Origin of the sequence: Muricoprocola aceti (assembly GCF_025567005.1) — a bacterium.
GTDB lineage: Bacteria > Bacillota > Clostridia > Lachnospirales > Lachnospiraceae > Marvinbryantia > Marvinbryantia aceti.
Map to the genome: position 1 here is coordinate 115,343 of NZ_JAOQKE010000002.1, position 57,671 is coordinate 173,013.

The 57,671-nt window shown below is 42.6% G+C and carries 55 protein-coding genes (2 of these 55 running past the window's edge); 41 read left to right on the plus strand and 14 right to left on the minus strand.

Annotated features, from left to right (window positions below):
* Nucleotides 1–911 carry the 3' end of a phosphoribosylformylglycinamidine synthase gene (locus tag OCV47_RS02680; protein ID WP_262653565.1) on the plus strand. It extends 2,926 nt beyond the left edge of the window, so the window shows 911 of its 3,837 coding nt (coding positions 2,927–3,837); its start codon lies beyond the left edge, outside the window; it ends in the stop codon at nt 909–911.
* Between the two features lie 85 nt (nt 912–996).
* On the opposite strand, the gene OCV47_RS02685 is transcribed toward OCV47_RS02680, so the two are convergent.
* The 4 genes from OCV47_RS02685 to murC form a co-directional block, all read right to left on the minus strand.
* A complete protein-coding gene (locus OCV47_RS02685; RefSeq protein ID WP_262653566.1) occupies nt 997–2,166 on the minus strand; it encodes a ribose-phosphate pyrophosphokinase in 1,170 nt (389 codons plus the stop codon).
* A 126-nt stretch (nt 2,167–2,292) separates the two neighbouring features.
* Nucleotides 2,293–3,291: an ATP-binding protein gene (locus OCV47_RS02690; protein WP_117448687.1), complete on the minus strand. Its 999-nt coding sequence runs from the start codon at nt 3,289–3,291 to the stop codon at nt 2,293–2,295.
* Between the two features lie 9 nt (nt 3,292–3,300).
* Nucleotides 3,301–4,320, minus strand: a complete 1,020-nt coding sequence (locus OCV47_RS02695) for a DnaD domain protein (RefSeq protein ID WP_262653567.1) — start codon at nt 4,318–4,320, stop codon at nt 3,301–3,303.
* A 364-nt stretch (nt 4,321–4,684) separates the two neighbouring features.
* Nucleotides 4,685–6,070 carry a UDP-N-acetylmuramate--L-alanine ligase gene (gene murC, locus OCV47_RS02700; RefSeq protein WP_262653568.1) on the minus strand — a complete coding sequence of 462 codons (1,386 nt, stop codon included), beginning with the start codon at nt 6,068–6,070 and terminating at the stop codon, nt 4,685–4,687.
* A gap of 351 nt (nt 6,071–6,421) precedes the next feature.
* Between murC and OCV47_RS02705 the strand changes: the two genes are divergently transcribed.
* The 10 genes from OCV47_RS02705 (at nt 6,422) to OCV47_RS02750 (ending at nt 19,744) form a co-directional block, all read left to right on the plus strand.
* Nucleotides 6,422–7,696 (plus strand): glucose-1-phosphate adenylyltransferase, encoded by a 1,275-nt coding sequence (locus OCV47_RS02705; RefSeq protein ID WP_117448685.1) that lies wholly within the window; start codon nt 6,422–6,424, stop codon nt 7,694–7,696.
* Entirely contained in the window at nt 7,693–8,811 is a 1,119-nt protein-coding gene (gene glgD, locus OCV47_RS02710) for a glucose-1-phosphate adenylyltransferase subunit GlgD (protein ID WP_262653570.1), read from the plus strand. Before OCV47_RS02705 ends, glgD begins: the two co-directional genes overlap by 4 nt.
* 51 nt (nt 8,812–8,862) lie before the next feature.
* On the plus strand, nt 8,863–9,141 hold the full coding sequence (gene spoVG, locus OCV47_RS02715; protein ID WP_117448683.1) for a septation regulator SpoVG: 279 nt from the start codon (nt 8,863–8,865) through the stop codon (nt 9,139–9,141).
* Between the two features lie 165 nt (nt 9,142–9,306).
* On the plus strand, nt 9,307–9,876 hold the full coding sequence (pth, locus tag OCV47_RS02720) for an aminoacyl-tRNA hydrolase (RefSeq protein WP_262653572.1): 570 nt from the start codon (nt 9,307–9,309) through the stop codon (nt 9,874–9,876).
* A gap of 3 nt (nt 9,877–9,879) precedes the next feature.
* Nucleotides 9,880–13,398, plus strand: a complete 3,519-nt coding sequence (gene mfd, locus OCV47_RS02725) for a transcription-repair coupling factor (RefSeq protein ID WP_262653573.1) — start codon at nt 9,880–9,882, stop codon at nt 13,396–13,398.
* Between the two features lie 213 nt (nt 13,399–13,611).
* A complete protein-coding gene (locus OCV47_RS02730) occupies nt 13,612–15,000 on the plus strand; it encodes a peptidylprolyl isomerase (protein WP_262653575.1) in 1,389 nt (462 codons plus the stop codon).
* A gap of 283 nt (nt 15,001–15,283) precedes the next feature.
* On the plus strand, nt 15,284–16,234 hold the full coding sequence (locus tag OCV47_RS02735) for a glucosaminidase domain-containing protein (protein ID WP_262653577.1): 951 nt from the start codon (nt 15,284–15,286) through the stop codon (nt 16,232–16,234).
* A 241-nt stretch (nt 16,235–16,475) separates the two neighbouring features.
* Nucleotides 16,476–17,165 (plus strand): YjjG family noncanonical pyrimidine nucleotidase, encoded by a 690-nt coding sequence (locus OCV47_RS02740; RefSeq protein ID WP_256298672.1) that lies wholly within the window; start codon nt 16,476–16,478, stop codon nt 17,163–17,165.
* Nucleotides 17,166–17,284: 119 nt separating this feature from the next.
* Nucleotides 17,285–19,189 (plus strand): response regulator, encoded by a 1,905-nt coding sequence (locus OCV47_RS02745; RefSeq protein ID WP_262653580.1) that lies wholly within the window; start codon nt 17,285–17,287, stop codon nt 19,187–19,189.
* Nucleotides 19,190–19,258: 69 nt separating this feature from the next.
* A complete protein-coding gene (locus OCV47_RS02750) occupies nt 19,259–19,744 on the plus strand; it encodes an HD domain-containing protein (protein ID WP_256298674.1) in 486 nt (161 codons plus the stop codon).
* Nucleotides 19,745–19,750: 6 nt separating this feature from the next.
* Here the strand turns inward: OCV47_RS02750 and OCV47_RS02755 are convergent, their stop codons facing one another.
* Complete coding sequence (locus OCV47_RS02755) at nt 19,751–20,176, minus strand: DUF3592 domain-containing protein (protein WP_256298676.1); 426 nt, start codon at nt 20,174–20,176, stop codon at nt 19,751–19,753.
* Nucleotides 20,177–20,339: 163 nt separating this feature from the next.
* On the opposite strand from OCV47_RS02755, the gene OCV47_RS02760 reads away from it, so the two are divergent.
* The 4 genes from OCV47_RS02760 to OCV47_RS02775 all read left to right on the plus strand — a co-directional run bounded on the left by OCV47_RS02760 (nt 20,340) and on the right by OCV47_RS02775 (nt 24,084).
* Complete coding sequence (locus OCV47_RS02760) at nt 20,340–20,867, plus strand: nitroreductase (RefSeq protein ID WP_262653584.1); 528 nt, start codon at nt 20,340–20,342, stop codon at nt 20,865–20,867.
* Entirely contained in the window at nt 20,867–22,627 is a 1,761-nt protein-coding gene (locus OCV47_RS02765; RefSeq protein ID WP_262653586.1) for an ATP-binding protein, read from the plus strand. Before OCV47_RS02760 ends, OCV47_RS02765 begins: the two co-directional genes overlap by 1 nt.
* Nucleotides 22,628–22,708: 81 nt before the next feature.
* The gene (gene spoVT, locus OCV47_RS02770; RefSeq protein ID WP_117448668.1) at nt 22,709–23,254 is read left to right on the plus strand and encodes a stage V sporulation protein T; all 546 of its coding nucleotides are present in this window, start codon (nt 22,709–22,711) and stop codon (nt 23,252–23,254) included.
* 71 nt (nt 23,255–23,325) lie between these two features.
* A complete protein-coding gene (locus OCV47_RS02775; RefSeq protein ID WP_256298686.1) occupies nt 23,326–24,084 on the plus strand; it encodes a hypothetical protein in 759 nt (252 codons plus the stop codon).
* 57 nt (nt 24,085–24,141) lie between these two features.
* On the opposite strand, the gene OCV47_RS02780 is transcribed toward OCV47_RS02775, so the two are convergent.
* The 3 genes from OCV47_RS02780 to OCV47_RS02790 form a co-directional block, all read right to left on the minus strand.
* Nucleotides 24,142–25,590, minus strand: coding sequence for a nicotinate phosphoribosyltransferase (locus OCV47_RS02780; RefSeq protein WP_256298688.1), 1,449 nt, complete (start codon nt 25,588–25,590; stop codon nt 24,142–24,144).
* Nucleotides 25,591–25,736: 146 nt separating this feature from the next.
* A complete protein-coding gene (locus tag OCV47_RS02785) occupies nt 25,737–25,880 on the minus strand; it encodes a hypothetical protein (protein WP_262653588.1) in 144 nt (47 codons plus the stop codon).
* Nucleotides 25,870–26,043: a hypothetical protein gene (locus OCV47_RS02790; protein WP_262653590.1), complete on the minus strand. Its 174-nt coding sequence runs from the start codon at nt 26,041–26,043 to the stop codon at nt 25,870–25,872. Before OCV47_RS02790 ends, OCV47_RS02785 begins: the two co-directional genes overlap by 11 nt.
* A 157-nt stretch (nt 26,044–26,200) precedes the next feature.
* Between OCV47_RS02790 and OCV47_RS02795 the strand changes: the two genes are divergently transcribed.
* The 5 genes from OCV47_RS02795 to OCV47_RS02815 all read left to right on the plus strand — a co-directional run bounded on the left by OCV47_RS02795 (nt 26,201) and on the right by OCV47_RS02815 (nt 29,817).
* Nucleotides 26,201–26,527 carry a nucleotidyltransferase family protein gene (locus tag OCV47_RS02795; protein WP_256298694.1) on the plus strand — a complete coding sequence of 109 codons (327 nt, stop codon included), beginning with the start codon at nt 26,201–26,203 and terminating at the stop codon, nt 26,525–26,527.
* Nucleotides 26,514–26,903: an HI0074 family nucleotidyltransferase substrate-binding subunit gene (locus OCV47_RS02800; protein WP_117450031.1), complete on the plus strand. Its 390-nt coding sequence runs from the start codon at nt 26,514–26,516 to the stop codon at nt 26,901–26,903. The genes OCV47_RS02795 and OCV47_RS02800 overlap by 14 nt, the downstream gene beginning before the upstream one ends.
* A gap of 18 nt (nt 26,904–26,921) precedes the next feature.
* Nucleotides 26,922–27,635: a YoaK family protein gene (locus OCV47_RS02805; RefSeq protein ID WP_256298698.1), complete on the plus strand. Its 714-nt coding sequence runs from the start codon at nt 26,922–26,924 to the stop codon at nt 27,633–27,635.
* A gap of 221 nt (nt 27,636–27,856) precedes the next feature.
* Complete coding sequence (locus tag OCV47_RS02810; RefSeq protein WP_262653592.1) at nt 27,857–28,345, plus strand: RNA polymerase sigma factor; 489 nt, start codon at nt 27,857–27,859, stop codon at nt 28,343–28,345.
* Nucleotides 28,342–29,817 carry a DUF4367 domain-containing protein gene (locus tag OCV47_RS02815; RefSeq protein WP_262653594.1) on the plus strand — a complete coding sequence of 492 codons (1,476 nt, stop codon included), beginning with the start codon at nt 28,342–28,344 and terminating at the stop codon, nt 29,815–29,817. The genes OCV47_RS02810 and OCV47_RS02815 overlap by 4 nt, the downstream gene beginning before the upstream one ends.
* Nucleotides 29,818–30,232: 415 nt before the next feature.
* On the opposite strand, the gene OCV47_RS02820 is transcribed toward OCV47_RS02815, so the two are convergent.
* Genes OCV47_RS02820 through OCV47_RS02830 form a run of 3 tightly spaced genes read right to left on the minus strand, consistent with a single transcriptional unit; the run spans nt 30,233 to nt 32,938 of the window.
* Nucleotides 30,233–31,120: a ribokinase gene (locus OCV47_RS02820; protein WP_256298704.1), complete on the minus strand. Its 888-nt coding sequence runs from the start codon at nt 31,118–31,120 to the stop codon at nt 30,233–30,235.
* Nucleotides 31,121–31,133: 13 nt separating this feature from the next.
* The gene (locus OCV47_RS02825) at nt 31,134–31,922 is read right to left on the minus strand and encodes a sugar phosphate isomerase/epimerase family protein (RefSeq protein WP_256298706.1); all 789 of its coding nucleotides are present in this window, start codon (nt 31,920–31,922) and stop codon (nt 31,134–31,136) included.
* Entirely contained in the window at nt 31,919–32,938 is a 1,020-nt protein-coding gene (locus tag OCV47_RS02830) for a LacI family DNA-binding transcriptional regulator (protein WP_256298708.1), read from the minus strand. Before OCV47_RS02830 ends, OCV47_RS02825 begins: the two co-directional genes overlap by 4 nt.
* A gap of 460 nt (nt 32,939–33,398) precedes the next feature.
* Between OCV47_RS02830 and OCV47_RS02835 the strand changes: the two genes are divergently transcribed.
* From OCV47_RS02835 to OCV47_RS02935, 21 genes are all read left to right on the plus strand, one after another.
* Nucleotides 33,399–33,902 carry a TRAP transporter small permease gene (locus OCV47_RS02835; protein ID WP_256298710.1) on the plus strand — a complete coding sequence of 168 codons (504 nt, stop codon included), beginning with the start codon at nt 33,399–33,401 and terminating at the stop codon, nt 33,900–33,902.
* 15 nt (nt 33,903–33,917) lie between these two features.
* Nucleotides 33,918–35,231, plus strand: coding sequence for a TRAP transporter large permease (locus tag OCV47_RS02840; protein ID WP_256298712.1), 1,314 nt, complete (start codon nt 33,918–33,920; stop codon nt 35,229–35,231).
* Nucleotides 35,232–35,267: 36 nt separating this feature from the next.
* The gene (locus OCV47_RS02845; RefSeq protein ID WP_256298714.1) at nt 35,268–36,167 is read left to right on the plus strand and encodes a sugar phosphate isomerase/epimerase family protein; all 900 of its coding nucleotides are present in this window, start codon (nt 35,268–35,270) and stop codon (nt 36,165–36,167) included.
* A 58-nt stretch (nt 36,168–36,225) separates the two neighbouring features.
* Complete coding sequence (locus OCV47_RS02850) at nt 36,226–37,233, plus strand: TRAP transporter substrate-binding protein (RefSeq protein ID WP_256298716.1); 1,008 nt, start codon at nt 36,226–36,228, stop codon at nt 37,231–37,233.
* 25 nt (nt 37,234–37,258) lie between these two features.
* Nucleotides 37,259–38,203, plus strand: a complete 945-nt coding sequence (locus OCV47_RS02855) for a Gfo/Idh/MocA family protein (protein WP_256298718.1) — start codon at nt 37,259–37,261, stop codon at nt 38,201–38,203.
* A gap of 18 nt (nt 38,204–38,221) precedes the next feature.
* Nucleotides 38,222–39,199 carry a Gfo/Idh/MocA family protein gene (locus tag OCV47_RS02860; RefSeq protein WP_256298720.1) on the plus strand — a complete coding sequence of 326 codons (978 nt, stop codon included), beginning with the start codon at nt 38,222–38,224 and terminating at the stop codon, nt 39,197–39,199.
* 18 nt (nt 39,200–39,217) lie between these two features.
* A complete protein-coding gene (locus tag OCV47_RS02865; RefSeq protein ID WP_256298739.1) occupies nt 39,218–40,126 on the plus strand; it encodes a dihydrodipicolinate synthase family protein in 909 nt (302 codons plus the stop codon).
* 23 nt (nt 40,127–40,149) lie between these two features.
* The gene (locus OCV47_RS02870; RefSeq protein ID WP_256298740.1) at nt 40,150–41,184 is read left to right on the plus strand and encodes a zinc-dependent alcohol dehydrogenase; all 1,035 of its coding nucleotides are present in this window, start codon (nt 40,150–40,152) and stop codon (nt 41,182–41,184) included.
* A 161-nt stretch (nt 41,185–41,345) separates the two neighbouring features.
* A complete protein-coding gene (locus OCV47_RS02875) occupies nt 41,346–41,564 on the plus strand; it encodes a FeoA family protein (RefSeq protein WP_117449374.1) in 219 nt (72 codons plus the stop codon).
* Nucleotides 41,565–41,597: 33 nt separating this feature from the next.
* A complete protein-coding gene (locus OCV47_RS02880) occupies nt 41,598–43,580 on the plus strand; it encodes an EAL domain-containing protein (protein WP_262653601.1) in 1,983 nt (660 codons plus the stop codon).
* Between the two features lie 161 nt (nt 43,581–43,741).
* A complete protein-coding gene (locus tag OCV47_RS02885) occupies nt 43,742–45,046 on the plus strand; it encodes an ABC transporter substrate-binding protein (RefSeq protein ID WP_256298742.1) in 1,305 nt (434 codons plus the stop codon).
* 12 nt (nt 45,047–45,058) lie between these two features.
* Complete coding sequence (locus tag OCV47_RS02890) at nt 45,059–46,012, plus strand: carbohydrate ABC transporter permease (protein ID WP_262653602.1); 954 nt, start codon at nt 45,059–45,061, stop codon at nt 46,010–46,012.
* A 52-nt stretch (nt 46,013–46,064) separates the two neighbouring features.
* Nucleotides 46,065–46,886 carry a carbohydrate ABC transporter permease gene (locus OCV47_RS02895; RefSeq protein WP_262653603.1) on the plus strand — a complete coding sequence of 274 codons (822 nt, stop codon included), beginning with the start codon at nt 46,065–46,067 and terminating at the stop codon, nt 46,884–46,886.
* 2 nt (nt 46,887–46,888) lie between these two features.
* Nucleotides 46,889–48,769 (plus strand): HAD-IIA family hydrolase, encoded by a 1,881-nt coding sequence (locus tag OCV47_RS02900; RefSeq protein ID WP_262653604.1) that lies wholly within the window; start codon nt 46,889–46,891, stop codon nt 48,767–48,769.
* On the plus strand, nt 48,766–48,987 hold the full coding sequence (locus OCV47_RS02905; RefSeq protein WP_262653606.1) for a hypothetical protein: 222 nt from the start codon (nt 48,766–48,768) through the stop codon (nt 48,985–48,987). Before OCV47_RS02900 ends, OCV47_RS02905 begins: the two co-directional genes overlap by 4 nt.
* 39 nt (nt 48,988–49,026) lie before the next feature.
* Nucleotides 49,027–50,304, plus strand: a complete 1,278-nt coding sequence (locus tag OCV47_RS02910) for a GntP family permease (RefSeq protein ID WP_262653607.1) — start codon at nt 49,027–49,029, stop codon at nt 50,302–50,304.
* Nucleotides 50,232–50,798 (plus strand): carbohydrate kinase family protein, encoded by a 567-nt coding sequence (locus tag OCV47_RS02915; RefSeq protein ID WP_262653608.1) that lies wholly within the window; start codon nt 50,232–50,234, stop codon nt 50,796–50,798. Before OCV47_RS02910 ends, OCV47_RS02915 begins: the two co-directional genes overlap by 73 nt.
* A 184-nt stretch (nt 50,799–50,982) precedes the next feature.
* Nucleotides 50,983–51,465: an RNA polymerase sigma factor gene (locus OCV47_RS02920; protein ID WP_117449369.1), complete on the plus strand. Its 483-nt coding sequence runs from the start codon at nt 50,983–50,985 to the stop codon at nt 51,463–51,465.
* On the plus strand, nt 51,455–52,051 hold the full coding sequence (locus OCV47_RS02925) for a hypothetical protein (protein ID WP_117449368.1): 597 nt from the start codon (nt 51,455–51,457) through the stop codon (nt 52,049–52,051). Before OCV47_RS02920 ends, OCV47_RS02925 begins: the two co-directional genes overlap by 11 nt.
* Before the next feature lie 191 nt (nt 52,052–52,242).
* Nucleotides 52,243–52,422 carry a hypothetical protein gene (locus tag OCV47_RS02930; RefSeq protein WP_262653610.1) on the plus strand — a complete coding sequence of 60 codons (180 nt, stop codon included), beginning with the start codon at nt 52,243–52,245 and terminating at the stop codon, nt 52,420–52,422.
* 53 nt (nt 52,423–52,475) lie between these two features.
* A complete protein-coding gene (locus tag OCV47_RS02935) occupies nt 52,476–53,207 on the plus strand; it encodes a hypothetical protein (RefSeq protein WP_262653612.1) in 732 nt (243 codons plus the stop codon).
* A gap of 73 nt (nt 53,208–53,280) precedes the next feature.
* Here the strand turns inward: OCV47_RS02935 and OCV47_RS02940 are convergent, their stop codons facing one another.
* The 3 genes from OCV47_RS02940 to OCV47_RS02950 form a co-directional block, all read right to left on the minus strand.
* The gene (locus tag OCV47_RS02940; RefSeq protein WP_262653614.1) at nt 53,281–54,624 is read right to left on the minus strand and encodes an MATE family efflux transporter; all 1,344 of its coding nucleotides are present in this window, start codon (nt 54,622–54,624) and stop codon (nt 53,281–53,283) included.
* A 192-nt stretch (nt 54,625–54,816) separates the two neighbouring features.
* Nucleotides 54,817–56,145 (minus strand): MFS transporter, encoded by a 1,329-nt coding sequence (locus OCV47_RS02945; RefSeq protein WP_262653615.1) that lies wholly within the window; start codon nt 56,143–56,145, stop codon nt 54,817–54,819.
* Nucleotides 56,146–56,286: 141 nt separating this feature from the next.
* A protein-coding gene (locus OCV47_RS02950; RefSeq protein WP_262653616.1) for a PucR family transcriptional regulator crosses the window boundary here: on the minus strand, nt 56,287–57,671 show its 3' portion. It continues 169 nt past the right edge of the window; the window shows 1,385 of its 1,554 coding nt (coding positions 170–1,554); its start codon lies off the right edge, out of view; it ends in the stop codon at nt 56,287–56,289.

Consider the following 57,671-nt stretch of genomic DNA (forward strand, 5'->3'; position numbering starts at 1 on the left):
ATGGTCCTACAGCAGTATTTATGTGTGTGAAGCCAGAAGATAAAGACGCAGTGATCGAGAATGGTGTATATAAGACACAGAATATTTACGTCTGCAAACATAAAGTAGCACAGCCTCGTGTCTTCATTCCGGTATTTCCGGGAACAAACTGTGAATACGACAGTACGAAGGCCTTTGAACGTGCAGGTGCAGAGGTAGATGTAAAAGTATTCAAGAACCTGACTGCTGAAGACATCCGCGACTCTGTAGAGATTTTTGAGAAAGCGATCAATCAGGCACAGATCATCATGTTCCCAGGAGGATTCTCCGCAGGTGATGAACCAGATGGATCTGCCAAGTTCTTTGCTACAGCATTCCAGAATGCAAAGTTAAAAGAAGCAGTAACGAAGCTGTTAGAGGAAAGAGACGGTCTGGCACTGGGTATCTGTAATGGATTCCAGGCATTGATTAAACTGGGACTGGTTCCGTATGGTGTGATCACAGGACAGAAAGAAGACTCTCCGACCCTGACCTTCAATACTATTAACCGTCACATCTCTAAGATGGTTTATACAAAAGTCGTAAGCAACAAATCTCCATGGCTGCAGTTGGCTACACCTGGAGCAACTTACTGTAATCCTGCTTCCCATGGGGAAGGCCGTTTCGTTGCGCCAAAAGAATGGATCGAGAGACTGTTTGCCAATGGACAGGTAGCTACCCAGTATGTGACACCGGATGGAGAACTGGACATTAACAATGAAGAGTGGAATGTAAACGGTTCTTATATGGCTATTGAAGGTATCACAAGTCCGGATGGACGTGTCCTCGGTAAGATGGCACATTCTGAAAGACGAGGTGAATCGGTAGCGATCAATATCTATGGAGAACAGGATCTGAAGATCTTCGAATCCGGAGTAAAGTACTTTAAATAATAGAATGCACGCTCAGCGAACATTTATAAAAAACAGGCATCGGATATGATGCCTGTTTTTTATAATAGTAAATTGTGTATAAATTTTATTTATTATTCTTTGCAAGGAATCTGTTGATACGATCCAGAGGATTCAGCAGATGACTGATGGATTCATCATGATTCAGTGTATCAATGATATAAGCAAGATATTTGCTCAGGTCGCAGCTGGTATAGTAAGGACGTGAGAGCAGTTCAGGTGTCTGATATACCAGGTTGGTGGTAAGAAGATAGTCAAATACACCCTGTTCATAAGCTTTATCAAACTTCTCCATACCATTGGTGAAGAGTCCGAAGGTAGAGCAAAGGAAGATGCGGTTTGCCTTCAGCTCTTTTAATTCAGCGGCTACTTCCAGAATACTGTCACCAGATGAGATCATATCATCCACAATGACCATATCTTTGCCGGCTACGTTAGATCCAAGGAATTCGTGGGCAACGATCGGGTTGCGGCCATCCACAATTCTGGAATAATCACGGCGCTTATAGAACATACCCATATCCAGTCCAAGTACGTTGGCCATATAAATAGCACGTCCCATACCGCCTTCATCCGGGCTGATGATCATCATGCTGTCCTTGTCGATATGAAGACCAGGTGCAGCTTTGAAAAATCCCTTAATAAACTGGTAGACAGGCTGTACAGTCTCGAATCCGTGAAGCGGAATGGCGTTCTGAACACGAGGGTCATGGGCATCAAAGGTAATGATGTTATCTACACCCATTTTAGTAAGTTCCTGAAGAGCCAGTGCGCAGTCCAGAGACTCACGACCGTTTCTCTTATGCTGACGACCTTCATATAAGAATGGCATAATAACGTTGATTCTCTTAGCCTTTCCTTCAGCAGCAGCAATGATACGCTTCAGATCCTGGTAATGATCGTCTGGAGACATATGGTTTATATGGCCGCTGAGAGAATAAGTCAGGCTGTAATTGCAGACATCCACGAGGATGTAGAGATCGTCCCCTCTGACAGATTCTGTGATAATACCTTTGGCCTCTCCAGAACCAAAACGTGGAACTTTCGCATTAATCACGTAGCTTTCTTTTTCATATTCTTTTAATGCAACGGATCTTTTCTGGGCATGCTCCCGTTCGTGTCTCCAGGAAACGAGATGCTTATCTACCTTCTTTCCTAGTTCGCTGCAGCTGGCCATTGGGATGATCCCCAGTGGTCCAACAGGTATAGAATCAAGATTACAAAATTCTGCCTGCATAATTCATCCTCCAAAAATATTTTATCAAATTGCCTTATCATTTGTTGTAAATATTGGTGGTAACTGCTATCCCTATAACTTGCGCAGTTAATCTCATCTTTAGTATAAGTAGAAATATTTATTTATTCAAGACTTTTTAGCAGAAAGCCTTTGGACTTTTTTCTGTACGCGGATGTCTTTACCAAAAAGTTTCAACATGGTATATCCGTTAGAGATACGAGAAAAAATACGCTCGGAATAAGCGGAAGCGAAAGACTCCAACGGAAGATTTGTAGAAATAATGGTAGACTTCTGGTTGATCAGACGTTCATTGATGCAGGAGAACAGTTCTGCATTCACGAAAGAGTTCGTCAGCTCGGTACCCAGATCGTCAATGATCAGCAGATCACAGTCATAGATATGCTCTGTGGAATCCACTTTCTCACTGGTACGGTTGAATCGTTTGTCCGCAAAATTCTGAAACAGTTCCTGAGCGGAAAAATAGATGACTGAATGAGTGGTATCCAGCAGTTCCTTTGCAATACAGTGGGAGAGGAATGTCTTTCCAACACCGGTATCGCCGTAAAAGAACAGATTGGAAAAAGTCTGATCAAAATCACGGATAAACTGGTGACAGATATCGGTTACACGATGAATGCGCTCCAGAGAAGTCTTACCGGAGGCATCTTTGATCTCATTTGAATAATAGTCATAAGAAAAAGTAGAAAAATTCTCTTCTTCCAGAATCCCCTGTAAATTGGACTGTGTGTATAAAAGATCAATTTCGGCTTTTTTAAAGCACTGGCATTTTTGATTGCCAATATAACCGGTATCTTTGCAATGTGGGCAGGTATAAGTCAGCTCCAGATAATCGGATGGATAACCTCCTTTTAGTAAAATAGCTGCACGCTCCTGGCTCAGACAGTGAATGTGCTCCTTCAGACGTTCCAGAGCCTGTTCATCTCCGCCAAGCAGCTGTCTGCCGCATGTCACGCTTTCTGAAGCAATCTGAGCCTGAATCTCCTGAAGACGTGGAAAACGCTGATAAGCGTCCTGAATCCGATCGTCCAGTTCATGCCGGTGCAGGGACTGCAGACGTTGATAGTCCCGCATAATTGCATCATATTGTGAATTGTTCAGAGCCATAAATCCTCCTTAGCAGTCCAGAAGCTGCTGCTCCAGCTGGTCAAAATCATAATTACGCTGTGGAAAACCGAACTTGTCAGAGGCATTGGAAGGAGCAGCGTTCTGACGCTTCGGAACCCGTGCAGCTGGCTTTGGCAGCTGGTTAATGTCCGATGCATGGCGGACGCCCTTCGACTTCCATTCCTGAAGTATACGGTCAGCGTATTCAAAACTAGGTGTGTGAATACGGGTTATGGTGCGATTTACTGCTTCCAGAATAATGTCTGTGGTAAATCCATATTCCTGAAACCAGATAGCCATGAAATCAGCTTCTGCCTTTGCCGGACCACGGCCACGAATGCCGAAAGCATTCAGGATGGTGTAATAATCCCGGTGGTAAAAAGTGCTGTCTTCTTTCGCTTCTTTTACAGTAGTGACACCACGGGCAGCCCATTCCAGGGCAACCTTACGAATATAGTTTATGCTGCGTTTTCCCTTGGAGACGCAGTATTCGATCAGATATTCAATCAGATCCGAAGAAAAATGTAGTTCGTCATAAAAATAAAGAATGTGATTCACTTCGGTACTGCTCAGCTGCTTTGCCAGGTACTGCTCGGCGATATATAGCAGCTGTTTTACCTCTTCCTGGCTGGAAAGTTCCTTCTTGCGGTCAGCTGACACAGTGATCTTTGCCGGAGAATTCTGGAGATCCACAAAAGAAGAAGCATATTGATTCAGACGCTTCTGTGGATCAGAAACCATATTCTGGTTATCCACAAAGGTGATATCCGTCAGTGTACCGTCAGCGTCATAAGTAAGCTGCAGAATATGAAGTCGTTCCCAGTAGGAAAGGGCACGCCGTACATCATTCTCAGTATGATTCAGCGCATCAGCAATAGAAGAGATGGTCAGTTCCATATCGCTGGTGGAACAGCGGAGCAGATAAAGATACACTTTTACAAATTCTCCATTTGCAGAAATCATGTAATTGTCGATAAACTGGTTCTGTACCAGTGTGAAATCATTTACAGCATATTTATGTAGAATCACTTTTTTCACCTTCCGGAAGATTGGGCGTTACGCTCGCTGTCGTAATGCGCAGTAAATAATAGATCGCCTGTTGACTAATTTAGATGCCGGTTTCCCCGGCTCAACCAGTATAACACAGCTTTTTTGAAAAGAAAATAAGGACTTTTGCCCGTAAAAGTTGTAAACATAAAGTGTGGATAATGTGGATAATGTGGACAGATTAAAATGTCGGAATTGTACGAAAAATTCTGAAAGTCGAAAAAACATTGTATTTACGGGGAAAAGTCGAAGTGAGTCGATTTCTGTAGAAAAAGAAAAAAGGCAAAAAAAATCCACATGTGTCTATACACAAAACTGTGTATAAACATGTGGATAATGTGGATAATTATTTCCCTAACAGGTTTTCGCCCACTTTTACAATATCTCCGGCACCCATAGTTATCAACAAATCGCCCTGAGTACAATTTTCCAGTAAAAATGTTTCAATTTCATCAAAAGATGGAAAATAGTAAGCTTCGCAGCCAAGATCCAGCAGTTTCTGTTGAAGAGTCCGGGAACTGATTCCCAGTGTGTCGGTCTCTCTGGCTGCATAGATGTCAGCCAGAACCACCTTATCAGCCAGAGAAAGGGCAGAGGCAAAGTCATCCATCAAAGCCTTTGTTCTGGTGTAGGTGTGGGGCTGGAAGACGCACCACAGAGTGTGATGTTCGCACTTCTGTGCGGCCTGGAGTGTGGCACGGATCTCAGTTGGATGATGAGCATAGTCGTCTACAATGGTGACACCACCGATTTCGCCCTTGTGCTGGAAGCGACGTTCGGTACCGCCGAACTCATTCAGACCCTTTTGCATATCTGCAACAGGAATTCCAATCAGGTCTGCCAGAGCCAGTGCAGCAACAGCGTTATCCACATTGTGGCTGCCTGGAACATGGAGTACAAAATGTCCCATATTTTCAGAACCATGCATCAGATCGAAAGAGCCGCAGGCCAGTGCATCGTAAGAAATATTTGCGGCATAGTAGTCAGCCTGTGCAGAAGCATTCATATCATAGTAAACTACCTTACAGTTCAGACCGCTTGTGATGGCTTCCACATTTGGAATCGCTTTGTTAATAATCAGAGTTCCGTCAGACGGAAGCTTTTCTGCAAAGAGTCGGAATGAGTGACGGATATCATCCAGATCTTTAAAGAAATCCAGATGGTCCGCATCGATATTCAGGATGATGCTGATCTTTGGGAAAAAGTCAAGAAAACTGTTGGTATATTCACAGGCTTCTGTCACAAAAATACGATCAGAACCGACACGGATATTACCATGAATAGCAGGAAGAATACCGCCAACGGAAATGGTTGGATCCGTATCTGCGGCCAGCAGAATATGGGATACCATAGAAGTCGTGGTGGTCTTGCCGTGGGTACCGGATATGGCAATTGGCAGCTGATAATTAGCCATAAGCTGTCCCAGAAGCTCAGCACGGGTCAGCATTGGAAGGCCTCTTCTGACGCATTCTGCATATTCTGGATTATCCGGATGAATCGCAGCGGTATAAACCACCAGATCGATACTGTCTTCGATATTTTCGGCTTTCTGTCCGTAGAAAATCTTTGCTCCGGAGGAAGTCAGCCATTTGGTCAGGTCGGACTCTCCACGGTCAGAACCAGATACCGTGAAACCACGATCCAGAAGAATAGCAGCCAGACCGCTCATGCTGATGCCGCCGATTCCGATGAAATGTACATGAACCGGTGACTGAAAATCTATCTTATACATAAAGAAATCTCCTTCAAATGATTTAATTTTGTCCTGAATCTGTGAAGATACAGAACACATACAACGCTTTTATCATACCGCAAATCCTGAAAAAAAGAAAGTGTAGTGGGGGAAATAGTATAAATTAAACAAAAAAGCAGAAGCAGATTTGGCGTGTAATTACAAAAGATGCGGAAAAAAGGCGCATTTTGTAGAAAAATGTAGAATAAACAAAGACGAAATATATAAAAGAACATAAAAAAAAATAGATTTATTGTAAAAAATGTTCACGAAACAGGAATGCTGTGATATAATAAATCTACAAATTATCCATGAGAGGGACTACGTAAAATAACAGCAAGAGGTGATAAGGTGATTAAAAAAGAAATGATTGCCATGCTTTTGGCCGGAGGGCAGGGCAGCCGCCTTGGGGTACTGACATCAAAGGTTGCAAAACCGGCCGTTACGTTTGGCGGAAAATACAGGATCATTGATTTTCCGTTAAGCAATTGTATTAATTCAGGAGTAGATACTGTAGGGGTTCTGACACAATATCAGCCATTGAGGCTGAATACCCATATCGGAATTGGTATTCCGTGGGATCTGGACCGGAATATTGGAGGAGTCAGTATACTGCCTCCGTATGAGAAACCGGTGGATACCGAATGGTATACAGGAACAGCCAATGCGATTTATCAGAACCTGAATTATATAGAGATGTTTCATCCGGAATATGTACTGATTCTCGGTGGAGATCATATCTATAAGATGGATTATGAAGTGATGCTGGATTTCCACAAGGCAAGTCAGGCGGCAGTTAGTCTGGCCGTTATGCCGGTACCATGGGAGGAGGCCAGCCGTTTTGGAGTGGTAGTGACGGATGAGACCAGCCGCATTACCGAGTTCCAGGAGAAGCCAGAGGAGCCAAAGAGTAATCTGGCATCCATGGGAATCTACATATTTACCTGGAGTGTCTTAAAAGAAGCATTACTGGCGAATAAGGATGTACCGGAGTGCGACTTCGGCAAACATATTATCCCATATTGCAGAGCGCAGGGACAGAAGATGGTGGCCTATGAGTACAATGGCTATTGGAAGGATGTGGGAACGTTAAGTTCCTACTGGGAAGCCAATATGGAACTGATCGACATTATCCCAGAGTTCAATCTATATGAAGAATTCTGGAAGATCTACACCAGCGGTGATATTATACCGCCACAGTATATTTCAGAGGATGCTCAGATTCACCGCTGCATTATCGGAGATGGCACAGAGATCTGCGGACGGGTGGAGAATTCCATCATAGGTGCAGGGGTTGTGATTCAAAAAGGTGCGGTAGTAAAGGATTCGATCATTATGAAAGGCACCGTGATAGAAGAAAATGCAGTAGTGGAAAAGGCGATTATTGCAGAGAATACCAGAGTAGGAGCAGGATGCGTACTGGGCTGCGGTGAAGAGAAGCCGAATCGGTACAAGCCTGAAGTTTATACAGATGGTCTGGTTACGATAGGAGAAGACAGCGTGATTCCGGCAGGTGTCCGAATCGGAAAAAATACAGCGATTATCGGAAAAACAGAAGCTGCGGATTATCCTGAAGGCATATTAGAGAGCGGCGAATCAATCATAAAGGATGGTGACGAAGCATGAGGGCAGTTGGAATTATTTTAGCTGGCGGGAACAGCGAAAAGATGCAGGAGTTATCTTATAAAAGAGCGATTGCGGCAATGCCTGTGGCAGGAAGTTACCGAAGTATAGATTTTGCACTGAGTAATATGACCAATTCTGGCATTCAGAAAGTAGCCGTTCTGACGCAGTACAATTCCAGATCTCTGAATGAACATTTAAGTTCTTCTAAATGGTGGGATTTCGGACGGAAGCAGGGTGGTCTGTATGTATTCACCCCAACGATTACCGTGGAGAATGACAGCTGGTACCGGGGAACGGCAGATGCTATTGCGCAGAATCTGGATTTCCTGAGACAGTGTCATGAACCATACGTAGTGATTGCTTCAGGAGATGGCGTCTACAAGCTGGATTATGGACGTGTTCTGGAGTATCATATTGAGAAAAAGGCAGATATTACGGTAGTATGCAGCAATCTTCCGCAGGGAGATAATATCACCAGATTTGGAGTTGTCAGAATGAATCCGGACGGCAAGATTACCGATTTTGAGGAGAAACCGGAAAGTGCCCATGGTGATATGGTATCTACAGGAATCTATATTATTCGAAGACGGCTGCTGATTGAGCTGCTGGAAAAAGCGCAGCAGCAGAATCGGTTTGATTTTGTAAAGGATATTCTGGTTCCATACCGTACTTTGAAGAGGATGTATGGATATCGTATGGATACTTACTGGAGAAACATTTCTACAGTAGATGCCTATTACCAGACAAATATGGATTTTCTTAAGCCGGCCATCCGAGATTATTTTTTCCGGCAGTATCCGAATGTGTATTCTAGAATCGAGGACCTGCCTCCGGCCAAGTATAATCCGGGTGCAGCAGTGAAGAACAGTCTGGTATCGTCAGGCTGTATCATCAATGGAACGGTGGAGAATAGTGTACTGTTCAAAAAAGTATATGTAGGAAATGACTGTACCATTAAGAACTCCATTATCCTGAATGACGTGTATATTGGAGATCATACACATATTGAGAACTGTATCGTGGAAAGCAGAGGAACGATACAGGCAGATTCCTCTTATATTGAAAAAGAGGGAATCAGAATTGTAGTGGAAAAAAACGAACGATATATCCTGTAAGGAAGCAGATTCGTTTTTTCATACAAAAGCAAAAAATGAGAGGGTAGATTTATGATTATCACAGATGTAAGAGTTCGCAAAGTCGCAAAAGAAGGAAAGATGAAGGCAGTGGTTTCCATTACCATTGATGATGAATTTGTAGTTCATGATATAAAGGTAATTGAAGGCGAAAAGGGATTATTCATCGCCATGCCAAGCAGAAAGGCATCCGATGGAGAGTATAAGGATATTGCACATCCGATTAATTCAGCTACAAGAGAGAAGATCCAGAAGATCATTCTGGAAAAATATGAGGCGGTTGCCGAAGAAGAAACAGCAGCTGAGGAATAAGAAAAAGGAACCCCGTCAGAAAGTGGCGGGGTTCTTTTTTCTGTGCCTTGGCACATTCTGCGTTATATGCTATGATAATCTTTATGAGATAACAGAAAAGAGGTAACTGTTCAGAACCGGCTGTATCTGTGAAGGTGCTGAACAGTTACGAAATGAGGAGAAAAGATGTACATTATTGCAGGACTGGGAAATCCAGGAAGAGAATATGCCAACACCAGACATAATGTGGGATTTGATACGGTGGATGTACTGGCTGACCGTTACCGGATTGAGATAGAGACAAAGAAACATAAGGCACTGATCGGAAAGGGCATCATAGAAGGACAGAAAGTGATTCTGGCCAAGCCACAGACTTATATGAACCTAAGCGGAGAGAGTGTCCGGGAACTGGTGGATTTTTATAAGATTGATGAGACAACAGAACTGATCATTATTTACGATGATATCAGTCTGAATCCGGGACAGATCCGCATACGTTTAAAGGGAAGTGCCGGTGGACATAATGGAATCAAAAGTATCATCCAGCATCTGGGAGGTCAGGAATTCCCGCGTATTAAAGTTGGGGTAGGAGAAAAGCCAGTGGGCTATGATCTGGCAGATTATGTACTGGGGCATTTCACCGGCGATGATAAATATGAGATAGAAAATGCCAAAAAACGAGCTGCAGACGCAGCAGTTATGATGATCTGCGGGGCTGCAGAGAAGGCAATGAATGAGTTTAACAGGAAGGTATAAGATATGAGAGCTTTCACGGCACCACTGGACAGTCTGGAAGAATATGGACAGATAAAGGAAAGAATAAAGAAGAACCAGGGGGTGCTGCAGGTATCTGGATGCATTGATTCCCAAAAGTCACATTTTATATATTGCATCGGAGAAAATTATGGTCAGAAATTGATTCTGACCTACAGCGATCTGCGTGCCAGAGAAATCTACGAAAATTATCGGTTCTTTGATCGAAATGTATTGATTTATCCGGCTCGTGACCTGATGTTTTATAATGCGGATATCCAGAGCCACCAGATCGGCATGCAGAGGATGATGGTGCAAAAAAGCCTTATGGAAGAGGAAGATATCACGGTGATTGCCACACTTCCAGCCTGTATGGAACGGATTCTGCCGCTTGCCTATGTGCAGGAGCATGTACTGGAGTTTCAGAATGACAGCAGCCTGGATCTGCAGAAGTTATCTGCTCAGCTGGTGGAGATGGGATACGAGAAGATGCCTCAGGTGGAGGCAGTGGGCCAGTTTTCTATTCGAGGTGGCATTGTTGATGTGTTTCCGCTGACGGAAGAGAATCCAATTCGTATCGAACTGTGGGGGGATGAGATTGATTCCATCCGCAGTTTTGACAGCTTAAGCCAGAGATCCATTGAGAATCTGGATTCCATCCGGATCTATCCTGCTAATGAAGTGCTGGTCAGTATGGAGCAGGCCAGCAAAGCCATGGAGAAGATTCGTCAGGAAGGCAAAAATCAGGAAGCTGTTTTCCGGCAGAGTATGCGCACGGAAGAGGCCTTTCATATTAAAACGCTGGTCGGAGAGATCCAGGAAAAACTCATGGATCTTCAGGAACGTAAGGGCCTGGATAACCTGGTACCGTATTTTTACCAAAAGACAGTATCCTTTCTGGATTATTTAAAAGAAGATGCCATGATTTTTCTGGATGAACCGAATCGAATCAGTCAGGAAGGATCCGCAGTAGAAAAAGAATTCGCGGAGAGTATGGAAAATCGTCTGAATAAGGGATATATTCTGCCCTCCCAGACAGAACTGCTTTATGGTTGTATGGAGATCATTGGGCGGCTGAATCGGAGAAACTGTCTGGGTCTGTGTATTATGGACGTGCCGAGAGATGAGTGGAATATTTCCGGTACTTACAGTATGACGGTACGGTCGGTGAATTCTTATCACAACAGCTTTGAGCAGCTGGTGAAGGATCTGCAGAAGTGGAAAAAAGAAGGATACCGCATAGCATTGCTGTCAGCTTCCAGAACCAGAGCGAAGCGGCTGGCTTCGGATCTGCAGGAGTATGAGCTGAACAGTTTTTATTCGGATGACCGGGATCGGGAGATTCAGCCGGGAGAAATCATGGTGACTGATGGCAATCTGCATCATGGCTATGAATATCCGCTGATCCATTTTGCGGTATTGACAGAAAGTGATATTTTTGGAAGAGAAAAGAAAAAACGAAAGAAACGTCATACTTATGAAGGTACGAAAATTCAGAGCTTTACAGACCTAAATGTGGGCGATTTTGTGGTGCATGAAAGTCATGGACTGGGCATTTACCGGGGTATTGAGAAGATTGAAGTAGATAAGGTCATCAAAGACTACATGAAGATTGAATACAGCGGTGGCAGCAATCTCTATGTACTGGCCACGCAGTCCGATGTGATCCAGAAATATGCCGGTGCAGATGCAAAGCCGCCGAAGCTGAATAAGCTGGGTGGTCAGGAATGGAACAAGACGAAGACCCGTGTTCACAAGGCGGTGCAGATCGTGGCACAGGATCTGGTGAAACTCTATGCGGCCAGACAGGAAAAGCAGGGATTTGTCTATGGTCCTGACACTGTATGGCAGCGAGAGTTTGAAGAAATGTTCCAGTTTGAGGAGACCGATGATCAGCTGCTGGCGATAGCGGATACCAAGAAGGACATGGAGAGTACCAAGATCATGGATCGTCTGATCTGTGGAGATGTGGGATTTGGAAAAACAGAGGTAGCCATCCGTGCGGCATTTAAGGCAGTGCAGGAGGATAAACAGGTGGTGTATCTGGTTCCAACTACGATTCTGGCGCAGCAGCATTACAATACCTTTGTACAGCGAATGAAGGATTTCCCGGTGCGGGTAGATCTGTTGTGCCGTTTCCGCACACCGGCAGAACAGAAAAAGACACTGGAGGATCTGAAAAAAGGCGCAGTGGATATCCTGATAGGTACTCATCGTGTGTTGTCGAAAGATGTGAAGTTCAAAGATCTTGGCCTGCTGATTGTGGACGAAGAACAGCGCTTCGGTGTAACTCATAAAGAAAAGATCAAACAGCTGAAGAATAATATCGATGTGCTGACGTTGACGGCAACACCGATTCCAAGAACTCTCCACATGAGTCTGATCGGAATCCGTGACATGAGTGTGCTGGAGGAAGCACCGAATGAACGACAGGAGATCCAGACCTATGTGTGCGAGTATAACGAAGAGATGATCCGGGAAGCCATTAGCAGGGAGCTGAATCGGGGTGGGCAGGTTTATTATGTCTACAACCGGGTCAATACGATTGTGGAGATGAGTAATACCATTGCGAAGCTGGTGCCGGAGGCAAATGTGGCCTTTGCACATGGTCAGATGAAGGAACGGGAACTGGAACGGATCATGTATGACTTTATCAATGGTGACATTGATGTACTGGTGTCTACGACGATTATTGAGACAGGACTGGATATCTCCAATGTCAATACCATGATTATTCACGATGCCGATACCATGGGACTGTCTCAGCTGTATCAGCTGCGTGGCCGTGTAGGCCGTTCCAACCGGACAGCCTATGCATTTCTCATGTATAAACGCAATAAGATGCTCAAGGAAGTGGCAGAGAAGAGACTTTCTGCCATTCGTGAATTTACAGAACTGGGAAGTGGATTTAAGATTGCCATGCGGGATCTGGAGATCCGTGGAGCAGGAAATCTCTTGGGAGAAGCGCAGCATGGACATATGGAGGCTGTAGGATACGATCTGTATTGCAAGATGCTGAATGAATCTGTCCGGGAGCTGAAAGGTGAGCAGCAGATTCAGGAAAAATATGAGACGGTGATGGATCTGGATATTGATGCGTATATCCCGGATAAATACATACGCAATGAATATCAGAAGCTGGATATCTACAAGCGGATTGCCATGATAGAGAGCCGGGAAGAACAGGATGATATGCTGGAAGAACTGCTGGATCGTTTTGGGGAACCGCCGAGGGCAGTGCAAAATCTTCTGTCGATTGCCCGGCTGAAGGCAGAAGCCCATCAGGCCTTCATTACAGAAGTGACCCAGAAGGGCGATTTTATTAAGCTTGTGATGTATGAAAAGACCCAGGCAGATCCGAAGAAGATCGAACAGATGGTACAGAAATATCAGGGAAAGATGAAGTTCGTCATCGATACAAGACCGTATTTCCTGTACACCAAGCCGAGAAAGTCGGCAAAAGATAATAAAGATGTGCTGGAACTGACACGGGAGATGATCGAGGATATTGCAGGGATTTCGTAATTAGATGTATACGGTTGTATACAGGGGAAATTGAACTAAACCGTCCGCGGAAAAGAAGAAACAAGCTGTCTCCGGGGTCAAGTAGCGGATATACAGAATGAAAGTAGTCCTGGGATTACAAAAATGATTGCGGCATAGCGGAAAAAGAGCTATACTTGATAACAGGTATGGGCTGCAGGCCCAATGATGAATGAGATATAAAGGAGAATCAAGATGAGTAAATATGGAAAACGAATTCTGGCAGCGGGTATGTGTGCGAGCATGGCGATGGGACTGCTGACAGGTTGTTCTTCTTCAAATGATGAGGTTGTAGCAAAAATGGGAGATACCAAGCTGACGCTGGGAGAAGCAAACTTTATGCTTCGTTACAGCCAGGCACAGACACAGAGTTATCTGGGTGCCATGTTTGGAGAGGGAACCAACGTATTCCAGCAGGATCTGACCGGAAGCGGACAGGCCTACGGTGAGACTGTAAAAGAAAGTGTCCTGAATGATCTGAAGGACATGACGATTCTGGAACAGCACATGAGTGATTACAATGTGGAACTGACAGATGAAGACAAAGCTGCGATTGAAGAAGCTGCGAAGCAATTTATTGCAGATAACAGCAAGGATGTATTAAAAGAGATGTCTGCTACTGAAGAGACGGTAAGCAGAATTCTGACATTATATACCATTCAGAGCAAGATGGAAACAGCAATCGAGGCAGATGTAGATACGGAAGTTTCTGATGAAGAAGCAGCACAGAAGACCATTCAGTATGCATACTTCACCATTCCGGAGACTGAGAGCGAGACAGAAGATGCTACAGAAGCAACAAGTGCAGATGAAAGCGCAAGCGAAACAGAGACAGGAACAGAAGCCGTAAGTGAAACAGAGACAGAAACAGAAGCCACAAGCAAATCTGAAACCGTAGCAGAAACGGAGACAGAAGCCACAAGCGAAACAGAAGCAGCCAGCGAAGCTGCTTCAGAAGAAACATCTGAGGATACCACAGAATCCGAGACGGAAGAAAGTGCAGAAAAGAAAGAGACCAGAGAGACTGTACAGGGCATCATTGATGCAGTACAGGGTGGTGAGACGCTGGAAGATGCAGTCAAGGCAGCAGATGAAAGCAAGAGCCTTACAAGCTATTCTTACGGTGCAGATGAAGAGACTCTGAATGAGAATCTGAAGAACGCAGCAGATGCCTTGTCAGATGGAGAGATCGCATCAGAACCAGTAGAAGGCGAGAATGGCTTCTATGTAGTGCAGATGGTAAGTACCTTTGACCGTGATGCAACGGATCAGAAAAAAGAAGAGATCATCAAAGACAGAAAGAAAGAACTCTACGACAACAAGATTGCAGAATGGGATACAGAGTCCTTTGATATCAATGAAAAAGTATGGGATAAGGTAACATTTGAAGAAATCTTCACCCTGAAGCAGGAAGAAACCGAGAGTGAGACCGGAACAGAAAGTGCTTCAGAAGCAAGTACAGATACAGAAGGGATCAGCGAAGCAGAATCTGCTTCGGAGACAGAAGGAGTGACAGAAGCTGCAAGTGAGACGGAGAGTGTGGCAGAAGAAACCGAGAGCGAAATACAGTCTGAGGCAGAATAACATCGGTGTGGCTCATTTTAGAGCCACACCACTTTTTTGTTTTCGCAGGATTTCTTCTATGAGATCGACGATATGGGCGGCAGCTTCTACCGGTGGAATGTCGTAACGGCTGAGCCATTGGGAGCCATTGGGGACGTGTAAAAGTGGCTTTTTGAAAACTCTGTTCCTGTGTCTTGAGTATTTTTCAGAAGTTATTTATAATAAAAAAAGTAACTATTCAGACTTCACTGTGAAGGGTACTGAACAGTTACGGGAAAAATATAACAGAGATATGGGAGCGAATATGAAAAACTGTAAAAGAATAGTATTCATTTGCCTGTTGTTTTTGAGTCTGACGAGTCTGCTGCTGGTGCCGGTCAGAACCGAGGCGGCAACGCAGAATTCAGCAGAAGCGACGGTGAAAAAAGCAGCCGGCAAATGGATCAGCAAAAATGGAAAGCTGCGTTATCGTTATGCCAATAAGAAATACGCAAAATCAGGATTTACGAAAATCCATGGCAGCTGGTACTGTTTTGACAAAAATGGAAATCTGCAGACCGGCTGGAAGACGATAGGATCGAAGCGGTTCTATTTTGAGAAAAAGGGAGAACCGGGCGAGAAAGGAAAACTGGTTACCGGCTGGAAAAAGATTGGAAAAAAAGAGTACTATTTCCGAAAAAGTGGAAAAAAGGGAACCATTGGTGCCACCTACAAGAGTGAATGGAAGACACTGAATAAGCAGGATTATTATTTTGATAAAAATGGAGCCTGGTATCAAAAAGTACCAACCAATGAAGACTTTATTGCGACGATTGCACCAATGGCAGTCAGAGATATGAAAAAGACAGGAATTCTGGCTTCTGTGACCATGGCGCAGGCCATTCACGAAAGTGCATATGGTACATCTTCTCTGGCACTGGAAGGAAAGAACCTCTTTGGAATCAAGGCCGGTGGCTGGGGCGGTAAGACCTTTTCTAAGAAGACGCAAGAGTATATTGGAGGAAAATGGTATACGGTCACAGCAAAATTCCGGGCATACAGTTCCTATCAGAAAAGCATTTCCGATCATTCCAGCTATCTGAATACAGCGATGAATGGATCCAGACTCAGATATCAGGGACTGAAAGGCTGTAAGAATTATAAAAAAGCATTTCAGATCATCAAAGATGGTGGATATGCTACTGATCCCAAATACGTATCCAAACTATGTAAGATTGTAAAAAAATATAATCTGACAAAATATGACAAGATGTGAATGAGAACAGGGCGGCGAAGAGTTTCTTCGCCGCCCTGAAAGCCATTTGGGACAATCAAAAAGCCAGAAAACACCGTCCCCAATGGATTAAGATCGGAATGGTTGCCGGAAAGGCAGCTTTCAGTGCTTTGATTCGCATAAATTTCCTCATAATCACAATATTTTAAACAAAAATGTCCAATTCTGGGTTATTATAGCATTAGAGAAAAAAATATACAACAGGAGATAAGAACAGCAAACTATGATACAGACAATTTTATGGGATGTGGATGCGACCCTTCTGGATTTTCATGCAGCAGAGAAAGCAGCTATTCACAAATTATTTCAGCAGTTTCATCTGGGCGAATGTAGTGATGCAATGCTGCAGCGATATGCAAAAATCAACCGTGGTTACTGGGAGCGGCTGGAAAAAGGAGAGTTGACCAGAGACCAGGTACTGGTGGGGAGATTTCAGGAGTTTTTTGAAAAAGAGAAACTGGATGTATCGGTAGCACCAGCTTTTAATGAAGCCTATCAGTCGGCGCTGGGAGATACGATTGTGTATCGTGATGACAGTTATCAGATCATTGAATCACTGCGAGGAAAGGTGAAGCAGTATGTAGTATCCAACGGAACGATTGTGGCGCAGGAGAAGAAACTGCGTTTGTCCGGTCTGGGAGCGCTGATGGATGGGGTATTTTTGTCGGAGGAACTGGGCGTGGAGAAGCCGAACAAAGAATTTTTTGACAAGGTATTTGCACAGATTGGATATCTGGACAGGGAGACAGTACTGATTGTGGGAGATTCCCTGACCAGTGATATCCGGGGTGGAAACAATGCAGGTATCCGTACCTGCTGGTATAATCCGGGGCATGCAGCACCACTGGAAGACGTGCATATCGATTATGAGATCACGGATCTTCATGAAGTATACGATCTATTGAAGAAATAATCCATGTGCTGATGTTTGTGCAGGATATTGATGCAGAGAAATGTCCCAGAAATCAGTTGTTTTTTACAGTCAGTATGATAAGATAAATCTAAGTAACCCGATGATAAAGCAGCTTTCTGATGAAGGCTGCGCCTGAAGAAATACGGGGGATAAAACGTATGTGGCATGTAGAGACTGATTTTTTTGCACTGGCTGTTTTTATGGTTATGCTGCTCAAGGAGCATTCTTTGAAAAAAGAGAAAAGAGATGTTCCGAGAAGGGTATTTTATTATGTCCTTGTTTTCAGTATTCTCTATGACTGCATTGATATTGTCTCTTCTACAGCCCAGAATGTATTCACAAGCTGGTGGGCTTATCAGCTTTCTATGACGATCTATGTAGCCAGCATGCCGTTACTGGCAGCGGTGTGGGTGGCTTACGCTTTTGTATTGATTCACAAAGATTATCCACTGAAAAAGTTATATCGATATATTACTTACATCATGATTCCGTATGTGTTATATGTGATACTTGCACTGAGTAATCCATTTACCGGATTGTTTTTCCATCTGGCTGCTGATATGGAATATAGCAGAGGGATCTTCTTTTTGCCGGCAGGTGTTGGCTCCATGATGTTCTATTCTGCGGTTGGGCTGCTGATTGTATTGTGGAACTGGAAGAAGATTGATCCACGGACTAATGCGATATTGCTGATTGCATTTTTTGTTACCAACGCTATATTTATCTGGGTGCAGCTGGCGAATCCAGGATGGCTGATTATCAATGCCAGTTATGCGGTCGTCTATATCTGGTGTGATATTACGGTAGAAGAACAGCGACGCAAAGAACTATATATGGAAATTAACCGGAAAAATGAAGAACTGGAAGTGGCAGCGTACAAAGCAGAATCCATCGCCCATGCCAAGTCAGAATTCCTGTCCAGAATGAGCCATGATATCCGGACACCGATGAATGCCATCATCGGCCTGACTCATCTGGCCAGAGATGAAGAAGATCTGCAGGTGGTACGGGAATATCTGCACAATATTGACACATCCAGTACATTTCTGCTGGGGTTGATCAATGATATTCTGGATATGAGCAAGATCGAGAATGGGGAACTGACTCTGAGAGAAGGCCCATTTACCAAACAGGAATTTGAAGACTCGATTAATACGGTAATAAGACCGCAGATGGAGGAAAAAGAGATCCATTTTGTATTCCGGTTAAGTGACCAGAGTACCTGTATATGGGTAGATCGTCTGCGTTTCAGTCAGATCTTTTTCAATTTGTTATCCAATGCGGCAAAGTTTACACCGACCGGCGGCACGGTGGAATTCCTGTCAGAATCCCTGGAACCGCGTGGCGAGAAGATAGGGATCTGTTTTACGATTCGGGATAATGGTGTAGGAATGAGTCAGGAGTTTATAGATCATATGTATGATCCGTTTTCTCAGGAGCGTTCGGCGCTGGGAGATACTGTAAAAAGAACGGGTCTGGGACTTCCGATTGTTAAAAATCTGGTAGATGCCATGGGCGGAGAAATTTCAGTTAACAGTCAGCTGGGAAAGGGAACGGAATTCACAGTAAAACTCTATGTCCCTGTTGCAGAGGAAGAAAAGCAGGAGACTGAGGAAGAAAAGGATACTTCCACAGAGAAACTGAAAGGAGATCGGATCCTTCTGGTGGAGGATAATGAGATCAATATTTATGTAGCGCAGATCATTCTGGAAAAAGCAGGTTGCATTGTGACGGTTGCAAGGAATGGAGAAGAGGCCGTGAAGCTTTTTCAGGAATCAGATATTTATCAGTTTGATGCGATCCTGATGGATGTGCGGATGCCGATTATGAATGGACTGGATGCAACCAGAGCGATCCGAAGAATGGATCGCCCGGATGCACCGGAAGTACCGATCATTGCCATGACAGCAGATGCGTTTGATGAAGAACGAAGAAATACACTGGAAGCAGGTATGGACTATCATTTGTCCAAGCCGATTAATCCGTCGATATTATATAAAGTGCTGGCAGAATATATTCAATAAAGGATAGACAGGTTAAAAGTATAATTGAGAGAATCTACCGATATATGGTAGAAGAGGAGAGATGGAAAGATGACAGTAAATGATATGATTTGCAAAATGATAGCACAGGCAGGTGGAAATAAACACGATATCGCCCATTTCCTGAAGGTATATACCTATGCCAGATTAATCGGAGAAAAAGAACAGCTGGATGTCAGAATGCAGGAGACGCTGGAGATCACAGCCGTGATCCATGACATTGCCTGCCCGTTGTGCCGGGAAAAATATGGCAACGCCAGTGGAAAGCATCAGGAACAGGAAAGTGCACCGTTGGTAGAGGCTTTTCTGGAAGATACTGGCGTAGACGAAGCCATGAAAGAAAGAATCAGTTATCTGGTTTGCCATCACCATACATATGAAGATGTGGATGGAATGGATTATCAAATCCTGTTGGAAGCAGACTTTCTGGTCAATGCAGACGAGAGTCAGATGTCAGAAGCAGCCATCCGACATGCCAGAGAGACATTTTTTAAGACCAGGACAGGAACGGAATTGCTGGACAGCATCTTTTTATGATATGCTTTATCGAACATAATAGGTGCAAAAGATAACCACTACTCCAATTCCCATAAATACTGTTCCCAATAAGTGAAAAATAACAGAAATAAGGTTCAGGACACTTTGTTCTTCTTCCACATAGATGATTTTTGGATTACTGCTGTCATAATAAAGAGTAATCTTATCCCCGGTATTGTGTTTTCTTCTGGAAGAAGAAAAGGTACTGGTCTTTTCATATTCCTGCCCATTAGCCCAGTAATGGTATACCGGAGCATAGGTAGTGGATGAGTCATCCCTGCGGCACACATAACCGGTAATCGTTGCGGTGGTCATGGAGGTGCAGCGTTCTGACTGTCTTTTTCTCAGATATTTTAATATAACCGGCACTGCCTGAAATATCAGCCCCATAAGAAAAAATATTCCAGAAAGTATAATAGTTTCATTATTCATCTTTTATCCCTCTTTTGCCATAGTCTGAAACTTCTCAGTCCCTCAACTATCTTAACAGGATAAAAAGACACTGTCCAGCAGTTCTTTTTTCGTAAATACATTGCATCACATCTCTGAAAAGATTAAAATAGAGAATAGAATTACAGTATTGGAGGATAAAATAATGAGCGCAGTATTAGAGAATATGAAATCAAGAAGAAGTGTCCGCAAGTTCAAGCCTGATATGGTACCACAGGAGATTCTGGATCAGATCACGGAGGCTGGTCTGTATGCAGCCAGCGGCATGGGACGGCAGGCTACGATCATGCTTCAGGTTACCAACAAAGAACTTCGTGACAAGATCGCAAAAATGAATCAGGAGATCGGAGGCTGGAAGGACGGCTTTGATCCATTTTACGGAGCTCCGGCCATGATTATTGTATTAGCAAAAAAGGATGTACCGACCCGGGTCTATGACGGAAGTCTCGTCATGGGCAATCTGATGCTGGCAGCACATGAACTGGGTGTGGACAGCTGCTGGATTCATCGTGCAAAGGAAGAATTCGAGACAGAATGGGGAAAAGAACTGCTGAAGTCTCTTGGTGTAGAAGAAGAATATGAAGGAATCGGACACTGTGCGCTGGGTTATGCAGATGGAGAATATCCACAGGCAGCAGAGCGAAAGGAACACCGTATTTTCAAGGTAGAGTAATGATCAGAAAAAACAGTAAAAGTATAGGCATTGCATTGATTGTGGGAATTCTTCTTTTTACTGCTATGCTTATCTATTCCGTACGTATAGACAGAGCCAGTGCAAAAGAAAAACTGGAGGGTAATGTACAGTATGTACGGGAACAGTGTGCCAATTATAGTAAGTACGGGATCCCTTTTGAGCGGATGCTGGCAGGATTGAGTATGGATCTGGATGGGACGATTGTACTGTCCAGTGAAGGCAGGATTATTGCATCCAATGATGAAGGACTTTTAGGAGAGCATGTATCCAATGTGCCGGTACTTCAGAATATCAGTCAGCTTGGTCAGGTAGAAAAGCTAGTGACAGTGAAGACAAAAGAGAAAGGACCGAATCATTGCCTTGGAATGCTCAGCATGGCTTCATCCTATCAAATTTACGCTTTTATGCCTGAGAAAAATGTCTTTGTGACTACTCTGAAAAACATGATTTTCATTACAGTGTGTTATATTCTGGCACTGTTCATGATTCAGCTGATTCGTGTGAAAACGGCACAGCGATATCAGGAAGAACAGCATCGCAAGGAGGTGGAATATCAGAATCAGCTGAAAGAGGCGGCCAGACGGGCAGAAAGTGCTAATGTGGCAAAGACTGAATTCCTTCAGCGTATGAGCCATGACATCCGAACCCCGATCAATGGAATTCGTGGTATGGTGAAAATCGGGGATCATTACGATACGGATATGGAAAAGCAGGCAGAGTGCCGGAAAAAGATATGGGAAGCCTCAGGGCTTCTTCTGGAGCTGGTCAATGAGGTACTGGACATGGGCAAACTGGAATCAGGTGAGATCGTGCTGGAATCCAGATCATTCCAAATAATAGATCTGGCAGAGGAGATTCAGCAGGTACTGGAAAAAACAGCTGCAGAACGTGGCATTCAACTGATCCGTAAGGACTGGATCGTGCCACATCCCTATCTGATCGGCAGTCCACTGCACGTAAAGAGGCTGTTGATGAATATTCTAAGCAATGCAGTGAAATATAACAAAGAGAAAGGAACTGTGACATTATCATGCCGGGAGGTAAAATGTACGAAGGAAATGGTATGGATTGAGTTTATCTGTGCAGATACCGGAATTGGCATGAGTGAAGAATATCAGAAGCATTTGTTTGAGCCATTTACGCAGGAAAATGAAGGTTCACGTTCCACTTACAGCGGTACCGGTCTGGGTATGGCGATTACCAAGAGCCTGGTGGATAAGATGAATGGAACGATTCGGTTCGAAAGTCAGAAAGATATGGGAACTACTTATTATATCACCATTCCATTCAAGCGAGATCTGGCAGGAAGAGCGCAGGCAGAAAATACACCGATAAATGAAAAACAATCCCTGAATGGAATGAGCGTGCTTTTGGCAGAAGATAATGAATTGAATATGGAGATCGCACAGTTCTTTCTGGAAAATGCAGGAGCAGTTGTTACACCTGTCTGGAATGGACAGGAAGCATTGGAGACATTTCAGGAGTCTGATGATGATACTTATGATGCAATTCTCATGGATATCATGATGCCGGTACTGGATGGATATCAGGCTACACAGGCCATCCGTTCCCTGCCACGGCCAGATGCAAAAAAGATTCCGATTCTGGCTATGACGGCCAATGCTTTTGCAGAAGACCGAAAGAGAGCCATGCAGGTCGGAATGAATGAGCATATGGCTAAGCCGATTCAGGCAGAAGTACTGGTGGATACCTTGATGAAATACAAAAAAGAAGTATAAAATCCCCTTTTTTCCACATAATATCCATATGACACAGTATATGGAAAACACTATGAGAAAACAGGAGGAATACCATACATTATGAAAGCCACAGGAATTGTCCGGCGTATTGATGACCTGGGCCGGGTCGTGATACCAAAGGAGATACGAAAGACATTAAGAATTCGGGAGTCAGATCCATTGGAGATATTTACTGACCGAGAAGGTGAAATTATCCTGAAGAAGTATTCACCCATTGGTGAACTGGGAAGCTTTGCCAGACAGTATGCAGAGTCGCTGGCGCAGACCACAGGGCATGGAATCTGTATCACAGACCGGGATCAGATCATTGCCACAGCAGGGGGTGTAAAAAGGGATTATGTAGGAAGACCCATCAGTGGATCGTTGGAATCTCTGATTGAAGAACGGGAAAATGTCATGCACAATCTGACGGATAAAGAACACGTTGATATCCTGGAAGTGAACGAAGAAAAACGGGCACAGGTGATCAGTCCGATTCTTTGCGAGGGAGATGCCATAGGAGCGGTGGTTCTTATGGGAAAAAATGATAAAGTCAGAATGGGCGAAACGGAACAGATCGTGGCCAGATGCGCAGCCAATTTCATGGGACGGCAGATGGAAAATTGAAATATATCATATTTTATGTTAGAATATCGGCGATACAGAAGTTTGGAAACAGATAAGGAGACCGATATCCTATGGAAATACAGGAATTTCAGAAAAAACTGGCCGAGCTGAGCCAGAGTGCAAGTGAGAATGGAAAAATACTGAAGGGTGATCAGATTCGCAGCTTTTTTGAGGGCATGGATCTGAACCGGGAGCAACTGCTTCAGATCTTTCGTTATTTTAAAAGTCAGGGAATTCACATCGAAGGCATCTCTTTTTCCGATGAGCAGGAGAGCCAGCCGGTAGAGACTGAAGAAGAGAAAGCCAGGAAAGCAGCAGAAGCAAAAGAACTGGAAAAGGAAGACCAGAGAAGAGCAGACCGGATTCAGGGCAATCAGTGCCTGACGGCAGAAGATAAAGAATATCTGAAGCGTTATAAAGAGTCACTGAAGAAGCCAGAAGATGCAACGGAGCATCTGGAGCAGTTCCTGCCATTGGCGGCAGATCTGGCTGCGGAGATGTTCCGGGATGGCATGAATCTGGCAGATCTGATTCAGGAAGCCAATGTGGCTCTGTTGAATATCTTTGCCGGAGACATGGAAGGAGTCACGGATAGTGATATCCGGGAGCGACTTCGTAAAGGGGTCAAAGAAGCAGCTAATCAGCAAGATGAGCAGAAGTTCGAAGATGACTGTCTGGTGGCAAAAGTGCAGAATCTGGATAATGTCATGAAAGATCTGACCGACGGGGATGAAGGAGAACCGAAGTTCAGTGTGGAAGAACTGGCGATTATGCTGGATATGGATATTGATGAAATGAAAGATATCATTCGTTTGACGGGAAGTATGTAACCAATGGGGACGGTGTTTTCTGGCTCTAAAGAGCCAGAAAACACCGTCCCCATTGGTTTACATACTCATTTGATGAAGCAGATTTTTCTTGATATCATAGAGCTGGTCTGAGAGATCGACATACATCTGAGAAGGATTTATCAGACGTCGGTGTTCTTCCCACAGTGTATCCAGTTCTTTACTGCAGATATCGCGCAGTTCCATAACAGATGGAGAGGTGTAGACGCATTTCCCATTTTTGAATACAGGAACCAGAAGCTCACGCAGTTCATAGGTGCCTGCTTTTAATTTGGTACGTTTCCAGGTTTCAAGTGGATCGAAGATCGTCAGATCCTTTGTGTCATCAAAAGTCTCATCTGCCAGACAGATCAGGTCGGCCTTGATCTTGTGATCGGCTTTTTCATAGATACGGAAAACCGTCTTATTACCAGGATTGGTAATCTTCTCAATATTCTCAGAAAGTTTGATCTTTGGAATAAAGTTACCGTTCTCATCCTGTACAGCAGCCAGTTTGTAGACACCACCGAAAGCAGGACAATCCCTGGAAGTAATCATGTTGGTGCCAACTCCCCAGGAGTCGATCTTACATCCCTGAGACTTGAGGCTGGTGATCAGGTATTCATCCAGGTCGCTGGAAGCGGAGATGAAGGCATCGGAAAATCCGGCTTCATCCAGCATCTGGCGGGCTCGTTTGGTCAGATAAGCCAGATCACCGCTGTCCAGACGGATTCCATAGTTTTTTAGTTCGATTCCAGATTCACGCATTTCCGTAAATACACGGATGGCATTTGGAACACCGGATTTTAAGGTGTCGTACGTATCTACCAGCAGGCAGCAGGCATCCGGGTATAATTCTGAATATTTCCTGAATGCAGTGTATTCATCCGGGAAACTCATGATCCAGCTGTGTGCATGAGTACCTTTTACCGGTACATCAAACAGCTGTCCGGCCAGGACATTGGAAGTGCCGATACATCCTGCGATCATGGCTGCTCTTGCACCATAGACACCGGCATCCGGACCCTGTGCACGGCGAAGACCGAATTCCATGACACCGCCACCGTCAGCGGCATAAACCACACGGGCAGTTTTGGTAGCAATCAGACTTTGATGATTGATGATCGTCAGAAGGGCAGTTTCCACCAGCTGTGCTTCCATAATCGGAGCCACCACTTTTACCAGTGGTTCTCTTGGAAAGACAACGGTTCCTTCTGGAATGGCATATATATCGCCACTAAAATGAAATCCTCTCAAATATTCCAGAAAATCGTCTTCGAACAGATGAAGAGAATCCAGATATGCGATATCGTCATCGGAAAAAGAAAGACGCCTGATATAATCAATTAACTGATCCAGGCCGGCGCAGATCGCATAGCCATTGCCACATGGATTGGTACGATAGAACATGTCAAATACGACCGTTTCATTACAGTTATTTTTAAAATAGCCCTGCATCATCGTGAGCTCATAAAGATCCGTTAACAGGGTCAGATTCATTGTACTCATGTCATTTCTCCTTTAAATGATATATCGTTTATTATACTCCCATTAATAAAAAAAAGGGAGTTTTTTTAAGAAATCAAAAAGAATCCCACAGCTTTGTTTTGTCGCTGCGGGATTCTGATTGAAAAGGTGTTATCATATTTGGGTATTTACAGAGATTCCGAACGATCTACTGCATAGTCAGACCAGTTGGAAGAAGCAGTTGCTCCACTGGTATCAGCAGTTGTCTCGTAAGAATTCACGGTGATGGTTCCTTCGCATGAAAGACTGGTCAGAGTGCTGTCACCGGTCACGATCCAGGTGCTTCCCCATCCGGTTTCTCAGGTGGGTGGAGGCGTCATCAGATTTTGCGGAACGTTCTGTTGTAGCTGTATTCGTCGTAGATGCTGCCATAACTGGCATGGCCGTTATAGTCAGTGCCATACCAAGTGCCAGTGCTGCGTATTTATTTCTCATTATTGTTACCAACCTTTCTGCGTTGCTTTCCTGTTGAATTCGATGAATTTATGGTAAAGGAAAAATGTGGTTGTTCTGTGAAAATTATAGAAATAAAATATGTTTTTCCTTAAGAATATCGGAAGGTTGGCGGTTGCGAAAAGAGGCATAGAATGGTATGGTAAGAGGAGAAAAACAGGCGGGAACAAAAATGAAAGAGACAGGCATCAGAAAAGAAGTAATAGAAGAAATCAAAAATTTGGCCAGAAAGTATCAGGTGAAAAGAGTGATTCTTTTCGGATCGCGGGCAAGAGGAGACTACAAAAGAACCAGTGACATTGATATAGCTGTATCAGGTGGTGACTTTGCGGGTTTTGCACTGGATGTGGAAGAAGAAACGAGCACACTCCTTGAATTTGATATTGTGAATCTTGACAGAGAAATGCAGGATGAGTTACGGGAGACCATTGAACGGGAAGGAAAACTATTATATGAAAAAGTATGAGAATTTTTGCGCTGCGCTTTCCAATATGAAAGAAATGTATCGTTATAAAGAACCTTATGACAATGTTGTTCTGACGGGACTGGTGGGATTGTATGAGATTTGTTTTGAGCAGTCCTGGAAAATGATGAAAGAGATTCTGGAAATGCATGGATATGAGGAAGGGGCAACCGGTTCACCTAAGATCATTCTGAAAACGGCATATAAGGCCGGGATGATAAAGGATGAACATATATGGCTGGAGGCACTTCAGGCAAGGAATAATGTCACACATTCTTATAATCAGAAAATTGCACTGGGAATTGTAGCAGATGCAAAAGAAGGATTTTATCAGATGTTTTGTGATCTGAAGAGCGAAATAGAAGAAAAATGGTTGTAGAAAGAAGGCTATACAGATATGAAACAGGATTTGCAAAAGATAGAACAGGAAGTACAGGAAGAAGTAAAAGAAATAGAAGAAAAAATACAGACATCAGAGACGTTCCTGCTCAGCGCCATTCTGGCTCTGTCAGGTGGGTTCCAGGATGCGTATACTTATAATGTACGAGACAAGGTATTTTCCAATGCCCAGACTGGGAATGTGGTGCTTATGAGTCAGCATATGATGATGGGAGAATGGGGGAGAGCACTGCATTATCTCTTCCCGGTGATTGCATTTGCCATGGGGGTGCTGGTGGCAGAGCAGATCGGACATAAATATAAAATGGCAAAGAAAATTCACTGGAGACAGATTATTGTTGCTATAGAATTTGTAATATTGTTTGCAGTAGGCTTTATCCCATCTGCTTATAATATGATCGCCACCATGCTGGTATCTTTCGCCTGTTCCATGCAGGTGCAGGCATTTCGTAAGGTGCATGGATACGGTTATGCCAGCACCATGTGCATCGGTAATTTGCGAAGCGGAACCGAGAGTTTGTCGGTATATATCAGAGACAGAAAGCCAGAATCACTGAAAAAGATGGCACATTACTATGGTATTATTCTGACTTTTGCCATCGGTGCAGGAATCGGAGGTATTTGTTCCATCCATATCGGGATGAAAGCCATCTGGGGATCCAGTGTACTGCTGATCCTGGCCTGCATGATGATGGTACAGGAGAAGAGATAGGGGGCATGGCTGTGTAAGAATATGGCATAAAATTGACAGGGAAAATTAGCTGGGCTGCATAGAGAAATCTGTGCAGCCCTTTGTCATGTCGGAAGATATGAAATGATTGAAAAATGATTTTATAATTGAGGGATATTTTAGATCATCATGCGTCTAATAAGTGAGAATAAACAGGAAATGGAAATAATACTCCATCCTGTGGATAAGGAGGGCAGTATAAAGTGACAAAAGAACAACTGGGAAATGTGATTCTGGAGTCCCAGCATCAGATGTATGCCACGGCAAAGGCTATCTTGAAAGATGACCATGACTGCGCTGATGCCATACAGGAAACAATTGTAAAAGCCTTTGCAAAGCTGGATACACTTCGCAAAGACCGATTTGTAAAGACCTGGCTGATGCGTATTTTGATGAACGAATGCTATAATATTTGCCGACATTCCGAGAAGGTTCTACCCATAGATCAATACATGGAGCAGATTGAGACGCCACAAAAAGAAAGAGAAAATTACGGAGAATTGTATGAAGCAGTACAGGAACTGCGAGAAGAACTTCGGATACCAGTAGTGTTGTATTATGTGGAAGATCTCAGCTGTCGGGAGATTGCAGAGATGTTGGATATTTCGAAAGGAGCAGTGCAGAAGCGGCTGGCCAGAGCCAGAGAAAAACTGAAAAACAGATTGGAAGATAAGGAGGCAGCAGGCAGATGAGATTAGAAGATTTAAAAGATCAATATCCAAAGACACCAGGATTTATCAGTGAAATGATAGAAAAAGAAGTGGAAAAACAGATTCATACACAGGAGAGTACCGGATGCGGCAGAAAGAACAATCAGGTCTGGACACTGGGAAGAACGGCCACAGCGGCAGCAGTAGCCTGTGTACTCATCGGAACTGGCGCCTATGCAGCGGTTAATGCGTACCGGAACTATCATATGAACCTGGAGCAGAAGGGAAGCTACAGAGTGGTAACTGGTGTAACAGTGGATACGGAAAATCAGACAACAGAAGCGTTGCCAGATCAGATCGCAGAGATTAAAATTGCGACTTCCTATATCCCGGAAGGCATGGAATGGAAGGATGAGCGTCATCTGGATTATATCAACACTGATAGCAAAGGAGGTTTCTCTTTTGCCAGTGTATTGATCGGGGATGGCAATCTGAAAGAGGGACTGACGGATACCAGTGTGGAAGAAAGTGAGCAGACAACCTTTGGAGAACATGAGGGAGTGTATTTGAAATACCATACGGTGAAAGAAGAGACTCATTTTAACCAGCGGATTTACCTGCTCTGCCCGGAAGAAGAGCGTGTCGTGATTCTCTATATTGGAAGCGATGTATCCAAAGAAGAAGCATATAAAGTAGCAGAAGGAATCACACTGAAAAAGACCGGGGAGATGGTCAGCACAGGAGAGTTAGAAGACTGGAATACCTTTATACAGCTGCAGAACGGAGAACTGACAGAAGGGGAAGAGTTGGTCAATGCATCAGAAAAAGAGGGCACAGGAGATTTGTCACATATTTATACGATAGGGGAAGATATTCAGAAAGATGCGACCTTAGCACAGGATTCGGCAGGAAATGATATAGAAAGCAAAGAGGTGTCGATGAAAGTAGACCAGATTCAGCTGGCAGACGATTTATCATTGCTGGATATAAAATACATACCTGATAGCTGGAAGAATGTGACAGATGAAAGTGGAAGGCTGAAAGACAACGAAGCATCCTATGTGAAACGTGGAGATGGGGTAGATACCCTGGATGAAGTAGTAAGGACTGAGAACTTCCCGGCAAAACTGGTATATGCCACCTTGACATTTACCAATCAGGGAGAACAGGATCTGAAAAACATTCACTATTATATAGAGATGGCACTGCTCGATCAGACAGAAACTGGCTATCAGAGATATGATTACGAAGCACAGTCCGGAGAAGATTACGATTATATAGAGTGGAATGGCGCATTGAGTCTGGATGGTGGAATGCAGTACTATGGCAGTCAGAATGATAATGGAAAGAACTACATTTCCAGTCTGGCAGCAGGAGAAAGCACAGAAGTAAATGTAGCGTGGATCGTGAATGAAGACGATCTCGGCCGAATGTATCTGGAAGTGTCCGGATCTGGTACAGATCTGACAGAAGAAGATATAGAGCAGGCGGTACTGGTGGATGTGAGACAGTAAAGAGAGAGGAGAACATGAATCTTTGAGAGGCTGTGCCACAATATGAGTATAAAAGTGGGCTTTTTCTAACATACCAAGGGATTGGCTTGTTTTTACATTTCCGTGGTAAAATAAGGATTAGATGGCAGACCTTAGACCATGGAATCCACTTGATTTTGCATTTCCGTGGTAAGATAAGGTTTGGATAGCTGATATCTGACCACGGATTTTACTTGATTCTACTTTTCCGTGGTCGGACAAGTTCAAGAAAGATAGCAAAAAACTTGATGCATAGTGTGTTCCCAGGTACGAAAACCAGCCTCTCATAAACGCATCTCACGACAAACCTTCAAGTTTGCCCCTCACGAAGAGAGACTCACAAAAAGTTTGATTACCCAAAACATTTCGGTGCAAATCTTTTTTATAGTTCGTACGGTTAGAAAAAATTTGTGTTTTCTACTTCGTTTCTATATGGAATGGATGGAGCGGCGCCCTTCCTGGTAACTGTTATTGCAGAAGCTTTTGCTGCAATCTCAAGAGCATAAGAGATAGATTTACCGGAAATAATTTCTGAAATAAAATAACCAGTGAAGGTATCTCCGGCAGCAGTGGTATCGACAGTCTCCACCTTATAGATACCCTGAGGAATCGTTTGGCATTTGTCAACGTAAACAGATCCATTATGACCGAGCGTTAATACAATTTTAGCATCTGGATAAAGATCCAACAGCTTTTCCGGAATTTTGGCTAGATCAGTTTCACCGGTAATCTGTGCGCCTTCTATTTCATTTAACAGAAAATAGCTGACTTTAGACAAATCACAGGAAAGGAGATTATCATCCATTGGAGAAGGATTCAGAACAATGACCATTCCCTTTTTATAGGCTACATCAATGATATAAGGCAACAGATTAATTTCATTTTGCAGGATAAGGAAATCGCCTTCTTCAAAATTTGATAAAACTTCATTTACAAATTCTTCTGTAATTGTGCGATTACTTCCACCGTAGAGTAAGATACAGTTTTGACCTTTTTTATCGACCTGGATAATGGTGTGACCACTTTTTCCGATGCATTTGCGAATATAGTCAGAATGTATTCCATATTCCTGACATGCCTCCAAGAAGTTCAGACCGTCATCACCAATCTGACCTGCATGATATACAGCAGCGCCGGCTTTGGCAAGGGCCGCGGACTGATTGAAACCTTTACCGCCAAGGAATATATCCATTTTGGAAGTATTCAAAGTTTCACCACCTTGTACCATATGATCTACAGTATATACATAATCTACATTTAAAGAACCGAAATTTAATACTTTCATCGTGCAAACCTCCTTATAGTGTGGATGCTTCCAGTTTTTTTAAATATTCACAGCATATAGTTGCTTCCTGTAGGAAGTTGTTTTTCACAGCAGTAGCTTCCACTGTAAGAAGACCGGAATAATTAGCATCTTTAAGAGCTTGAAAGTAAGGAAGATAGTCAAAATCATCTTCTGGAACAGGAAAATAACGGGTAAGTTTTCGTGGATAATCAATATGCGCATGTTTTACAATGGAACGATATTTTAAAATTTCTGACATTGCTTCATTTGATTTATGCATATGTCGAAGATCGCACATTGCAGAGCAATTTGGATGATCTACTTCTTTCAGAAATATATCTGTCTCAGCAAGGGTGTTTAAATAATTAGAATTAGGAGGTCCAAGAGGTTCCACAACCATTTGAATATGGTATTCCTGAAGCAACTGACTGAAAGAACGGACAATAGAAACAACCTTCTTTTTTGCAGTTTCTGAATCGGCATCATCTGGGATACTGCGACATTTTCCGGCACCAAAAGGGATCATGATGCAGCCCAGCTCTTTGACACGTTTGGCTCCTTTGGCTGTATGTTCCAACCAGTAGTCCAGATTGAAGTTGGAAGAATGAAAACGTTCTGAAAGAGGAAGTAATCCGGAAAAAACTTCAAAATTTAATGAAGAAGCAGATGCAGTGTGATAAAATCTGGAAAAATCTTTATCACTCATATCTGTCAGTTCACAAAAATCCAGTTCTGCACTGTCAAAACCAGCGGCCTGTATGTCGGAAAGCTGGTGTGAAAAACCAAAACATCCATAGTTCATGTTACAAATCTCCTCTCATTTTGGTGATATCCGCAGCTTTCTCTGATGACAATTTCATAATCAAGAATATCTTTCATCTGAGTCAATGGCTGTTTACGCATCAGTTTTAATAATTTTTCAAAAGCGACTTCTCCAATCTGACGTTTAGGAGGTCTCACTGTTGTGAGAGATGGCTCCCAGAAACCGGAAATTTCGATGTCGTCAAATCCAACAACAGCAATATCCTCAGGAACACGCAAACCGGCAGATTTCAAGGCTTTAATTGCACCGACAGCCATGACATCACCGGCTGCAAATATCGCAGAAATCGGTTTGTTTAATTCTAATAAAGCAGTCATTTGCTTATATCCACCTTCAATAGAAGAGTCTCCGTAACGAACAAGCTCAAGATCTATAGGAAGTCCATGCTTTGCCAGAGCAGAAATATATCCGTTAAAACGATCACGGTAGAGCAGTAGAGAGGGCTGGCTGGTAATATGTGCAATATGTGTATGTCCCAGTTTTATTAAATGCTCGGTAATTTCTTCAGCCGCATTGATATTATTGATAGTAACATTAGGAATATTGAAATTTTCCAGGTATTGATTTGCTACGACAATGGGATATTCTTCGGCGACCTGTTCCATCAGCTTTTGCGCAACATTTGCTGAGAGCGAAATAATTCCGTCTACAGTTCGCTGCTGGATGGCCTGGAAATAATACGATTCAATATTAGGTTGATTATGCATATCTGCAATCAGAATCTGATAATCATATTTTTGAGCACAGCGTTCAATACTGAATAAAATTTCAGAAAAGAATGTATTACTGATATCTGGAACAATAACGATCACAGTCCGCGTTTCCTGTGTACGCATCTGGCGCGCCAATGCATTAGGCTTGTAATCCAATGCTTCTACTGCTTTCAGTACGGCATCTCTGGTCAGTGGCTTAACTGCAGCACTATTGCTCAGGACTCTTGAAACCGTTGCGGTAGAAACGCCGGCGGCTTTGGCTACATCTGATATAGTGGTCATATAAATGCACCTCCGATCATTTGAAAGTAATTTATTAATGCAAAATGAAAACGATTACATCAATATCTATATTTAATATATAAATAACTGAATTTTTTGTCAAGAATAATTTGAAAAACAGTGCACAAAAAACTATGTTAAAATTGCGAGAAATATGAAATAGTAAAAAATGCACAAAATAGCAACTGCATATTTTGACAAAATGACATACATGTTTGAATTGACAATGAAAAAACAGTATGATATTGTTGAAATAACAAATGTAAACGAATACATTTTGAAAATGTAAAACAAATTTATTTTTGGAAATAAATAATTTTCGAAAATAAATTGTTGAAATAGACTTTAAAAGGTAAAAATAAATATGCCGTGATGGAATAAAAAACGAAAACGGCTTATTATTTAACACAAAAATGTAATCGTTTACAAAATAGGCAAAGTGAAAAGAAAGGAGATTATTATGGAAGAAAAAAAGAGTGATTTTTTCAAAACATTCGACAATTTGATCGGGCATCTGGAAAATATCGGAGTTGGTATTACATTTGCTGGAATTGTGATTCTGGTAACGGTCTGTGTTTTCTATCGGTATGTTTTGAAAAGTGGTTTTATGTGGAGTGCTGAGGTTCAGGAAGTCTTGGTGGTGGCTATGGCAATGTTTGGATGTGCCAAGGCAACAAGAGAAGGCGGACATACAGAACTGACAGCTCTTACAAAGTTATTTCCAAGAACGGGAAGAGTTGCAATCAGGACAATAACTTCTATATTAACAGTTATTTTTCTTGCAGTATTCGTCTGGACAAGCTATAAATATACAATTTCTTCAGGAATGCTGAAAACAATTATGTTGAAAATTCCATATAAATATTTTTATATGTGGCTTCCGATAGGAATGGCACTTAATCTGTATGAATTTATAAAAAGAATTCCGGATCGAATCAAAAATGATCCACCGGAAGAATATTAAAAGGAGGTTATGGATATGCAAAGTTTTTTGATTATTAGCCTGATATTTATTGTATTTATCTTTATTTTATTTGGCATTCCAGTATATGCAAGTCTTGGACTTACAGGACTGATCAGTCTGATAATGCTTAGTGTTACCAAGGGATCACCGCTGGCGCTTCAGGTTATGAGTTCTTCGGTTTACACTGGAGTAAGTGCAACTGCGTTACTTGCAATTCCGTTTTATATTCTGGCTGGAATCATTATGAATAAAGGTGGAATAACAGAACGTCTGATTAATTTTGCATTACTTCTGATTGGAAAGATGCCGGCCAGCCTGGCGCAGGCGAATATTGTCGCCAGTATGTTTTTTGGAGGAATTACAGGATCAGCACAGGCAGATACATCCTGTATTGGAGGAATCCTGATTCCGGCGATGATTGATCAGGGATATTCTCCGGAAGAATCTGTGGGAGTTACCGTTTCTTCTTCAACCTGCGGCCCGATTATACCACCAAGTATTATGATGGTAGTATTTGCGGTAACTGTGAATTGTTCTATTGGAGCACTTTTTCTGGGAGGTGCAATCCCTGGTATTATGATTGGCCTCGGGCTGATGCTGGTAGTGGCATTTCGTGACCAAAAGTATCATTTTCCAAGAAGAACAGAGAGTTTCACAAAAGAAGAAAGAAGAAAAATTATAAAAGAAGGATTTGTCCCACTGGGAATGCCGATCATTATTGTAGGTGGCATTATGACAGGTGTCTGCACAGCTACAGAAGCCGGTGCGCTGGCAGTTGTATATAGTCTTATTACAAGTATCTTTATTACAAAGACAGTAAAAATTTCTGATCTGTGGGGAATGCTTCTTGAGGCCGGTGCACAGTCTGGTGCGATTCTGATGATTATTGCATCGGCAAAGATTCTGGCATATTCATTAAGTGCATTACAGATGGGAAGCCTGGTGGCAGATATGTTCCTGTCATTTACAACCAACAAATATGTATTTTTACTTTTGCTGAATATCTTACTGCTGATTATGGGAATGTTCATGGATGGATCAGCGGCACTGATCATACTGGCACCAATTTTTCAGCCGATTGCAGCAACATTGGGTATCAGTACAATTCACCTTGGTGTAATTATGGTATTAAATCTGATTATTGGTGTAGGAACTCCACCAATGGGAGCATGCCTGTTTATTGCAAGCAAAATTTCAGGTATATCTGTTGAAAGATGTGCGAAAGGTATTGTGCCATATCTGATTGGTGAATTGATTATTTTATTTATTGTTACATATCTACCAATCACAGTTACATTCCTTCCGACATTGTTGGGATATGTTGTTTAAATATGGACAGAAAAGGGACAGGAGAAAAGTATTATCATGGTAAAATATAAGATTGCCGGTCACACAATGGGTACACCGGAATACACAGTAATAGAAGCAATTCAATTATTTCATAATATAGGACTGGATGGAGCAGAAATTGTAGTTCAGGATAATTATAAATGTGGAATACCTACAGAATGCTCTGAAGAGAAACTTCAGGAAGTCAGAAGAAAAGCAGAAGAAATGGGTATTAAAATTATAGCTCTCACACCGTATAATTCTTATTTCAATTCCCTGGATGAGGAGGTACGGCATAAGGAACTGGAAGGAATTCGCAAAGTAATTGGATATGCAAAGTATCTTGGAGCAAAATATATTCGAATTTATGCGGGAAATTATGCGGCAACTGATACAGATTCAGATGGCAGGAAAAAGGAAAAACTGATTGAAAGCATGAAAGAACTGGGAGAAGATGCAAAAGCAGCAGGTGTTACGTTGGTTATGGAAAATCATTTTAATACAATGACGGTATCGGCAAGACAAAGTATGGATGTTGCAGAGGCAGTCAATCATCCGAATGTGGGAATATTGTATGATCAAGCAAATCTTACATTTACACTTCAGGAAGATTATGAAGAAGCAATTGCCATTCAGATGGACAGAGTAAAATATGTGCATGTAAAGGATCTGGATTTCAAATCAGAAAATCATGAGTTTATTTCAGATGAAGTATCTCATCCGAAAGAGGAAGATCGAAATGTTGTTACCAGAATTGTTGGACAAGGTTGTATCAAATGGCCCAAAATTCTTCAAAACATGCACGATAAAGGATATGATGGCTGGTTGTCACTGGAATATGAAAGAAGATGGCATCCGGACGATATACCTGATGCTAGAGTTGGAATGAAAGAGAGTGCAGATTATCTGAAGAAATGTTTTGAAAAACTGGTATAACAAAAAACTTAACACAAAAGTGTAAAGAATAAACAACACTACTTTAAGGAGGAAGATCATGAAAAACAAATTAATGATAGCAGTTATGGCAGGTGCAATGGTAAGCACAATGATGGGGATAGCAGTAAATGCGGAGGGCACGATTGCTGCAAAATATTCGGTTGTATTTCCGGCAACGGGAACACAGGCAGATGGGGCAAACAAACTAGGAGAATTTATCAAAGAAGAATCAGATGGACGTATTGAAATGGAATTTTATCCATCTTCACAGCTTGGAGACAAAATCGCGGCTATGGAGGGGATGATTCAGGGAACCATCGAAATGAGTGAATTTTCAGCAACGGACTTTTCAAATTATGACAGTATGTGGTCAGTATGCTCACTACCGTATCTTTGGGACAGCGGGGAGCAAGCAATTGAGGTGTTCACAGATACGGAAGTAACTGCTTTTATGGAAGAAAAAGTTGAGAAATGCGGTATGAAGATCATTGCATGGCAGAATTTGGGATCAAGAAGTATTCTGAACACAAAACATGCGGTAAATGAACCAGCAGATTTGAATGGATTAAAGGTTCGGTGTATGCAGGATTCGATTCTTGCAGGTACAATTAATGCAATGGGGGCTTCAGCAACACCACTTGCGTGGGGAGAATGCTACACAGCGCTTCAGCAGGGAACGATAGATGGAGTAGAAAACAGTGAACCGGTGCTTTTGGCAAATGGCATGCAGGAAGTAGCAAAATATCTTTCTCTGACGGAACAGTTTATTATTCCGGATCCTGTAGTAGTCTCAAAGGTATGGTTTGATGGACTTTCGGAAGAAGACCAGCAAGCAATGCTTAAAGCAGGCGAAGATTATACGAAATGGTACAATGAAGAATTATGGCCAAATGCAGAGCAGGAAGCACAGGATGCGCTGATAGAAGCAGGAGTGGAAGTTAACGAAGTGGATAAAGAAGTGTTTAAAGAAGCGGTTCAGCCAGTAATTGATGATTATCTTTCCAGTGCAACAGAGGATCAGAAAGCATTTTATGAACTGCTGGTAAAAGTACGTGATAATCAATAATAAGAAGAATGTTGGAGAAGAGAAAATGAAAGAAAAAGTTCGTGTAGGAGTAATCGGAACAGGCTATGTTGCCCAGAACAATTTTATTCCGGTGCTTCCGAAAATGGATGATGTTGAAATCGCAGGAATTATGGCGAATCACTTAAATAATGCACAAAAAGCACAACGCATGTGTGGAGCACAGCAGGCGGTTTCTACGATTGAGGAACTGGTAGATCTTGGACTGGATGCAGCTTTTGTGCTTACGCCAAAGTCCTGCCATGCTGAGCAGATCTCATTTCTGTTGAAACATGGAGTAGATGTGTACAGTGAAAAACCAATGGCTACTACATTGAAGGATGCTGATCATATGGTAGAACTGTCTGAGCAGACAGGGCGCAAGCTGATGATTGGATTTAACCGCAGGTATGCTCCAGTTTGCCAGAAGGCAAAAGAGGCGTATACGAATATTATGCCGGACGTCATTATTGGACAGAAGAACCGTCCTGCAACAGAGTATCATGCAACACTGGAAAATGCCATTCATATCGTTGATCTGATGAGATATTATGGTGGAGAAGTAAAAGAAGTACATGCTATTTCCAAGTATACAGATCCGGATTATGAAACATTTACAACAGCTCAGTTGCTGTTTGAAAATGGCGCTTCCGGTATGCTGATTGCGGACAGAAGTTCAGGTCAGTGGGAGGAAACAATAGAAATCCATGGTGGCAATCAATCAGTACTGATCAGAATGCCGGATAGTGTAACGATTACAGATGGGGAACAGTCTCATACAACAGAGATGACGCCATTAGCAATGGGATGGGCAAAATCAGAAGACAAACTGGGATTCAGTTATGCAATTCGGCACTTTATTGACTGCGTAAAAGAAGATAAAGTACCACTTACAAATGCAATAGATGCATTTAAGACTCATGAGCTGCTAGATCGAATTCTCAGAAGTGCAGGACTTCCGGGAATGGAATAAAACAGGAGGCATATGAAAATGAGAACGATTGAATTGATCAGAATTGCTTTTATAGGAGTGAGTCACTGGCATGTGCCATTGTATTTCTGGGCATTGAAAGAAGCCAGTTTAAATATAGTGGCTGTAAGTGATCCAGACATAAAAAAAGCGCAGCCATATGCAGAGAAATATTCTTGTGCCTGCTATACGGATGAAGATAAGTTACTGGAAGAAGTAAAACCAGAGTTTGTATTTGCATTTGCACCGCATGATCAGATGCCACAGCTGGCTCAGAAATTAATTAAACGGAAAATTGCGTTTACGATGGAAAAGCCAATGGGTATTTGTTCAGAAGACGTGACGAAGATAGAAAAAGCGGCAGCGGAAGCCGGGGTGTTCTGTGCAGTCCCTTTTGTGTGGAGATACAGTGATTTCATACAGGATTTTAAAAAGAAAGTAAAAGCAGAAGATATCATTCATCTAGCATTTAAATTTATTGCAGGACCGCCAAGCCGGTATGTGCATACTTCTCCGTGGATGCTGGAAACGAAACGCGCAGGTGGCGGATGTATGACAAATTTGGGTGTTCATTTTATTGATATGGCAATGTTTCTTACAGATTCTACAGATGCTGAAGTAGTTGCCAGCAGTTATCATTATGCCAGTGAATATGATATTGAAACCTATGCAACATCTTTGGTAAAACTTTCCAGTGGGGCAACGTTGCTTCTAGAAACCGGATATGCTTTTCCTATGGATTCAGAACAGCGTGATAATCGCTGGAATATTGTGACAAAGGATGGATATTACACGCTTGGAAATAATTGTTTTGAGGAACGTGTATACGGTCAGGATACTGTAAAAACGGAAATGAGTACAGACAGTGATGTGTATTATTCGAAATTCGTACTGGAAACACTGAGACAGTATCTTGCACAGGAGAGACCGCGTGCAGGTCTGCCGGAAATGCTTGTAACAAGAAAAGTATTAGATCAGATGAATCAGCATTCAAAATAAGTAAAGAGGTACATAATTATGAAAAAATTATTTGGAACAGTTATTCCGATTATCACACCATTAACAGAGGACGATGGAATAGATATAGAATCTCTGAAAAACCTGACAGAACATTGCATCAAAAATGGAATGCAGTGCCTGTATCCATGCGGAACAACAGGAGAGATGATGTATCTTACAGTAGAAGAAAGAAAAATGATTGCTGAAATGGTAGTAAAGCAGGCAGCAGGACGAGTTCCGGTATTTGTTCATGTGGGAGCATGGAATTTGAAAGATACCATTGAACTTGCACAGCATGCCGTAGCAATCGGTGCAGATGGCATTGGCGTGGTAACACCTGTTTTTTATCAGATAAGCGACCGGGGAATTGCAGATTATTATATTGCAGTTGCAAAAAGTGTACCGGAAGATTTTCCAGTGTATCTTTATGGAATTAAACAGAATGCCATTAACGATCTTACAAAAGATACCTGTGAAATGGTTGTGAAGGAATGTAAAAATGTGATTGGTGCAAAATACAGTTTCCCGGATATGACAAGACTCCAACTGCTGATGACAGTGAATCATGAAAATTTCAGTGTTTTAGTTGGACCGGATCATTTGTTTGAAGCGGTTGTAGCAGTTGGGGGCGATGGAGTTATTTCAGGAAATGCTATGTGTATTCCGGAACATTACTGCGCAATTTGGAATGCATTACAGGCAGGAGATTATAAACTTGCTACTAAGCTGCAAAGACGAACCAATATTCTTAATGCAACAATGTGTGAAATTAATAATATCGCAGCTTATAAGGTGATTTTGAAGGCAGAAGGGGTGATTGCTACAACCAAAATGCGTCGTCCGTTGGAAAATCTTACATCTGATCAGGAAAAAGAACTTCTTGAAAAAATGAAAGAACTGAATTACCGTAAAGTGGAAATAAGATAATTTCTGAAACGGAGAAAGAGAACATGAAAAAAATAGCTTTATTAGCTCCAGGAGAATTAAAATTACAGACACTGGATTCTGAAATAGAATTACAAAGTGGAATGGTAAAAGTAGATGTAAGCGCATGCGCCATCTGTGGAAGTGACCTGGCATTGCTATCTGGCAAAAGGAATATGAAAAATGAACTTTACTTCGGACATGAATTTTCTGGTGTTGTTACAGAGACATCTGAGGAAAGCTCTGGAGTAAAAAAAGGAGATCGTATTGCAAGCGAACTTTCCAGAACCTGTGGCCAGTGCTGGTGTTGCCTGAATGGAATGGAAAATTATTGCAGAAGCATGAATGATGCATTAATTCCAGGTGGATTTACAGAAGAAACGCTTGTCAGAAGTGAACCGGAGTACAGTTTTTTGAGTAAGATCCCGGATACGATAGATGACATAACAGCAACGTTAATGGAACCAACCAATTGTGCCTATCGTATAGCCTCACGTGCAGAAATGAAACCAGGAGACAGCGTTGTGATATTTGGAATAGGTGCCATGGGATTAATTGCAGGCATGATCTTAAAAAGGCTTGGAGCAGGATGCGTTATTGGAGTAGGACGAAGACCGACGCGTCTGGAACAGGTGAGAAGCAAAGGGATTTTTGATGCAGTTGTTGCTAACAATGAAACGGGAATGGATCAGATCCGGGAAATTTGTGGAAAGAATGGGGCAGATATTGCAATAGAAGCTACCGGAACAGCAAAAGTCCTTGTGGATGCCATACAGATTGTTCGATATGGCGGCCGAATTGTGGTTGGAAGCGTATACCATAATGGAATTGACAATTTTGAACCACTTCCAATTTTCAGAAAGGAGCTGACAGTAGTAGGCGCAAAAGGTCCGTATCCGTATCGAAAATCAGATGGCAGTTCCGTAGTTGGTGGTATTATGGATCTTATACAGGATGATTTAAAAAAGATTATACAGGTCTATGAGTATCGGGATGCAATGAAGGCATTTGAAGATGCACAGTCTGGTGTAGCAATTAAAGCAGTTATTAAATTTAAATAGGTAAAAGAAAAAGGAATCCGACCAAACGAAAAGTTTCGGCTCGGATTCCCTTTTTTCTGTTAAAGAATACTGAAAAAACAGTTTACAGATTCGAAAAAACATGGTACATTTATCGTTAGCAAAAACTAACTTTCATAAGTCACGAATAGTGAGGTGTTGTTATGCCATTGAATCTGGCAGAATTTCATAAAATATATACGATAGCTAGAATCTGTGGACTGGATAAACAGAAGCATTATCTGGAGACACTGGGATTTACGACAGGTGCTACGATTGAAGTATTGTCTGAATTACATGGTTATTTTATTGTACTAATTAAAGAGAGTAAGATCGGGCTGGAGAAGCGGCTGGCACAGAATGTGATTTTGATTGCAGAATAATAGCAGATAGAAAAGACTAAAGGGAGAAGAAGCGTGAAATTTAATAAGAAACTAATTTATTTATGTAATATACAGCTGGTATTATTCCTGCTGTTTTTACTTGTGGTGGCTTTTCATCTGGATAATCTGATTCATTATGATACTACAGTGGCAGTGCTGGTACGTGTGATACTGATTGGAATTGCCTTATTTGGATGTTCCCTGACGCTGGCCCTGAAAGATTATGTACAGAATATGATGCAGAGCGAAGCAACAGATGCGGTAGGGATCCATAATAAAAAAGCACTGGAAAAGAAGCTGAACCAGATCCAGGAACTGGATGATACTCTGGATGTGGGGATTATGATGTTTGACATGAATGGCCTGAAGTATATTAATGACACCTTCGGTCATGATGAGGGGGATCGTTTTATCAGGACATTTGCAGCATGCCTGACCAGAATCCTGACAGAAAACAGCTTCCTGGCCAGATATGGTGGGGATGAATTTGTTATCATTCAGGAGCATACATCTCTGGACGAACTGGAAAAAATGAATATGCAGCTACAGAAGATTGTGGATGCATATAATATGCAGGCGGTACATGAGATCAGTTATGCAGTGGGCTATGAAGTCAGCTATAAGAATCATTATTATCTGGTGCAGGATTTGATGAAACATGCAGATGAGAAGATGTACCGGGACAAGGCATTTAAGAAAGGCAACAGCAGCAAAATACAGATGGCAAGAACAGTGACGCTGGATGCCGGGCACATGATCACGATGAAAGAGCTGGCCGGAAAGCTGTTTACCCTGAAAAATAATGGGGAAGAACATAAGACTTATATGCTGTTGATGATGGATGTCAAAGACTTTCATCTGATTAATGAGTTATGGGGATATCAGATGGGAAATGAGATTTTGCATTATGTATGCAAGAGACTGGAGGCTTTTCCCAAAGTAGTATTTGCCGGAAGATTTCATTCCGATGTGTTTGTGGCAATCATTGATGTGAGTGGGGAAGATTTTGACAGCTGCAGGCAACTGATTGACAAAAATAATCATGCGATTGCACGCGAGGTACTGGAGAATTATCCAATTCAGTATTTCTCTATGAATACCGGAATTTATTATGATTTGAACAGGGAAGAGAATACGGAAAAAATCATTTCCCATACCAATACAGCACGAAGAAAAGCAAAAGAGCAGGTGGAAGGAATCTGTGCCTATACAGAGGAACTGCAGCAGGCAGAACTGAGGCGTGCGGATGTGCTGCATTCATTCCAGAGTGCATTGGAGAAGCATGAGTTCCAGCTCTATTTTCAGCCCAAGATCTCCGGGAAAGAAGCAGAAATTACCAGTGCAGAAGTACTGGTACGCTGGCAGAGAAGCGACGGGGAGATCTGGGCACCGGACAGATTCATTCCGGTGCTGGAAGAATGCGGAAAAGTAGAACAGTTGGATTTCTATGTATATGAGCAGGCATTTCAGTGGATGGTAAAGCAGAGAGAACAGTCCGCAGGAAAGATAACATTGTCTCTCAATATTTCCCCATGTCATTTCCGCAATATTGAGGCATTTACACAAAAGCTTTTGGCGCTGATCGAAGAATATGGCATAGATACCAGATATCTGGTCTTTGAGATTACAGAAAGTGCCTATATCCGTAACCGGGAGGCGGTAAACCAGATGATCGACATCATGCATCAGTATAAGATTCGCATCTCCATGGATGATTTCGGTTCCGGCTACTCTTCCCTGAATACATTGAAAGACATCGCTTTTGATGAAGTCAAGATAGACAAGCGGTTTCTGGACGGCAGTCTGACGGAAAAGGGACGTATTGTATTACAGGAGATCTTCCATCTGTTAAAACGAACCGGGAAGAGTATAGTCTGCGAAGGTGTAGAGACCAAAGAAGCCGCAGATTTTTTGATTCAGGAAGGGTGTGACGAACTGCAGGGTTATTACTATTACCGGCCGATCTGTATGCAGGAGTTTGAAGAAGTAGTAAAAGTAAAAAATGCTGTTCCATAGTCTGGTTAGATAGTGGAATGGCATTTTCAGTTCAGAACTTCACAGAATTTTTACAATCTTTTCCATAGATTTTACAGAAACTTTACCCCACTATGATAGTGGGGTAAAATTTTTTTCTTTATACTGGATTCATCTGATAACGATCAGGAGAGGAGAAAAAGATGAAGAAAAAAATTTGTATGCTTCTGGCAGGAACGATGCTGGCAGGCAGCCTTGGAACCACAGGATTCGCACAGGAAGAAACGACAACAACAGAACCAATGGAACTGACCATGTATTTCCCAGTTTCTGTAGGAGGCGGTCCGGATGCACTAATTGATGATCTGTGTGCGCAGTATCATGAAGAAAATCCGAATATTACCGTGACACCGGTTTATGCGGGAAGTTATGCAGATACCAGAACAAAAGTACAGGCGGCCATCAAAGGCGGCAATACACCGGATCTGGCGATTATGTTTTCCATAGATTTGTATTCTCTGCTGGCTATGGATGCCATTGCAGACATTGACAGCTTCTGTACCACAGAAGAAGATCAGGAATGGCTGAATGGATTTTACGATGGATTCATGATGAATAGCCGTGACGGAGAGACCACTTATGGTATTCCGTGGCAGAGAAGTACTATTGTCCTCTACTATAATAAAGACGCATTTGAAGCAGCCGGTCTGGATCCGGAACAGCCTCCAACAACCTGGGATGAACTGTATGAAGATGCACAGAAGCTGACGATTACCGAAAACGGACAGACCACCCAGTACGGTATTCAGATTCCATCTGATGGTTATGCATACTGGATGCTTCAGACATTCTGTGTACAGCAGGACGGATTCAATCTGATGAATGATACTGGAACAGAGACCTATTATGACGATGACCGAACAGCAACCGGGTTGAAATTCTGGAAGAGCCTGTCAGAGGATGGATCACAGCCATCTGGTATCGTAGCATGGGCAACCACACCTTCTGATTTTCTGGAAGGAAAAACAGCCATGATGTATCACACAACCGGTAACCTGACCAATGTGAAGAACAATGCTACTTTTGATTTTGGTGTGGCAATGCTTCCGGAAAATGAATCCTTCGGTTCTCCGACAGGTGGCGGGAACTTCTATATTTTCAAGGGGGTATCAGAAGAACGCCAGCAGGCAGCTTTTGATTTCATTAAATGGATGACAGATGATGAACGTGTAGCTCAGTGGAGCATTGATACCGGATATGTGGCAACCAGACCAAGCGCTTATGAAACAGACCGTATGAAAAAATATGCAGAAGAATTCCCATACTGCCTGGTAGCAAGAGATCAGCTGGAATATGGATATGCAGAACTGTCCACTTACAATCAGGCAGAAGTACAGAAAGCCATTGATGATGCCATTTCTTATGTGATGACTGATCAGCAGGATGTAGAAACAGCACTGGCTGCCGCACAGCAGACTGCAGATGGTATTCTTCAGGCATACAGATAACAGGAGGACCCTATGAGTACAACGCAACAGGTACTTGCCGGTCCGGTCATACAGTCAGGGACATCTCGGGTGTCCCTGACTGTGATTCAGGAACGGGCAAGAAAAAAGAAATGGAGAACCAGTATAAGGGCATGGATGTTGCTATTGCCATCCCTGATTTTCCTTGGGATCTTTACCGTATATCCGATTATACAGAGCTTGATTTCCAGTTTTTATAAAGATGATCTGTCTACGGTACAGCCGGTATTTACAGGACTGGCAAATTATCAGGCACTGCTTACGGACCCGGTATTCTGGGAATGTATGAAGAACAATCTTTTGATTGCAGTGGTGACGGTTCCGGCCAACATTTTACTGGGTGTGGCAATGGCATCCTTTTCCAATTCTCTTGGAAAATGGGGAAAGACCGTGACCAGAATCGGATTCATCTATCCGACCTTTATTCCTCTGGTAGCGGCAGCCAATATCTGGATGTTTATCTATACACCGATTTATGGACTTTTGGGATACATTAATTCCAGCTGGCGGCTTCTGGCAGACGGAAAGACTGCAATCTGGGCGATTATTGTTATGCTGATCTGGAAACAGGCAGGCTATCTGATGTTATTTTATATTGCCGGATTAAACGGTATTTCAAAAGAAGTGTTTGAAGCAGCAGAAATAGATGGTGCAACTGGATTTCGCAGATTTAAGGCCATTACCTGGCCACTGTTAAAACCGACTACCATGTATGTATTTATTATTGCACTGACCAGTGCTTTTAAGACTGTAGATCACTTATATATTATGACAAAGGGTGGCCCCGGCAATGCAACAAACATGCTGCTGTTTTACATTTATCAGACCGGATTTGATTACTGGAACAACGGAAAAGCATCTGCAATGACAGTGATACTGGTAGGAATTCTGCTGATTGTGACAGCAGTAAAATTCTTCTATGATGACAGACATGCTTATTACAACTAGTACATCATACAAAAATTAACCGTACTAGACATGAGAAAATGAGGAAAGAAAAATGATGAAGAAATTGAGTATCGGAGATATTTTTTACCGTTCTCTGATGTGGATTCTGATGACAGTATCTGTGATTCCTCTGATCTGGGTTATCCGGACTGCATTTATCCCATCAGGGAAAGCGTTGAATCTTTTCGCGCTGGCAGCACCCACACTGGAAAATATCCGTCACGTATTTGAGACGGTTCCTTTTTTACAATATTATGGCAACACAATTCTGATCACCTTACTGGTGCTTGTAGTGCAGCTGGTATTGGTTACATTTGCAGGGTATGCCTTTGCCAGAATGGACTTCTATGGAAGCAAAGTACTTTTTGTGATTTTTCTGGCACAGATGATGATTGCACCGGAAGTATTGATTCTGCCAAACTACAGCCTGATGGTAAAACTTGGCTTAAATGACAGCCGGATCGGAATCGCTCTTCCGTTTTTTGCATCGGCTATGGGAACACTGATTGTTCGACAGACGATCAAGACCATTCCCTATGAACTGGAAGAGGCAGCCCAGGTAGAGGGCGCATCTTTTATGCAGATTATCACGAAAGTCTATGTACCGCTGCTCAAACCGGCGTTCGTGGCGTTTGGTATGATTTCTGTATCCTATCAGTGGAATAACTTCTTATGGCCATTGGTTATGACGGATTCTGTATCTAAAAGACCATTGTCTCTGGGACTTGCCATGTTTGCCATGTCCTTTGAGACTGGTGCACAGTGGAGTGATGTCAGTGCAGCTACATTTCTGGTGTGTGCACCGCTTCTGATTCTGTTTGTAGTATTTCAGAAACAGTTTATTGAGAGTTTTGTACATTCGGGGATTAAATAGTGATGAAAAAAAGATTATTTATTATGGATATCGACGGAACCCTGGCATTGGGGAAACAGCTTATAGACGGTGCTGCCGAACTGATTGAAGAGATTCACAGACAGCACGGAATCTGCTGTTATTTTACGAACAATTCATCCAGAGGTGTGGCAGAATATGTGGATAAGTTTCAGAACTGGGGAATCCGGGTATCGGAGGAGGAATTTGTCACAGCCGGTACATTTGCAATCTCGGTACTGAAAAAACAATACGGTGACCAGAAAATTTTTGTATTTGGAACCAGAGCATTTCTGTGGGAGTGCCGCAGAATGGGATTGAATGTGACAGAGCGGGAAGAAACAGGCATCGCAGCAGTGCTGACCACCTATAACCGGGAACTGACCTATGAGACACAGACCACGGTGTGCCGGGTGCTGCAGAAGTATAAAGTTCCATGGTATGCGACAAATGAAGATCTGTGTTGTCCTTATGAAGATGGCATCATGTTACCGGACTGCGGGGCAATCAGTTATATGATATCTCTTGCGGTAAACCGCAAGCCACAGTTTCTGGGCAAACCACATCCGGAGATGGCAGAATATGTTCTTGAAAAATATGACTGTACCAGAGAAGAAGCACTTCTGGTGGGAGACCGGTGCTATACGGATATTGCCTGCGGACAGCAGGCTGGAATTGCTACCTGCCTGGTTTTAACCGGAGAAGAGAAAAATGCCAGAAACAAGGCCGATATCTGTCTGAATTCCGTAAAAGATCTTGCGAAAATATTGAAAAGGCAAAGACTGAATAATTCAGAAGAATTCCCAACGCATAACTGGATACAACAAAGCGCAACAGAAAACAAAGAAGGTATACAGGAAATATATGAGGGCTTGCAGCAGGAGCAGATTTTTGCGGAAGAGAGCCGATGGTACCGTGGAGATCTTCATATTCATACGACCATGTCAGACGGACATGACACTCCAAGAGAGATGAAGATCAGGGCAGAAAAAGAAGACCTGGATTTTTATGCGGTTACCGATCACAATGTGTGGCAGAAAAAATGGCCACTGACCAGTTGTATGGTGTTGCCTGGGATGGAGATGACGCAGGAGATTGGACATGCTAACCGGATCAAAGTGGGAAACCATGAGATCTTCAGTCTGAACCATCCATTTCTGGATCAGTGGAGCTGGAAATGGATGGATTTAAAGCTGTCAAAACTGACTTGTCTGGAGGTGGATAATAATCCTACGTTTGAGCACGATGCAAACCAGCATGCAGAAAAAGCCAATAAAAAAGCAGTGGCTTTATCAGATCTTCTGTGGGCTGACGGTCACAGGATCTGTGCGGTAGGCGGAAGTGATGTGCATCTGAAAGAAACAGAACATTATGGAGATGCAGCTGTGTCACCAAAACCGGGAGACCCTTCTACATGGTGTTATATGGAAGAGATGACACCGGCACAGTTTCTGAAGAGCATACAGGCTTGTCACGTCTATGTAACCAGAAACTGCGAAGTACAATTTTTCTGTGAATGCTATAAGGCATCCGGAGAGCGGATACCGGGCGCATATCGTTTCGGGGACAGACTGCCGGATCAATGCGCAATTATGGGATTCGAACTGAAGATAAAAACCAGAGAACGAAATGCGCAGGTTTTTTATCTGAATGATGGGGAAAAGATGGTGCTGCTGGAAGAAGTACGAAAAGATGGATGGAGACAATACAATGGAACGATTACTTTTTCGGCGCAGGAAACCTATCACTGGATAAGGTTTGGCGCAGAAACAAGAAAAGGAATTCTGCTCTTTTACGCCAATCCATTCACCAGAGGAGAAAAGAAGCCGGAGCTCCTGACATTTGGGGATGCAAGTTCCCACTTGGACTTGCACCAGATCCAATGAATGAAGAAATAGGGGAACAGTTCAGTGATATCGTAGTCGGAAAGCCGGAGACATTTAAAGATCAGCTGAAACCAATTTTGTCCAATGAGCGTTTGTTCTTCACTGATCTTTATAAAGATGGCATTGGGGAAAAGATTGAAGAAATGTTCCGTGAAATGATTGCAGGGATTGCAGGACCGGGTGCAGTAAAAGCAACAATCCACAAATATGTTCACTAATATGTTCACTAATCAGAAAAGATACGGAAGGAAATAAAAATGTCAGAAACAGTATTTGCAGCAGATCCGGCAAGACTGCTGATTGCAGCCGCAGCAGGAATTATACTATTATTACTGCTGATTATCAAATTTAAAATTCATCCAGTACTGTCTCTGCTGATTTCTGCGCTGGTTATCGGTCTCGGAGCTGGGATGTCAGCTCCGATTTTGGTAAACACAGTAGAAAAAGGTGCAGGAGAGACCCTGCAGGGAATCGTATTACTGATTGGTCTGGGATCCCTGTTTGGAGGAATACTGGAAATATCGGGTGGAGCACAGTGCGTTGCGCAGACTCTGGTAAATCGGTTTGGTGAGAAAAAAGCAGGGATTGCGCTTGGGATTACCGGACTTGTAGTTGGGACGAGCGTGTTTTTTGAGGCAGGAGTTGTGATTCTGATTCCACTTGCTTTTGGACTGGCAAAGAAAACAAAAAAATCAACGTTGTATTATGTGATTCCCCTTCTTGCAGGTCTTGCAATAGGATTTGCTTTCATACCTCAATCAGCAGGATCGGTCCTGGTCGCTAATATGCTTGGAGTAGATTTGGGAGTTATGATCGCAGTTGGCGTGCCGACTGGAATTTTATCACTTATTTTTGCCGGAATTATATGGTCTAAATTTATCGGAACCAGAATCCATACCGGACTGCCAACCACAGTTTCAGAAGTAAGGGAAGAGGAAGAAGCGAATCTTCCACAATTTTCAACCGTTATTGAGATCATTCTTGTTCCGCTGGTACTCATTCTGTGCAGTACACTTTCAGAATATATTCCGGTGTTTTACAGAATACGGCCAGTACTGGAATTTATCGGAACACCATTTGTAGCACTGATCATTGCGGTCTTGTTTGCAATGTATTTTCTTGGAAAAAAACAGGGATATGATGGAGAACAGCTGAAAAAGATCATGGACAGATCCCTTCGACCGACAGGACAGATCCTTTTAGTAATTACCGGAGGTGGGATTATCCGCTGGGTGCTTCAGAACTGTGGAATGGGAGATATCATCGGACCAGCCCTGCAAGAGAGCGGACTTCCGCTAATTTTAGTTGCATTTCTGATCGCAGCTCTCGTAAGAGCATCTGTAGGTGCGGCAATGGTATGTGCAATTACTGGTGGTGCAACTGCATTCAGCCATGTGAATGATTCTGGTTTCTGGCTGGTAAGTTCCTTGCTTGAAATCGATGAGAAGACAACCTTAAAATCATGGGCGATGATGGAGACGATTATTGGATTTACCGGTCTTATCTGCGCTTTGGTTATCAGCATATTTGCTTAGGAGGAAATGATGATTGGAAAGAAAAAGGAAGTATTATCTCGTATGATCCCAATTACAGAGCTTCATTATGGCAGGATGAGGAGACTGCAAAGAAACATATGCGAAGCCTGGTTCCTTACGTGGATATCATGAAAATATCAGATGAAGAAACGAAACTGTTGACTGACAAAGAAAGTCCGGAAGAAGCAGCAAAAATTTTGTTCCAGAAAGGTGTTAAGATCGTTATAGTTACACTTGGAAGTGATGGAGCATATCTGTATTGCCAAGATGGCGGCGTATATATTCCCGGATTTCTAAGCAAAGCCGTGGATACTAATGGTGCAGGAGACTCGTTCGTGGGAGGTTTTTTATATTGTATCAGCAAAGATGGAAAGAGACCAGAAGTTTTTACCATGGATGAATTGGAAGAGTATGTACGGTTTGGTAATGCAGTGGCAAGTCTTTGCGTAGAGAAAAAGGTGCGATCCCGGCAATGCCGACACTTGCACAAGTAGAAAAACAGATCAAATATGCAAAAGCTGAATGATAAAAAATAGGCATAAAGCGAGGCTCTGTTGAAAAACTGAGGCTGCCGTGTTCACTAAAATTAAGTGAGACGGCAGTTTTTTCTGTAACCTTTTCATCTGCTCATTTGTATTATAATTGAAGGTACCTGAAACAGAACAAAGGGGAGTACTCATGAGACAACCAGTACAGGAACTGATAGAGCGTTACCAGAAGAATCTTTACGCTGCTGCATTTAACATCTGTAAGAATCAGATGGATGCGGAGGATGTGGTTCAGGAGACGTTCGTTCAGTATTATACAACAAAGAAAGAATTTGAAAGTGAGCAGCATATCAGGGCATGGCTTTTACGAGTTGCGATTAATAAAGCAAAGAATCTTACTGTGACGTTTTGGAAAAAGCATAAATGTTCTCTGGAAGATTATATGGAAACACTGACATTTCCAGATCCACAATCCAGAGATCTGTTTGAAGAAGTCATGAAGCTTCCAGAGAAATATCGGATTGTGATTCATCTGTTTTATTACGAAGATTATTCGGTGCGGGAAATTGCCGATATTCTGAAATTATCAGAGAGCAACGTGAAAGTGCGGCTTTCCCGTGGACGGGCTATGCTGAAGGATTCATTGAAGGAGGAATGGGAAGATGACGAATAAAGAAAAGTATAAGGACGCATTTTCTGCATTAGAGCCTCGTGAATGCTCATTTCAGGAGGTAGAACAGATGGCAGCTTTACAGAAAAAAATAAAAATGAAGATAGCAGCAGCTATAGTAACAGGCTGTGTCCTTCTTGGTGGAACTGGGACAGCCTATGCCATGAATGTGGGCGGAATTCAGCGCATGGTACAGATCTGGATGCATGGAGAACGAACGGATGCGGTGCTGGATGTGACCGATGACGGAACCGGTTACAGTATCACATGGAAGGATGAAAATGGAAAAGAAAGAGAAGTCAGCGGAGGAGGAATCGCCTATGAAGCAAATGGGAAAGAGCGTCCACTGACCGCGGAAGAATATCTGGAAGAATGGGATTCACCAGATGTGGAATATCTGGATGATGGAAGCGTCTGGGTATATTATCGGGATCAGAAAATTGACATCACAGATAAATTTGATGAAGACGGTATCTGTTATGTTCAGGTAAAAGACGGAAAAGATCCGATTTATATGACCATCAAATACCAGAATGGATGGGGATGCGACAGTAAGAAGTATCCGGATCCGAAAGAACTGTGGGGATAAAGACAGATTCGAAACAAGCATTTACAAAAGTTTTATATTTGAAAGTCCAGTGCTATGTTATAATCAGTACAGGAGGTAACTGAGAGAAATACGTTACAAAAGATAATATCTGAATAAAAAACAGATCAAATATGCAAAAGATGAATGATAAAAAGTACATGAGACAGTAAAAAACAACAAGGAGCGAACTCATGGAGAATAGTACCATATTTGATGATGTTTTTCAGACTATAAAAGAGAAAATGCCGGAACTGGTAATACCGTTGATTAACGAAGCATTCGGAACTACATATGCATTGGATGCACCGATTTTGCGAGGTGAAAATGAGCATCATACCGCCAATGGAAAATCATTACTGATTCTTATTTGATTATTGGATCGCGAAAATATCATCTGGAATGTCAGAGTACAGAAGACAGTACGATGATTCTGCGGATGATCGAATACGATTTTGCAATTGGGCTAGAATATGCAGAAAAAGAAGAGGGGATCTATCAGATCCGTTTCCCGCATTCCTGTGTATTATATTTACGTGGAGACAATCCAAAAGACTGTATGGTTCTGAAATTAGTATTCCCAGATGGACAATCAGTAGATTACAAGGTGCCAGTGCTGAGAATGCAGTGGTATTCACTGGAAGAACTGTTAGAAAAAAATCTGGTGATGCTGTTGCCGTTTTATATCATCCGTTATGAAAAGCTGAGAGAACAGTTGGAGATGGATGGGACGTTAAGAAAAGAGCTGTATACGGAATACAGAAATATAGAAAGGTACCTCGAAAAGCTCTTTTTACAAAATGGTCAGGAAAAAAGCTTCCGGGATATGATGGAATTAATCAACCGGATTACAGGTTACATTTTCTCAAAATCGGAAAAAATCAAAGAAGGGTTAGGTGAGATTATGGGAGGACAAGTGCTGGAACTGGAATCAGACAGACTGATAAAAAAAGGAGAACAGATCGGATTAGCACGGGGATCTATCGAAAAGCTGGCTGAACTGGTAGCAAAAAGAATGCGAAAGGGAGACACAGCGGAGCAGATAGCAGAATTGTTAGAGGAAGATCAGCAATTGATTCAGAAAATATATACACTTATTCAAGAAAATGGGATAGACTGTGAAGCTTCTGTAATCAGTGAAAGAGTATTAGAAAAGTAACAATAAATAGTGGGAGCTGCCATTTCATTTAAGATTTCAATGAAATGGCAGCTCTTTTCTGCCTAAATCAAGATTATGGCGCAGTCTGTAACTTCCGGTAATGGTGAATGAAAAACAGATTTCCGCAAATGGCGGTCAGGATCCATGCACTGACATAGACCAGATACAGGGACTGCAATGTATGGAAGTAAGCAAATACGGTATAGATCCAGATAACGCGGAAAACTACGGATCCCAGAATGACGATCAGGGTCGGTTCTATACTCTTTCCAAGGCCTCTTGCTGCGGCAGTGGCATTATCCATAAAAGCAGAAACACAGTAGCACAGGCCCATGATAGAGATACGGACACGTGCATATTTCATTACATCAGGATCACTGGTAAACAGTGACAGGAATGGCTTTTGTAGAATGAAAATACACAGCCCCAGGATCAGTCCTACCAGAAAAGAATACAAGGTAGTGATCAGGTAGGAGTGCCAGATTCGTTTCTTTTTTCCGGCTCCCAGATTCTGGGCAATAAAGCTGGTACATGCTGTGTAAAAAGCAGCCATCATATTGTAAACCAGAGTATCGGCATTGGAAGCTGCTGAATTGCCTTCTACAATCACATGGTCAAAGCTGTTTACCGCGGTCTGGATACAGAGATTGGCAACAGCAAACAGAGAGTACTGCACAGCACTTGGTACACTGATTTTCAGAATTTGGCCTGCAATGGCACGGTCAAATGAGATCTCACGAATACGTAGACCATAATCTTGTTTACACTGAAGCAGGAATTTAAGAACCAGGAATGCAGAGATATACTGGGAGATAATGCTGGCCAGAGCCACGCCCAGTACACCCAGATGAAATACCAGTACAAAGATCAGATTCAGTATCACGTTGATCACACCGGCAATCGACAGATAGGTCAGTGGCCGCTTTGTATCGCCAATGGCACTTAAAATAGCATTTCCATAGTTATAGATCGCAAGGGCCGGAGAGCCGCACAGATAGACAGTCAGATAAAGTGCAGCTCCATCAATCAGCTCCGGCTTGGTATTCATTAAAGTCAGAAGAGGTCTTGTAAAAAACAGTCCGCTTAGAAGAAGCAAAATACCTGCAGCCAGGCAAATCAGAATGGCTGTATGCACAGTTTCCCTTACTCGCTCGCTGTCACGAGATCCGACAAAGAGAGCGGTAACAGCATTTACACCACTGGCCATCCCCAGCAAAATTCCGGTAGTCAGTGTCACAATAATCGTGGTAGATCCCACAGCGCCCAGCGCAATGGCACCGACAAAACGACCGATAACTGCCACATCCGCCATATTAAAAAATACCTGCAGCAGGTTGGAAAACATCAGTGGGATCGAAAAAACAAATATTTTTTTCCACAGAGAACCTGTGGTCATGTCCATTTCATGTGTGTTCATAATATATCCCTTCAAGAATTGGTTTGCACATTCACATTTTGGTCAGTGCTGAATATGTGCCACTGGCACATGGCACCTTTCGCATGAAAGTTCTTGCATATGTTAGCACATTGAATATAGATTTACAATTAAAAATAGCAGAAAAAAACCGGTGCCTGTCAAGTAAAAACAGGCACCGGATGAGAGGGCACACTAAACGTTGGAAGTTTCATCCAGCCGATAGGTAAAGAGCACAAGAATCCCCAAAATGACAAAAGCGGCAGGGGCTACGGTCATCATCAGATTGATGGATTTCAGGGTGGCAGCATTCTGTATCTGATTTGCTACATAACCGGTAGCATTCAGAACTACTCCGATCAGGGCTGCGCCAATAGATCCGCCGGCTTTGAAAGCGAAGGAAGCCATGGCAGCCAGGAATCCGTCGATGCGGATTTTATCTCTGCGCTGTGAATAATCCGTAGCATCTGGAATCATACTGAAGATCAGAGCGGTAAACAATCCGGAACCCAGTCCGTTGACAGCGGTGAGGATATAAAAACCAGTATTTGGACATGGAATGAAATATTGCAGGATCATAGATCCGGCCAGGAGATAAAAAGCAATTCGTGCAGCTTTTGCCTTGGATTTCACAAGCTGATACAGGTAAGGTGCAGCAAAGGCCCCCACAATTCCCAGAACCGCACTGATGGTGTTAAAGATCTGGAAAATAGAAAAGTTTCCTGCATAGTAAGTAAAATAATAGGTAGCGATAGTCTGACGTCCCTGCATCTGCAGCCCGTGACAGAACATACAGACAATCACGGCAAGAATTGCTTTGTTATGAAACAGGGCACGGAACTGAGTCTTCAGAGAAATCTTTTCTTTGGCATCGGAAGTAATGACTTCACGGCTTTTGACAGCGGTGATCAGAATCAGAACCACGCCGATTGTGGCTGTGACGATTACGCCGGTCAGATAACCGGATGCTGGTGCACTATCCTGATATTTACTGATAAAATGTACAGTCAGGTATCCCATCAGCAGCATTCCGACAGATTGCATAACAGTACGGTAACCGGATGCTTTGGTACGGATCATGCTGTCCGGCGAGAGACAGCCGCCAAGGGCCAGATAAGACATATAAAATAAAGTAGAAAATGTTACGGCAACCATATAGGTTACATACATATAGACAATCTTTCCGGCAAAGTTCATATCCGGGTGTGCCCAGAAAAGAAGAGCTGTGCTGACGGCTAATCCAATACCGCCTATAGCGATCCATGGACGGTATCGTCCATAGCGGCTTTTCGTTTTATCCATCATAGATCCAAGAAGAGGATCATTGATGGCATCATAGAGCCTTACGACAAGAAGCAGTACAGATACATATGCAGTCGGGATTCCCACCACATCGGTATAAAAGATCATGACATAGGCAGAGATCCAGTAGAAGATGAACTGATATCCTGCATCACCAACAGCAAAGGCAGCATACCTTTTTGCCGGAAAACCAGGATTTTTAGAGTTGTGTTGCTGTTTCATAGTAAAATCCCCCATTTCTTTTGCAGTACATGAAAAGTATTAGATACCAATTATTGTACTGAAAAGAAATGAGGAAAGAAATACGTAATAGCGTGAGAGTTTTGGAATGTTTTACGACTAAATGTCGGATGAATGAAAAAGCTATTTGATCTCATGGGAACCCATCTGCTCCAAAAGAAGCATGGATAGCTGATAAAAAATGCGTTTTTCAGGATCATCCAGATCTATATGAAACAGGGCTTCCATCTTTTCCATACGGTATAACAGGGTCGTACGGTGAATGAACAACTTTTTGGCTGTTAATACGGGCTGCATATTGTTAGCCAGATAAGTTTTCAAAGTATTGTAGTATTCTGAGTTATTTTTTTCATCATAAAAGTGCATTTGAAGAACCTCTGGTGCACACAGCATATTGGCGGGGAGCTCATCAGTACATTTTTCCAGAATGTATTTGTCTGCAATATCCTGAAAATGATGGATCCATTTAAATGGAGTATAGCGCAGGCCAATGTCCAGGGCACGTTCTGCCTGAATATACAGAAGCTGGAAAATATGCATAAATCCAGAGTAGGAGTTACTGATACCTGCTTTCAGATTATTATCCCGGACAAATTCTTTGATTGCATCAATAGCAGAATCGCTAGAAGAGGCATCTGCGCCAAGATTTACATACATAGTAATGTCTCGCTGAAACTCAAAGATGCAGGAGGAACGTACCAGCTGCTTTAATTCTGAAATCAGTGCTTTAACGGTGTAATTCTGCACGTCCAGCTTGTCAACCATAAATTTGATACAAAGATAGTAGTTATCAGGAATCCAGTCGTATACAGCCATAGTGCGGTTAAAAGTATAGTCATCTATAAGTTGATGATCCAACATCTTATAAAGCACAGTTTCCAGTGTGCTGACAGAGCTGTCCCCCAGGTTTTCTGCCTGAAAAAGAGAAAACTGGATATACTGGGCGAGAATCTCCAGCAGATGCAGATCACTGGAATGAAAAGGACGTATGACTTCTGCTACCAGAATGCGGAACAGGAGCTTCTGATTGTCGAAAATGTTCTTATAGATGGTTCGGGTACCGGTGGCATGGGATGGAAATACGGTGGCCTCGTGAATCTTGAAAGTATTACGATAAGCCTCATCTTCCATAAAGGTACTCAAAATCTCATCTTTAGAGCCTTCTGAAAGTAAGTAACTATATTTCTTATCCTCATCCATGAAACTGGAATGTGCAATGAATTTAAAATCGGCACCATGAACCAGAAGCGGGTTCACGAACATATTCCGACTGCAGTCCAGAAGCACATTCAGATTGGCACCATTGCGGCTTAGTTGGTTCAACTGCTGGATCCAGTCTTCGTATTCGTCATAAAGGTGTTGAATAGTGTTAAACACTTCCTGCATATCGGTGTTTGGCCAGAAGACAATGGCACAGTCATACAACTCTTTTTCCTCATCTGTGAGGATAGAGGTGGTCATAAGCAGAGAATGAAGGTGTACTTTAGAATGAGGAAACATAGCCTTTG

What these genes read in the sequence shown, in the direction of transcription:
- OCV47_RS02685 (WP_262653566.1), bottom strand. Translation starts at nt 2,166, where the DNA reads ATGCAGGCAGAATTTTGTAATCTTGATTCTATACCTGTTGGACCACTG.
- OCV47_RS02690 (WP_117448687.1), bottom strand. Translation starts at nt 3,291, where the DNA reads ATGGCTCTGAACAATTCACAATATGATGCAATTATGCGGGACTATCAA.
- murC (WP_262653568.1), bottom strand. Translation starts at nt 6,070, where the DNA reads ATGTATAAGATAGATTTTCAGTCACCGGTTCATGTACATTTCATCGGA.
- glgD (WP_262653570.1), top strand. Translation starts at nt 7,693, where the DNA reads ATGAGGGCAGTTGGAATTATTTTAGCTGGCGGGAACAGCGAAAAGATG.
- spoVG (WP_117448683.1), top strand. Translation starts at nt 8,863, where the DNA reads ATGATTATCACAGATGTAAGAGTTCGCAAAGTCGCAAAAGAAGGAAAG.
- pth (WP_262653572.1), top strand. Translation starts at nt 9,307, where the DNA reads ATGTACATTATTGCAGGACTGGGAAATCCAGGAAGAGAATATGCCAAC.
- mfd (WP_262653573.1), top strand. Translation starts at nt 9,880, where the DNA reads ATGAGAGCTTTCACGGCACCACTGGACAGTCTGGAAGAATATGGACAG.
- OCV47_RS02730 (WP_262653575.1), top strand. Translation starts at nt 13,612, where the DNA reads ATGAGTAAATATGGAAAACGAATTCTGGCAGCGGGTATGTGTGCGAGC.
- OCV47_RS02735 (WP_262653577.1), top strand. Translation starts at nt 15,284, where the DNA reads ATGAAAAACTGTAAAAGAATAGTATTCATTTGCCTGTTGTTTTTGAGT.
- OCV47_RS02740 (WP_256298672.1), top strand. Translation starts at nt 16,476, where the DNA reads ATGATACAGACAATTTTATGGGATGTGGATGCGACCCTTCTGGATTTT.
- OCV47_RS02745 (WP_262653580.1), top strand. Translation starts at nt 17,285, where the DNA reads ATGAAGGCTGCGCCTGAAGAAATACGGGGGATAAAACGTATGTGGCAT.
- OCV47_RS02750 (WP_256298674.1), top strand. Translation starts at nt 19,259, where the DNA reads ATGACAGTAAATGATATGATTTGCAAAATGATAGCACAGGCAGGTGGA.
- OCV47_RS02755 (WP_256298676.1), bottom strand. Translation starts at nt 20,176, where the DNA reads ATGAATAATGAAACTATTATACTTTCTGGAATATTTTTTCTTATGGGG.
- OCV47_RS02760 (WP_262653584.1), top strand. Translation starts at nt 20,340, where the DNA reads ATGAGCGCAGTATTAGAGAATATGAAATCAAGAAGAAGTGTCCGCAAG.
- OCV47_RS02765 (WP_262653586.1), top strand. Translation starts at nt 20,867, where the DNA reads ATGATCAGAAAAAACAGTAAAAGTATAGGCATTGCATTGATTGTGGGA.
- spoVT (WP_117448668.1), top strand. Translation starts at nt 22,709, where the DNA reads ATGAAAGCCACAGGAATTGTCCGGCGTATTGATGACCTGGGCCGGGTC.
- OCV47_RS02775 (WP_256298686.1), top strand. Translation starts at nt 23,326, where the DNA reads ATGGAAATACAGGAATTTCAGAAAAAACTGGCCGAGCTGAGCCAGAGT.
- OCV47_RS02780 (WP_256298688.1), bottom strand. Translation starts at nt 25,590, where the DNA reads ATGAGTACAATGAATCTGACCCTGTTAACGGATCTTTATGAGCTCACG.
- OCV47_RS02790 (WP_262653590.1), bottom strand. Translation starts at nt 26,043, where the DNA reads ATGAGAAATAAATACGCAGCACTGGCACTTGGTATGGCACTGACTATA.
- OCV47_RS02795 (WP_256298694.1), top strand. Translation starts at nt 26,201, where the DNA reads ATGGTAAGAGGAGAAAAACAGGCGGGAACAAAAATGAAAGAGACAGGC.
- OCV47_RS02800 (WP_117450031.1), top strand. Translation starts at nt 26,514, where the DNA reads ATGAAAAAGTATGAGAATTTTTGCGCTGCGCTTTCCAATATGAAAGAA.
- OCV47_RS02805 (WP_256298698.1), top strand. Translation starts at nt 26,922, where the DNA reads ATGAAACAGGATTTGCAAAAGATAGAACAGGAAGTACAGGAAGAAGTA.
- OCV47_RS02815 (WP_262653594.1), top strand. Translation starts at nt 28,342, where the DNA reads ATGAGATTAGAAGATTTAAAAGATCAATATCCAAAGACACCAGGATTT.
- OCV47_RS02820 (WP_256298704.1), bottom strand. Translation starts at nt 31,120, where the DNA reads ATGAAAGTATTAAATTTCGGTTCTTTAAATGTAGATTATGTATATACT.
- OCV47_RS02825 (WP_256298706.1), bottom strand. Translation starts at nt 31,922, where the DNA reads ATGAACTATGGATGTTTTGGTTTTTCACACCAGCTTTCCGACATACAG.
- OCV47_RS02830 (WP_256298708.1), bottom strand. Translation starts at nt 32,938, where the DNA reads ATGACCACTATATCAGATGTAGCCAAAGCCGCCGGCGTTTCTACCGCA.
- OCV47_RS02835 (WP_256298710.1), top strand. Translation starts at nt 33,399, where the DNA reads ATGGAAGAAAAAAAGAGTGATTTTTTCAAAACATTCGACAATTTGATC.
- OCV47_RS02840 (WP_256298712.1), top strand. Translation starts at nt 33,918, where the DNA reads ATGCAAAGTTTTTTGATTATTAGCCTGATATTTATTGTATTTATCTTT.
- OCV47_RS02845 (WP_256298714.1), top strand. Translation starts at nt 35,268, where the DNA reads ATGGTAAAATATAAGATTGCCGGTCACACAATGGGTACACCGGAATAC.
- OCV47_RS02850 (WP_256298716.1), top strand. Translation starts at nt 36,226, where the DNA reads ATGAAAAACAAATTAATGATAGCAGTTATGGCAGGTGCAATGGTAAGC.
- OCV47_RS02855 (WP_256298718.1), top strand. Translation starts at nt 37,259, where the DNA reads ATGAAAGAAAAAGTTCGTGTAGGAGTAATCGGAACAGGCTATGTTGCC.
- OCV47_RS02860 (WP_256298720.1), top strand. Translation starts at nt 38,222, where the DNA reads ATGAGAACGATTGAATTGATCAGAATTGCTTTTATAGGAGTGAGTCAC.
- OCV47_RS02865 (WP_256298739.1), top strand. Translation starts at nt 39,218, where the DNA reads ATGAAAAAATTATTTGGAACAGTTATTCCGATTATCACACCATTAACA.
- OCV47_RS02870 (WP_256298740.1), top strand. Translation starts at nt 40,150, where the DNA reads ATGAAAAAAATAGCTTTATTAGCTCCAGGAGAATTAAAATTACAGACA.
- OCV47_RS02875 (WP_117449374.1), top strand. Translation starts at nt 41,346, where the DNA reads ATGCCATTGAATCTGGCAGAATTTCATAAAATATATACGATAGCTAGA.
- OCV47_RS02885 (WP_256298742.1), top strand. Translation starts at nt 43,742, where the DNA reads ATGAAGAAAAAAATTTGTATGCTTCTGGCAGGAACGATGCTGGCAGGC.
- OCV47_RS02890 (WP_262653602.1), top strand. Translation starts at nt 45,059, where the DNA reads ATGAGTACAACGCAACAGGTACTTGCCGGTCCGGTCATACAGTCAGGG.
- OCV47_RS02895 (WP_262653603.1), top strand. Translation starts at nt 46,065, where the DNA reads ATGATGAAGAAATTGAGTATCGGAGATATTTTTTACCGTTCTCTGATG.
- OCV47_RS02900 (WP_262653604.1), top strand. Translation starts at nt 46,889, where the DNA reads ATGAAAAAAAGATTATTTATTATGGATATCGACGGAACCCTGGCATTG.
- OCV47_RS02905 (WP_262653606.1), top strand. Translation starts at nt 48,766, where the DNA reads ATGAATGAAGAAATAGGGGAACAGTTCAGTGATATCGTAGTCGGAAAG.
- OCV47_RS02910 (WP_262653607.1), top strand. Translation starts at nt 49,027, where the DNA reads ATGTCAGAAACAGTATTTGCAGCAGATCCGGCAAGACTGCTGATTGCA.
- OCV47_RS02915 (WP_262653608.1), top strand. Translation starts at nt 50,232, where the DNA reads ATGGGCGATGATGGAGACGATTATTGGATTTACCGGTCTTATCTGCGC.
- OCV47_RS02920 (WP_117449369.1), top strand. Translation starts at nt 50,983, where the DNA reads ATGAGACAACCAGTACAGGAACTGATAGAGCGTTACCAGAAGAATCTT.
- OCV47_RS02925 (WP_117449368.1), top strand. Translation starts at nt 51,455, where the DNA reads ATGACGAATAAAGAAAAGTATAAGGACGCATTTTCTGCATTAGAGCCT.
- OCV47_RS02930 (WP_262653610.1), top strand. Translation starts at nt 52,243, where the DNA reads ATGGAGAATAGTACCATATTTGATGATGTTTTTCAGACTATAAAAGAG.
- OCV47_RS02935 (WP_262653612.1), top strand. Translation starts at nt 52,476, where the DNA reads ATGATTCTGCGGATGATCGAATACGATTTTGCAATTGGGCTAGAATAT.
- OCV47_RS02940 (WP_262653614.1), bottom strand. Translation starts at nt 54,624, where the DNA reads ATGAACACACATGAAATGGACATGACCACAGGTTCTCTGTGGAAAAAA.
- OCV47_RS02945 (WP_262653615.1), bottom strand. Translation starts at nt 56,145, where the DNA reads ATGAAACAGCAACACAACTCTAAAAATCCTGGTTTTCCGGCAAAAAGG.